At 48.0% G+C, this 57,671-nt stretch carries 47 protein-coding genes (2 of these 47 only partly in view); 20 read left to right on the forward strand and 27 right to left on the reverse strand.

Annotated features, from left to right (window positions below; translation table 11 throughout):
* Together U5R06_18220 and U5R06_18225 are read right to left on the reverse strand one after the other, a co-directional pair.
* A protein-coding gene (locus tag U5R06_18220; protein MDZ7724684.1) for a RidA family protein crosses the window boundary here: on the reverse strand, positions 1-243 show its 5' portion. 144 nt of this gene lie to the left of the window's left edge; only the first 243 of its 387 coding nucleotides appear in the window; it begins with the start codon at positions 241-243; the stop codon falls past the left edge of the window.
* 40 nt (positions 244-283) lie between these two features.
* Complete coding sequence (locus U5R06_18225; protein ID MDZ7724685.1) at positions 284-469, reverse strand: hypothetical protein; 186 nt, start codon at positions 467-469, stop codon at positions 284-286.
* Positions 470-738: 269 nt separating this feature from the next.
* On the opposite strand from U5R06_18225, the gene U5R06_18230 reads away from it, so the two are divergent.
* On the forward strand, positions 739-2,010 hold the full coding sequence (locus U5R06_18230; GenBank protein ID MDZ7724686.1) for a hypothetical protein: 1,272 nt from the start codon (positions 739-741) through the stop codon (positions 2,008-2,010).
* Between the two features lie 16 nt (positions 2,011-2,026).
* On the opposite strand, the gene U5R06_18235 is transcribed toward U5R06_18230, so the two are convergent.
* From U5R06_18235 to U5R06_18245, 3 genes are read right to left on the reverse strand one after another with little or no spacing between them, the layout of a single operon-like run.
* Positions 2,027-2,332: a DUF1080 domain-containing protein gene (locus U5R06_18235; protein MDZ7724687.1), complete on the reverse strand. Its 306-nt coding sequence runs from the start codon at positions 2,330-2,332 to the stop codon at positions 2,027-2,029.
* Positions 2,310-2,687 (reverse strand): DUF1080 domain-containing protein, encoded by a 378-nt coding sequence (locus tag U5R06_18240; protein MDZ7724688.1) that lies wholly within the window; start codon positions 2,685-2,687, stop codon positions 2,310-2,312. The genes U5R06_18235 and U5R06_18240 overlap by 23 nt, the downstream gene beginning before the upstream one ends.
* Positions 2,688-2,745: 58 nt before the next feature.
* Positions 2,746-4,062 carry a Gfo/Idh/MocA family oxidoreductase gene (locus U5R06_18245; protein ID MDZ7724689.1) on the reverse strand — a complete coding sequence of 439 codons (1,317 nt, stop codon included), beginning with the start codon at positions 4,060-4,062 and terminating at the stop codon, positions 2,746-2,748.
* A 354-nt stretch (positions 4,063-4,416) separates the two neighbouring features.
* Here U5R06_18245 and U5R06_18250 point away from each other — a divergent pair, with 354 nt between their 5' ends.
* On the forward strand, positions 4,417-6,471 hold the full coding sequence (locus tag U5R06_18250; GenBank protein MDZ7724690.1) for a T9SS type A sorting domain-containing protein: 2,055 nt from the start codon (positions 4,417-4,419) through the stop codon (positions 6,469-6,471).
* Between the two features lie 177 nt (positions 6,472-6,648).
* Here the strand turns inward: U5R06_18250 and gpmA are convergent, their stop codons facing one another.
* From gpmA to U5R06_18270, 4 genes are all read right to left on the reverse strand, one after another.
* Positions 6,649-7,395, reverse strand: a complete 747-nt coding sequence (gene gpmA, locus U5R06_18255) for a 2,3-diphosphoglycerate-dependent phosphoglycerate mutase (protein MDZ7724691.1) — start codon at positions 7,393-7,395, stop codon at positions 6,649-6,651.
* Positions 7,396-7,471: 76 nt separating this feature from the next.
* A complete protein-coding gene (locus U5R06_18260) occupies positions 7,472-8,806 on the reverse strand; it encodes an FAD-dependent oxidoreductase (GenBank protein ID MDZ7724692.1) in 1,335 nt (444 codons plus the stop codon).
* Between the two features lie 961 nt (positions 8,807-9,767).
* A complete protein-coding gene (locus tag U5R06_18265; protein MDZ7724693.1) occupies positions 9,768-10,415 on the reverse strand; it encodes a transposase in 648 nt (215 codons plus the stop codon).
* Positions 10,355-10,717 carry a hypothetical protein gene (locus tag U5R06_18270; protein MDZ7724694.1) on the reverse strand — a complete coding sequence of 121 codons (363 nt, stop codon included), beginning with the start codon at positions 10,715-10,717 and terminating at the stop codon, positions 10,355-10,357. The genes U5R06_18265 and U5R06_18270 overlap by 61 nt, the downstream gene beginning before the upstream one ends.
* Before the next feature lie 171 nt (positions 10,718-10,888).
* Here U5R06_18270 and U5R06_18275 point away from each other — a divergent pair, with 171 nt between their 5' ends.
* Positions 10,889-11,104 (forward strand): GyrI-like domain-containing protein, encoded by a 216-nt coding sequence (locus U5R06_18275; protein MDZ7724695.1) that lies wholly within the window; start codon positions 10,889-10,891, stop codon positions 11,102-11,104.
* A gap of 127 nt (positions 11,105-11,231) precedes the next feature.
* Here U5R06_18275 and U5R06_18280 read toward each other — a convergent pair whose 3' ends face one another.
* The 4 genes from U5R06_18280 to U5R06_18295 all read right to left on the reverse strand — a co-directional run bounded on the left by U5R06_18280 (position 11,232) and on the right by U5R06_18295 (position 17,708).
* Positions 11,232-11,504: a hypothetical protein gene (locus U5R06_18280; protein ID MDZ7724696.1), complete on the reverse strand. Its 273-nt coding sequence runs from the start codon at positions 11,502-11,504 to the stop codon at positions 11,232-11,234.
* Positions 11,474-13,222 carry a beta-galactosidase domain 4-containing protein gene (locus U5R06_18285; protein MDZ7724697.1) on the reverse strand — a complete coding sequence of 583 codons (1,749 nt, stop codon included), beginning with the start codon at positions 13,220-13,222 and terminating at the stop codon, positions 11,474-11,476. The genes U5R06_18280 and U5R06_18285 overlap by 31 nt, the downstream gene beginning before the upstream one ends.
* Positions 13,161-14,963 carry a glycoside hydrolase family 2 TIM barrel-domain containing protein gene (locus tag U5R06_18290; GenBank protein ID MDZ7724698.1) on the reverse strand — a complete coding sequence of 601 codons (1,803 nt, stop codon included), beginning with the start codon at positions 14,961-14,963 and terminating at the stop codon, positions 13,161-13,163. The genes U5R06_18285 and U5R06_18290 overlap by 62 nt, the downstream gene beginning before the upstream one ends.
* A 72-nt stretch (positions 14,964-15,035) precedes the next feature.
* Entirely contained in the window at positions 15,036-17,708 is a 2,673-nt protein-coding gene (locus tag U5R06_18295) for a glycoside hydrolase family 28 protein (GenBank protein MDZ7724699.1), read from the reverse strand.
* A gap of 466 nt (positions 17,709-18,174) precedes the next feature.
* On the opposite strand from U5R06_18295, the gene U5R06_18300 reads away from it, so the two are divergent.
* Positions 18,175-18,477, forward strand: a complete 303-nt coding sequence (locus tag U5R06_18300; protein MDZ7724700.1) for a GIY-YIG nuclease family protein — start codon at positions 18,175-18,177, stop codon at positions 18,475-18,477.
* Between the two features lie 167 nt (positions 18,478-18,644).
* On the opposite strand, the gene U5R06_18305 is transcribed toward U5R06_18300, so the two are convergent.
* Positions 18,645-19,340: a hypothetical protein gene (locus U5R06_18305; protein ID MDZ7724701.1), complete on the reverse strand. Its 696-nt coding sequence runs from the start codon at positions 19,338-19,340 to the stop codon at positions 18,645-18,647.
* A 215-nt stretch (positions 19,341-19,555) separates the two neighbouring features.
* Between U5R06_18305 and prfB the strand changes: the two genes are divergently transcribed.
* The 5 genes from prfB (at position 19,556) to U5R06_18330 (ending at position 26,712) form a co-directional block, all read left to right on the forward strand.
* Positions 19,556-20,663 (forward strand): peptide chain release factor 2 gene (prfB, locus tag U5R06_18310; GenBank protein MDZ7724702.1). Its coding sequence is split into 2 segments (ribosomal slippage): positions 19,556-19,624 and positions 19,626-20,663, totalling 1,107 coding nucleotides; the frame shifts between segments, so codons are not numbered across the junction.
* Positions 20,664-20,672: 9 nt separating this feature from the next.
* Complete coding sequence (gene lysS, locus U5R06_18315) at positions 20,673-22,172, forward strand: lysine--tRNA ligase (protein MDZ7724703.1); 1,500 nt, start codon at positions 20,673-20,675, stop codon at positions 22,170-22,172.
* A 4-nt stretch (positions 22,173-22,176) separates the two neighbouring features.
* Positions 22,177-23,412 (forward strand): FtsX-like permease family protein, encoded by a 1,236-nt coding sequence (locus U5R06_18320; protein ID MDZ7724704.1) that lies wholly within the window; start codon positions 22,177-22,179, stop codon positions 23,410-23,412.
* Entirely contained in the window at positions 23,405-24,115 is a 711-nt protein-coding gene (locus tag U5R06_18325) for an ABC transporter ATP-binding protein (GenBank protein MDZ7724705.1), read from the forward strand. Before U5R06_18320 ends, U5R06_18325 begins: the two co-directional genes overlap by 8 nt.
* Positions 24,116-24,234: 119 nt before the next feature.
* Positions 24,235-26,712: an ATP-dependent Clp protease ATP-binding subunit gene (locus U5R06_18330; GenBank protein ID MDZ7724706.1), complete on the forward strand. Its 2,478-nt coding sequence runs from the start codon at positions 24,235-24,237 to the stop codon at positions 26,710-26,712.
* A gap of 55 nt (positions 26,713-26,767) precedes the next feature.
* On the opposite strand, the gene U5R06_18335 is transcribed toward U5R06_18330, so the two are convergent.
* The 3 genes from U5R06_18335 to U5R06_18345 form a co-directional block, all read right to left on the reverse strand.
* Positions 26,768-28,768, reverse strand: a complete 2,001-nt coding sequence (locus U5R06_18335; protein ID MDZ7724707.1) for a GEVED domain-containing protein — start codon at positions 28,766-28,768, stop codon at positions 26,768-26,770.
* A gap of 309 nt (positions 28,769-29,077) precedes the next feature.
* Positions 29,078-31,621: a GEVED domain-containing protein gene (locus U5R06_18340; protein MDZ7724708.1), complete on the reverse strand. Its 2,544-nt coding sequence runs from the start codon at positions 31,619-31,621 to the stop codon at positions 29,078-29,080.
* 442 nt (positions 31,622-32,063) lie between these two features.
* A complete protein-coding gene (locus tag U5R06_18345) occupies positions 32,064-32,582 on the reverse strand; it encodes a nitroreductase family protein (protein MDZ7724709.1) in 519 nt (172 codons plus the stop codon).
* 91 nt (positions 32,583-32,673) lie between these two features.
* On the opposite strand from U5R06_18345, the gene U5R06_18350 reads away from it, so the two are divergent.
* Complete coding sequence (locus tag U5R06_18350; GenBank protein ID MDZ7724710.1) at positions 32,674-33,171, forward strand: DoxX family protein; 498 nt, start codon at positions 32,674-32,676, stop codon at positions 33,169-33,171.
* A gap of 134 nt (positions 33,172-33,305) precedes the next feature.
* On the opposite strand, the gene U5R06_18355 is transcribed toward U5R06_18350, so the two are convergent.
* Both U5R06_18355 and U5R06_18360 read right to left on the reverse strand, forming a co-directional pair.
* Positions 33,306-35,150, reverse strand: a complete 1,845-nt coding sequence (locus U5R06_18355; protein ID MDZ7724711.1) for a FlgD immunoglobulin-like domain containing protein — start codon at positions 35,148-35,150, stop codon at positions 33,306-33,308.
* A 398-nt stretch (positions 35,151-35,548) separates the two neighbouring features.
* Positions 35,549-36,052, reverse strand: coding sequence for a nitroreductase family protein (locus tag U5R06_18360; protein ID MDZ7724712.1), 504 nt, complete (start codon positions 36,050-36,052; stop codon positions 35,549-35,551).
* A gap of 91 nt (positions 36,053-36,143) precedes the next feature.
* Here U5R06_18360 and U5R06_18365 point away from each other — a divergent pair, with 91 nt between their 5' ends.
* Positions 36,144-36,563, forward strand: a complete 420-nt coding sequence (locus U5R06_18365) for a DoxX family protein (protein ID MDZ7724713.1) — start codon at positions 36,144-36,146, stop codon at positions 36,561-36,563.
* A gap of 94 nt (positions 36,564-36,657) precedes the next feature.
* On the opposite strand, the gene U5R06_18370 is transcribed toward U5R06_18365, so the two are convergent.
* The 4 genes from U5R06_18370 to U5R06_18385 all read right to left on the reverse strand — a co-directional run bounded on the left by U5R06_18370 (position 36,658) and on the right by U5R06_18385 (position 42,644).
* Positions 36,658-37,260, reverse strand: a complete 603-nt coding sequence (locus tag U5R06_18370; protein ID MDZ7724714.1) for a hypothetical protein — start codon at positions 37,258-37,260, stop codon at positions 36,658-36,660.
* Between the two features lie 306 nt (positions 37,261-37,566).
* On the reverse strand, positions 37,567-38,079 hold the full coding sequence (locus U5R06_18375) for a hypothetical protein (GenBank protein ID MDZ7724715.1): 513 nt from the start codon (positions 38,077-38,079) through the stop codon (positions 37,567-37,569).
* Between the two features lie 144 nt (positions 38,080-38,223).
* A complete protein-coding gene (locus U5R06_18380) occupies positions 38,224-39,492 on the reverse strand; it encodes a GWxTD domain-containing protein (protein ID MDZ7724716.1) in 1,269 nt (422 codons plus the stop codon).
* Between the two features lie 14 nt (positions 39,493-39,506).
* Entirely contained in the window at positions 39,507-42,644 is a 3,138-nt protein-coding gene (locus U5R06_18385; protein ID MDZ7724717.1) for a BamA/TamA family outer membrane protein, read from the reverse strand.
* Positions 42,645-43,025: 381 nt separating this feature from the next.
* Between U5R06_18385 and U5R06_18390 the strand changes: the two genes are divergently transcribed.
* The 9 genes from U5R06_18390 to U5R06_18430 all read left to right on the forward strand — a co-directional run bounded on the left by U5R06_18390 (position 43,026) and on the right by U5R06_18430 (position 53,281).
* Complete coding sequence (locus tag U5R06_18390) at positions 43,026-44,657, forward strand: hypothetical protein (protein MDZ7724718.1); 1,632 nt, start codon at positions 43,026-43,028, stop codon at positions 44,655-44,657.
* 310 nt (positions 44,658-44,967) lie between these two features.
* Positions 44,968-47,439, forward strand: coding sequence for a tetratricopeptide repeat protein (locus U5R06_18395; protein ID MDZ7724719.1), 2,472 nt, complete (start codon positions 44,968-44,970; stop codon positions 47,437-47,439).
* Entirely contained in the window at positions 47,408-47,986 is a 579-nt protein-coding gene (locus tag U5R06_18400) for a tetratricopeptide repeat protein (protein ID MDZ7724720.1), read from the forward strand. Before U5R06_18395 ends, U5R06_18400 begins: the two co-directional genes overlap by 32 nt.
* 11 nt (positions 47,987-47,997) lie before the next feature.
* The gene (locus tag U5R06_18405) at positions 47,998-49,677 is read left to right on the forward strand and encodes a hypothetical protein (protein MDZ7724721.1); all 1,680 of its coding nucleotides are present in this window, start codon (positions 47,998-48,000) and stop codon (positions 49,675-49,677) included.
* 33 nt (positions 49,678-49,710) lie between these two features.
* A complete protein-coding gene (locus U5R06_18410; protein ID MDZ7724722.1) occupies positions 49,711-50,328 on the forward strand; it encodes a MotA/TolQ/ExbB proton channel family protein in 618 nt (205 codons plus the stop codon).
* Position 50,329: 1 nt separating this feature from the next.
* Positions 50,330-50,740, forward strand: coding sequence for a biopolymer transporter ExbD (locus tag U5R06_18415; GenBank protein ID MDZ7724723.1), 411 nt, complete (start codon positions 50,330-50,332; stop codon positions 50,738-50,740).
* On the forward strand, positions 50,740-51,519 hold the full coding sequence (locus U5R06_18420; protein MDZ7724724.1) for an energy transducer TonB: 780 nt from the start codon (positions 50,740-50,742) through the stop codon (positions 51,517-51,519). Before U5R06_18415 ends, U5R06_18420 begins: the two co-directional genes overlap by 1 nt.
* Positions 51,520-51,641: 122 nt before the next feature.
* Entirely contained in the window at positions 51,642-52,238 is a 597-nt protein-coding gene (locus tag U5R06_18425; protein MDZ7724725.1) for a hypothetical protein, read from the forward strand.
* An 11-nt stretch (positions 52,239-52,249) separates the two neighbouring features.
* Positions 52,250-53,281, forward strand: coding sequence for an alcohol dehydrogenase catalytic domain-containing protein (locus U5R06_18430; GenBank protein MDZ7724726.1), 1,032 nt, complete (start codon positions 52,250-52,252; stop codon positions 53,279-53,281).
* Between the two features lie 40 nt (positions 53,282-53,321).
* Here the strand turns inward: U5R06_18430 and U5R06_18435 are convergent, their stop codons facing one another.
* The 4 genes from U5R06_18435 to prmC all read right to left on the reverse strand — a co-directional run.
* Complete coding sequence (locus U5R06_18435) at positions 53,322-53,630, reverse strand: carboxymuconolactone decarboxylase family protein (protein ID MDZ7724727.1); 309 nt, start codon at positions 53,628-53,630, stop codon at positions 53,322-53,324.
* A gap of 152 nt (positions 53,631-53,782) precedes the next feature.
* Positions 53,783-55,891 (reverse strand): ribonuclease R, encoded by a 2,109-nt coding sequence (gene rnr / locus U5R06_18440; GenBank protein ID MDZ7724728.1) that lies wholly within the window; start codon positions 55,889-55,891, stop codon positions 53,783-53,785.
* A gap of 74 nt (positions 55,892-55,965) precedes the next feature.
* Positions 55,966-57,336 (reverse strand): phosphomannomutase/phosphoglucomutase, encoded by a 1,371-nt coding sequence (locus U5R06_18445; protein ID MDZ7724729.1) that lies wholly within the window; start codon positions 57,334-57,336, stop codon positions 55,966-55,968.
* Positions 57,326-57,671 carry the 3' end of a peptide chain release factor N(5)-glutamine methyltransferase gene (prmC, locus tag U5R06_18450; GenBank protein MDZ7724730.1) on the reverse strand. It continues 560 nt past the right edge of the window, so only the last 346 of its 906 coding nucleotides appear in the window; its start codon lies off the right edge, out of view — the gene reads right to left on this strand; the stop codon is at positions 57,326-57,328. Before prmC ends, U5R06_18445 begins: the two co-directional genes overlap by 11 nt.

The following is a 57,671-nucleotide window of genomic DNA, read 5'->3' on the forward strand; positions in this document are numbered from 1 at the left end:
CACAAGAAAAACAGTAATTTTTACCACATCGAACAATGTCAATCCAGCGTCATCCAGCACAGCCTGAATATTTTTCAGGGCCTGACGGCATTGATCAGCAGAAGAGCTGGAGACCAATTCGCCTGTATCCGGATTCAGGCCCAGTTGACCAGAGGTGTAAATGAAATCTTTTGCGGATATCCGCAACGCCTGACTGTAGGGTCCGATGGCTTGCGGCGCTTTGTCAGTTTGAATGATCTGCATTTTTTACTCTATTGTTTTGAATGGGGGTGTGATAGCCGGTTCAGGAGCGGTCTTTGGTTTCGTCATCCACAAAACGAACGTCTTCGATATCCTCATCGCGCACATTCAGCGGATCCTCTTTGCCTTTTCCATGCACCTCAACGGGCGGTTCTGGCGGTTTGAACAAACCAGAAACAATTTTACCGACAAAATATAATCCCACACCCAGTAAAAGTAATCTTAACATTTTAGTCTCTCAAGTAAATATTCTAAACTATTAATATGCGATTTTTTTCAAATGAAATCAAGTAATACTTGCGGGTACACTAAATTCAGAATTTCACCAATCTTGTTTGCTCCGGACAGAAATATTCTACAGGACAAACACGGCAGTTCTTTTACGGAAATACAGGACAGCTGTTCCAGAATCTGTAAAAACAGACAAAAACAACATGATTTAGAGAAACAATCTATACAATATTCGTATATTCTGATAGAATTACACTGGAGAACAACATGGCACAGCCTTTCATTTTGCCGGTTTCTTTGTTTCAAAAAACCTCGCTTTGCAAGCATGTTGAGCAACAGGTTAATGAGTTTCAAAACACCTGGCACCGCTCAGCGCGTCACTGTCTGCCCCTCATCCGACTCTATAAGAAAAGTGACCAGCAGCGAAGAGAAGCTCTGCTGCGACAGTTTATCACACAGATCCAGACTGAGGACGTAGCGAATCGAATCGAAGAAAAAAGCGTACAGAAGGACCTGTTTGCCAAAGTCCATTCTTTATTCCGCTCGGGCCTGGACATTGATGCCCCCAGCCTGGACCTGATCCTGTCACCGGACTGCAAAGCTTCAACGGAACTGTTTATCCGTAAAGCCAGAACCTTTGACGCTTTACTGTCATCCGCAGACCTTTTCCAGGCTTGCCGCAATGTCTGGATCATGAACGGACTGCAGCTCATGCTGAATTTGCCGGTTCGTCTCACAGACTCTATGCTTGCCTACAGTCTGCTGTATCCCTACACGGATAATTATGTCATGATTACCAACCCGCTGCCGGTGAAACAGCAGTTTAATAACCGGTTTGCGCAGCGCCTGGCCGGTTTCCGGTTCTTTGCGCTCAACCAACATGAGGAAAAAATTTATACCTTGGTGGAAATGATCGAAAGTGAATACGACCGCCGGCAATTTCCCCGGGTATTTGAAAGCCTGCTGGCCATTCATCAGGCACAGACAAAAAGCGTCCTGCTCCTGCAATCCGATTTGCTGCCGGAGGATCAAATCCTGCGCATCAGTCTGGAAAAAGGAGGCACTTCTGTTGTGGCCGACGGATATCTGGTGGCCGGTAATCTGAGTTATGACCAGGAACGGTTTATGTTCGGCTATGGCGCCTATCTGCAGCTTCTCGATGACCTGCAGGATGTCAATCAGGATGCCCAGTCCGGTCAACAATCTCTTTTTACGCTCGAGTCCGAACACACAGGTCTGGATGCCATTACCACACAGACATTTAATTTCGGCGAGACCGTTTTGAGCAAAGATTACGGCTTTCCCGGGAAAGATACCCCGATGTACGTGCAACTCATGCAAATCAGCATTCAGCTCATGCTGCTGGAAGCAGCGGGCTTTGCCTGTGACCGGTTCACAGCTCCCTACGTGCGCACCCTTAAACCATTCGCCGTTTCGTTTTTCAGTGTTGCAGGCCATGAAATCCAAGCACGCCCCGTATTACGCATCACTGTTCGGCAAATTGATTTGATAGTCTTGAAAAAAACGCTCCGCATATAAAGCGGAGCGTTGCAGACTAGTTCAGCGGTTCAATATAGAGATTACGGAACTCGATTGCTGAACCTTCGCTTTGAAAACCAATGGGACCACTGATAAAGGACACGTCCGTCACACTGTTCTGCAGCACACCATTCACACGCACGGTCATTTCCGCGCTGTCGCATACGATAGAATAGGTATTCCACTCACCCTCAGGATTTTCACTGCTCTCCTCGAAGCGCGGCGCCTTGTCAAAGCCCTGTTCGTTCCTGATCACCGAATCAGCCTGCGTAACACTGGATGGTCCAATCAGAATAATATCACCCGCGTTTCCGGCCTGCACTGGCATTCGATACAATTCGGCCAGACCTTGTCTTCGCCTGTATATGCAGCAGCACACCGCTGTTGCTGGGTTCATCCAGCCAGCGCCATTCCACATTCAGTTTATAGTTTGAATAGGCTGAATCCGTACGCATATATCCATTCGGCTGCCCCTTGCAGAGGATAGAACTGTCCGTAACAGACCACACATTTTCCGCAGTAACGCTATCATCCGCCAGATAAAATGTCCAGCCGCTGAAATCTTTGCCGTTCCACAGCATGTGCTTTTCAGTCTGCTGTTCCGGCGCACAGCCGGACAAAATCAGAAACACCCCCAACATCAAGACTGAACCTGTACTGATATTTTTAATATTCATACAACATCCTCCTTTATCTTAAATTCACTTGCGCCGGACGTACTCGGCCTTTATTAAATTAGCTTTGCAGCGACCAGCCGTTATGATAGGGTTCTTTCAGCAGGTTGTTGGCCTCCGGATCATTAATAAACTGACCGGAATCGGCATCCCAGTCCAGCCGTTTTTGTCGGCGAACGGCAATATTGCCCAGCAAGACTACCTCTGTCAAGGGGCCGCCATAACCAAACTGCGCACCGGCCGGTTCTCCGCCTTTACAGGCATCAATCCATTCCCGATAATGGCCGACGGAGCGGGAAAGGGTTTTGGGGGGGCGTGTATAGGCCTGCATTTTACTTTCAGGAATAATACGGGGATGGCGTCCGACCGCACTGCTGAGTATGGTGCCCTTGTTTCCAATAAACAAAATGCCGCCATTCCAGTCGCCAAACTTGCGTTCAGCCTCTAAAACTTCCGGCCGCTCCGGTTTCAAGCCGCCGTCATACCAGGTCAACTCGACCGGTGGCATTCCGTCACGGGCGGGAAAATTATAGTAAATAATCGACGCTTTGGGAAACGTTTCTTCAAATAAAGCTGTGGAACTCGCATAAATACTCTCCGGAAATCCCAATTTCAAAGCTTTGATCACCGGATCGAACTGATGACAGCCCATATCTCCAAGCGCTCCCGCGCCAAAATCATACCAACCGCGAAAATTAAATGGATGATAATCGGGATGGTAATGCCGATACGGGGCCGGCCCGATCCACAAGTTCCAGTCCAGATAGGGCGGACAGGAGGGTATGGCCTCGGGCCGCTCAATACCCTGCGGCCATATGGGCCGGTTCGACCATAGATGTGCCTCACGCACATCACCGATGGCGCCGTCCTGAATCCATTCAGCGAGTATACGATGGTCCTCCGAAGCGTTTGTCTGAATACTCATCTGTGTGGCGACCCCGGATTCCGAGGCAGCACGAGTCAGGAGCCTGGATTCATGAACAGTTCGGGTGAGCGGTTTGGCGCAATAGACATGTTTATTTAAGCGAATAGATTCCATTGCCACAACCGCGTGCGTATGATCAGGAGTCCCGATGACCACGCCGTCAATTTCCGGCATGCTGTCCAGCATTTCCCGAAAATCCGCAAACCGGCGCGCATCCGGATAGGCCTCGAATACCGGTTTGGCAAATTCGCTATCGACATCGCAAAGTGCAACAATAGTTTCGCTGCTGACATTCTTGATATAATTTTTACCCACTCCGCCGATCCCTACACCGGCCAGATATAATTTTTCACTGGGAGCCGTGTGCTTTGCACCGCCGAGCACAGAGGCGGGGACAATCATAGCAGCGGCTGCGGAACCTTTTATAAAACTGCGCCTGCTCAATACTCCCATAACCACTCCTTTTTTGAACAGTATTTCATAACAAAAAGTAATAAATAAACAACATCAATATACACAAATAATAGACTTTAAAAAAAGGTTTTTTGCTATCCGAACCCCGTCGCAGCGAAACTCTCTATATCCGTCGGCTGCCAATTTCTTGATTCCGTACAAAACATGTAAAAAAGGGGGAAACACACTGATAAAATTCTATTTATCAAAGAATTGGCTTGTATTTTGCAGCATTTTACGAATATTTTCCAGGCAGAGAACCTGATAATCTTTTTTTCAGATCGGGAAGCTAAACTTGATTTCAAGTGTTATATAAAAAAAGGCATATACTCAATAGCAAAAGGAAGGTACATCATGAAAAAGGCTAATTATATTTTGATTGTATACCTTGGTATCGTATGCATGCTTTTTTCAGCGCCGGCATTCAGTTACAATCTGCTTCACGATGACACGCCGTCCTTTCAACAGCATAAGGCGAGCGAGTTCATTTACACGCGTCCCATCGTGCGGATCGGAGATGTCATTCCCTCAGACCGTTCTCCCCAGCAAAAAAGTGTTGAAACACTGCAACGGGTAATCCGACAGGCTCAGGCCTGGTACCAGGAACAGATGGCGTTGTATGGGTTCGCGTCTAAAACCTTTGAATTTGAAAAGGGCAGCGCCCTCGCCCCCACGGTCAACATCATAGAGGTTGATAAAACAGCGGCTTATTTGCGCCAAAACGTGTGGGACCGCACCATTCAGGCAGCCCGCGCCGCAGGATATAACGTGAGCACGGAACGTCAGGTGTGGTTGTTGATACCGGAAATACACGTCCAGAATTCAGACGGCAGTGTGGACGGGAGTTTTGCCTACGGCAGCGGCGGGCTTGACGGCCGGGATGCCGGCATTGCCATGATCGGCAGCGATGCGTTGGCCGTAATGGGTCTGAATGGCATGAATGATGACAGCTTTATCAACGGAAAAATTATTCCCGGACTCGGTCCCTATCCGGCAAAATTTCCCGTTCATTGGGGCAGTACCGTGAGTAAAGTGACGTCCCTGAACATGGGCGCTATTCTGCATGCTTTGGGTCACGCCTTTGGACTGCCGCATGACGATCGGATTGATCTTTACGCATTCGGGCATCTGATGTCCAGTTCATACCGCAGTGTGCGTTCCGCGTTTTATCCGAACCGCTACCCGAACGAAGCCAGTTTGTTATCCTGGGGCGCGGCATTGCGCCTGGATGTCAGTCACTATTTTAACTTGTCGCTGGGCGACAATGAAGGCCCGAATGTCATCGGCAAAGTGCGGAACACCTCGCCCATCAACGGCAAACTGGTGTTTGAATACTTTATTGACGATCCGAACGGATTGTCGTGTATGTTCCTTTACAATGATTTTTTCCGCAAAGGTGAAAAGAAACTCAATGGCACATCAGCAAAGGGTACCATCGAAATATACGATTATGAAACCGGTGATTCCACAACCTTTGAAATGTGGGCCTATGATAAAGAGGGAAATCTGACGATAGAGGAAATCCAATTTGCACCGACAAACGGTCAGAATCGCGCCCCTTATCCGAGTTTTTTGTGGACCCCGTTCCGCCCGACGCTGGAGAACGGCAACCGTGTGGAATTTTACGCCAACTTGAGCTCGGACCCGGATCACAATAACAATCAACTCCTGTATGAATGGGATTTTGACAGTGATCTGATCTTTGATACCCAGCCCTCAGATAAAAACTCGCATATCAATCAATATGTCAATGCGGGCCCGCATCTGATTCGACTACGCGTCACAGATCCGGCCGGCGCCACGTCCACATCACCGCCGCTTCCCATTTATATTCGGGAAACCATACCGGTGGAACTGGCATCATTTGATGCAGCGGTCCGGAATGGACAGGTATACCTGGCATGGAGCACGGAATCGGAATCCAAAAATTATGGCTTTGCTATTCAGAAAGCCGTCAAAGCTGACAATCCCGACTGGAACACTCTGGATATTGTCAGAGGCCACGGCACCAGCAACAGTCCGCATGAATACAGCTATGTGGATGAACAACCGGGCAGCGGAACCTTGCTGTATCGTCTCAAACAGCTGGATACTGATGGCGCTTTTACGTTTACAGAGGCCAAAGAAGTACAGCTTCAGTCCTATACGGCCTTTCAATTGTTACAGAATCATCCGAACCCCTTTAACTCATCCACGCTAATCCGGTTCAATCTGGAGCGTGAAGAACAGGTTGATTTCAGGTTATACAACCTGCAGGGACAACTCGTACAGTCCCGCGACCTCGGACGACTGGAATCGGGCGCACACAAGATACAACTCTCAGCGGATGATCTGGCGTCCGGTATCTATTTTTATCAAATCAAAAGCGCCAGTCAGGCTGCCATGAAAAAACTGACAATTTTGCGCTGAAATCATAACGGGCGGCTTATGGCCGCCCGTTTTTTTATCCACCCACCTGTTTTTTTCTTTACTGCCCGATTGAAAAAGAAATTAGCGGAAATTATTTTAGCCGTTTTACACATACCTGATTTTTAACCAGAATCAATAACTGTTCAAGTCAGGATCCCCATAATGCAGTTCGGATCATTATTTTGCTTTGCCCTGTTTGGCCACCGAGTTTATGGCCTGCTGCAGCTCTGATTCTTCAGCCAGATAATAATGACGCATGGGCTTTAAGGCATCATCCAGTTCATAGACCAATGGAATGCCTGTCGGGATATTAAGTTTGACAATTTCATCATCGTTTAGCTGATTCAGATATTTCACCAGCGCCCGCAGACTGTTCCCATGTGCAGCAATAATCAGACGTTTTCCGGCCCGGATGTCCGGTACAATCCGTTCGTCCCAGTACTCGATCACCCGCTGTACCGTATCCTTGAGGCATTCTGTTTTCGGCAGCCGGGAACGGTCAATCTCCGCGTAGCGCGGATCATGTCCGGGAAACCGCTCATCCGATTCATTTAGGGCTGGCGGCCGCACATCATAGCTGCGCCGCCACTGCAGCACCTGGTCCTCACCGTGTTCAGCTGCGGTTTCCGCTTTGTTCAAACCCTGCAACGCGCCGTAATGGCGTTCGTTCAGACGCCAGTCGCGGATCACCGGAATCCACATCTGATTCAGCTCATCCATAACGATCCATAACGTACGAATTGCGCGTTTGAGCAGCGATGTATAAGCAATATCAAATTGAAATCCCCTGTCCTTCAGCGATTCAGCGGCTTTGCGCGCTTCGGATTTACCCTTTTCAGCCAAATCCACATCATGCCAACCGGTAAACCGGTTTTCCAGATTCCAATCAGACAAACCATGCCGCAAAAGTACGAGTTTATACATTTTTTCTCCTCATTCACAAGTTACATTGTTTAATACAAGAACGTGAACTCGTGGACGGGAATTCCACTTTAACAGACTAAAGCTCCCGGGCGATCTCTCTTCCCCTTGCCATGACATCATGAAAGTGAATATATTGGAACAAGCTGCTGCGTCCGTTCCGTCTCAAATTGGTAAAGCGTCCAAGATACTGCTCGATTTCTTTGAGTTTTTTTTCATAACCGAGTTCCAGCAGTGGATAAGCGTAATTCAGACGCTGAACGTGTACATCAATAATATGTTTTGGCTTTACCCATCTCAATTTTTTCAGTTGCAATTGTATCTCTGAAATCAATTCAACTTTTACTGTTTTGGATAAAACAGTATCCTGATTCCAGGGGACTTTTATCAGCAGGGACGTTTGATTGCGGGGCGCCATGTATACACTACAATTTTTAGGTTCAGAAATCCTTGTAAAGGGAACGGTTGAATCCGGGAAATATACCGTACCGCAAGTTGTAACAGAGGGCTGATTGATTAAAAACACAAAAAGGATCAGACTGCGATATCTCAGTCGTCTGGAAAAGTCGAGTATATCGGGAGGGGGAGACGGATTGAGCTTGTTCAGGATATCCGGCAATGGCAATTTGCTGACAACCGTTCCGGTCTGTATTTTTTGTTCACCATTAATCTCAAGGGTATGAATCCGATGATCATCGTGAAGCGCGTCTCGTGTACCCCGGGTGTTCAGTCTAATTGATGCCGTGTCGATATATTCTGCCAGCTTTTCCGTGATTTGTCCGAATCCCTGTTCCGGGTAATAGAACGTACCGTCTAAATGCCTGGCCTTGATTTTCGAGGTGGTCAAGCTTTCAATGATAAACGAAGATAACGACAATCCCTCCAGCCGCTTTCCGCTGATATCCGTTGACAATTGACAAGCAGGCAAACCCCATAGCTTTTCAGAATAATTTAACAGAAACTGTTTGGCAATATATTTCCCGTACCGATAAACAGCAAACGATTCAAAGCTATCATCTAAATATTGCTTTTGAAACCGGACTCGTAAAAACTCTGCCGCGGCATTCAAAGTATCTACGATCCCCAAACGTTTCATCAAATTGATGGGAGACAGTGGGAAATTATAATACTGACCGTCCAGATAGATTTGGCTCGGCAAATCAATCGCGGATAGATTTGATCCCAATATGCTTTTCATTTCATGAATTACAGATGAATCTTTGCCATGTTGACGGTGAGCGCCCAAATCATAATAAAATGGACCGAAAGAATTTGTTTTACATAGCCCTCCCACCCTGGACTCGGCCTCAAAAATCGTGAACGATTTACCCGCTTTTGCAGCATAATAACCGACAGCGAGTCCTGCAGCGCCGCCGCCTAAAATCGAAATATCGGCTTTTTCATGTATGGTCATATTTTTGGTCCTGTACAAGTAGTATAGAAAGAGAACAACCAACAGCAGCGGATAATAATGGGGAGACAATGAAAACCCAAGCCATAGCCAATACCGGACAACAGTCCGCGAGCCATTTGCCAGACTGCATATACATGTTCTGCTTGATCATAATCGGGAGCAGGTGCAAAAATCATCAAAATAATTGCAAACAGTGCAATCGAATGAATCGACACTGTTTTATGTCCTGATAACATTTAACAGGCTTGACCGGTGAATTTTACGATAAATCATCGTGTTATCACCACACTCACATTATAAATTTAACCTAAATTGATCGATTTATAAGGGCACCAAATAAAACCGGCGCAAAATGTTGCCGGTGCCGTCTTTTTCTATTTGTTTTCATCTGAAATAACTTCTTATTACGCAATCAACCTTGCTTTTTGAACTGATTTTTCATTAAAGTCAGAGAATTATCAGTGTAACGGCATACTTCTCCCATTGTTTAGCTCTTTAATACGATTAATTTTTATTATGTTTTACGTCACAAATGCGGGTTCATACTCCTCAATGAATGACCATAATTTTAAAATCTTCAGGGAATCATAGACTGTCTGTGTTACCCTTAGTATAATTTTTCCGCCTGTTGTCACAATTTTGGCTGCAAAATCAATCATGATCCGACGAAAGGTATTGGGGTAAGCGGTAACTGGTACTGCTTCACAGGGGATGTCCCTTTTATATGCTTCAAAAAGAAAATGGCTGATGATCATCAAATAGTAAAAAACTCTATTCATACCGAAACGCTTAAATGGTAACTGTTCTCTTCCAGCAAATTCTTTCTGTGATCGGTGTACTAATTCAGCTCTACCTCGACTGTGGTTTAACTCGATAATCTTTTCGGCCTTGAGATAATTGCCACTACCAGCATTGATTAGTTTTTCATCCAGCTCACTGTTTCGGCCTATATTGGTATAGATTACTGAATCCGGTTGTGCAAAATCAAATAAGAGTTGACCATTTTCCTCAGCTTTCTGAGAGGTAAAAATACAACGGCGAAATGTCTTCCATGATTTGAGGCGATTAGCAAATTCGACAAAAGTCCATGTCTGTCTATAAGAACGAAAAGCATCATAACTAAGATTGTTAACATATTGTTTAATATCGTTATATATTTCCCGGCACAAACATAATGAATACCAAGGCGTTGTTCAAAGAACCGAAAGTTCTGGTCATCCATAAAACCACTGTCTGTTAGCAGAATGATTGGAACATCTTTATAGCGACGTCGAATAGCTTTGACCAGACGCCCCACTGACTTTATAAAGTCGCTGCCATGATTACAATGAACATCTCCGGCTCGGAACAGCGCATCAACAACATAAGGCCCCCAACTAATTTGCATAGGCTGGAATCCTTTTTTATTTTTATAGGTCACATTTGAGCCTTCACGCTTTTTAGCGCCGTCATTGTCGAAAACTACGCTGTCACCAAAAAGAATAACTTCTTTGGGTTGTTCAATAATAAGTCGCCAAATAAACATCTCCAACAAAAGAGACCGAAATATCATTTGCCCAACAAAACTGAACTTGCGAAACATCCTTTTGATTTGATGGGATGTTGCCATTTGTTCCGGGCGATTTTCGAGCACGGCAGCATAGGCTTCATCGTTTTTTGACGATCAAAAGAACAGATTGACATATCCGTACCATCAATAAACCAAGCAAAAAGCTGTTTGACAAACTGACGGTATCCCAGTCCTTTAGAAGAGCCTTTTAAAAAGCTAAAAACGTTTTCAAATAGAGAATAGAATCGAATTTGGTCAATATATCTAAGAAAAAACAACAGACCACCACGACCGCTAATTTTATCTTTTGTGATCTCAATTTTTGATATTTTAGGTTGCGTTGTATCGGTTTTTTTCTGCATATTATGGCTACCTTTTGGGTTTTGTTGTTATTCTTTTTATTGGTTACACAACTAAAATAATAACAAACTATTATAAACCCAAAAGGTTTTTTATTTTTTTAAAAACCGCTCAATTTAGGTTTAAAAAATAATTTCTTGATGTGCAAGAAGATAGTCGACAGAGCACCTCTGATGACGATGCCGGGCGGGAAATACGCTATCGGGCATTTTGAAATCCACACGGACGGATTCGGCGCTGCCTGGAACACCCTGTTCGGCGAATGGATGCCGGAGAGCGGTTATCAGCCGGCTGAAGGTCCTTGTTTTAAAGTCTGCAAAACCAACTGCCATGAACACCCGGAAGGCAAGCATGTGATTGATATTTTTGGTCCCGTGGCGCCGCTGTAACCGTCAAAAGACTGAGCGTCGATATTGATTCTAAAGTGACAGGTAATTTTGGCGATTCCCGGTTGTTTTTCACCCGTGGCTCACTTTTAATGATTTCCATTCACAACTGCAAGCGTTCGCATCGCTATCAGAACGGCAGAATCTCCAGGTTATAGGTTTGTTCCACCGGCTGCACCCGGTACTTGGGCAGCGTGCGGATGGCTGTACCCCCGACCCCGGTGACGTCAAAGTCAATGTTCAATGTGTTGAACGGCGCCCGCTGCAGCTGAAAACGATAGACCGCGCGCGACAAATGATCGGTGCTGTAGGGATGCAGACTGAAATTCAGCAATTGATCCGAACGCAAAAGCAAACCGTGTTCCGCATCATTCATAATCCGCAGCCAGCGTACATCGCGCATAGATTGCCGTAATCCTGGGGAATCAGATAAGGCACAATCTCTTGTTCTGCAGTGGATTCATAGACACCGATTTTCGCGCCGGTCTTGCGATCCGGAAAAGTCTCGAACGGTCCTCTGCCGTACCAGCAGATGCGGTTCATCGACTGCGGCAGCCGCAGCTCCAGTCCGCTTTTCGGCAGATGCTCCGGCATAGCGCCACGGGGCACAATAGTTAAACGCAGCAGAATGCGCCCGTCGCCGCGGACGGTCCAGGTCTCCCGACGCTCAAAGCCTGACGTTCCGCTCCCGAGCGAATACGCCTGCACTTCAATGCGAATCGCAGAATCCAGTACAGCAATTTTGACTGTATCCACGCGGTTGCGCATCCGGTCCAGACCCAGCGTGCGCAATTGATTCTCGATGCTGCGTCCCCGTCCGGGCGTTATATGATCGTCACCGTACACCTGGCTGCCCCAGGGATCCATGCTGTTGGCCAGCGGCGCCCGCCAGACCCGGTACCGCGGCGCGGACTGCAGCAGATCGAACTTTTTGTAGATCATACGGACAAACTGACCAAGTTTTCGATTCATTTCATATTCAAATCTCTCGCCCGATAGGATGATCTTGTCATCCTGTTCCGTTATGTTCAAGGGAGGCGCACTTGAATTGACATCCATGGTGGATACAGATCTGATGATTAGCTGCTCCCAGGCTACCTCATGTCCGGCTTGCGCCCAGTCTGTGGATTTTCGCAGACAGAACGACAGGGTCAGGATATACTCGGCGCCTTCCAGTGGAGTAGGCAGAGAAAAGGGCGCCCGGATATCCGTCGACTGTCGCGGGGGCAGATCAAATTGTATCTGTCCGGAATCTATGCTCTCGCCCGCCCTGAGCAGTTCCCATCGGCAGTCCAATTCGTTGAGATTTTTGAAATGATGCCGGTTGCTCACCCTGACCAGCTGTTTTTCCGGATCCAGCATTTCAACCCGAACCGGCTGCGCCGAATGTTTGATCTGCATGAGCTCCGGCTGTGGCTGACGGTCCGGCCAGACAATACCATAGGTTCTCCCGCCCAGTCCGGTGGAATAAAACGACCCGGTTTTATGATCAGATTCAAAATCCAGGCTCAGCAGCGCAGCTTCCGCCAGTTTATCCGCGTTTTTATCCCGCAGATCGCTGATATCAACAGCTGTATCGTAGAGGCGCACATCATCCAGACGCATCGCGGACAAACGTCCGGAGAACTCGCCCTGATCGTGGCGTTCGGCATCGCGGCCCAGGCACAGAGGATACGCCGCGTGACGGATGGCGCCGCTGCATGGCACACGCGCCGTTCTCTGATAATCAATATACAGACTCAACTGCCGGCCGTCATACACGCCGGCCACGTGATGCCAGTTTTCGTACCAATCCTCCGGTACCCCGGTGGCAGCACTGACTCTTTGACCGGTGTGCACATAAAACTCAAGCGAGTCCGGATGCGGCTGCACAAGGCCGTACTGGTAACGGCTTTTGGTCAGAAATGTGTTGGGCATATCCAGACGTTCCGGCCGCACCCAGAACTCGATACTCAGACTGCTCGCCGGGTGATATTTCAGATGCGGATGCCGATACAACTCGATCCAATCGTCATGCCCGCTGAATTCCAGCGCTCGACCTCTACCGCGTTCAACAAAATCAGGTTGTCCCATGACATAGGCATCTACATGATGCGGAGAGGCATCCGGAGTGATCCACACCGGCGCGCGTTACGCCGGGGCTCACCCAGTCCCAGATGGCGCCGCCGGTCAGACGTGAGTAATTATAAATCAAGTCCCAGTATTCATCCAGTCCGCCAATACCGTTACCGGTGGCGGCGAGATATTCGTCCATAAAGGACGGGCGATTGTCATTGCGCGGCGTCTCCAGTCCCTCTGCCAGACGCTGCAGGCGTTCGGGCACCCAGTAACGCGGACCGGTGATATCTTCAAAGGGTATATAAAATGTATTGCCGCCGTACATCCAGGGGCGCGTCGAATCAAGGTCTTTGCCGGTTTCAATAACCGCTTTAATATTTTCACCACTGCCGGATTCATTCCCGGCGCTCCATACCACCACCGAGGGATGGTTGCGGTCGCGGTACACCAGCTTGCGGGCGCGGTCGCAGTACATGGCGCGCCAGGCCGGATCTTTAGATAACTGAATATTGCTGTGGGCTTCGTCATTGACTTCGTCCATCACATAAACCCCCAGTTTGTCGGCCATGTTCAGGTATTCGGGGGTGGGTGGATAATGACTGGTGCGCACACAGTTGATATTGTGCTGTTTCATGAGCACGAGATCCCGGCGCAGGGTTTCCAGCGGCACCGCCTGGCCGTGATCAGGATGGTGCATATGACTGTTGACACCATTAAATTTCACAGGCACGCCATTGATCAACACAGCGTCCCCTTTGATCTCGACCTCGCGGAATCCCAGGTTTTGCGAAAACGCTTCGATTGTGCGTCCTTGCGCGTCCGACAATTGAAAAAGCAGCGTATACAGATTCGGCGTTTCAGCCGACCATTTGCGTGGATCAGCGACCCCGGTACTCAACCGCAGCGTTTTTAAGGATTTCCCGGGCAAAGTCAAATCTTTTCTGAGCGGTTCTTCCAGGATCGAATCCGTGTCATCCAGCACATCAACAGTCAATTGAAAGCCGGAGACCGGTTCCGCACCTGTGTTTTTCAAATCAATTGCCAGATTCAACCGGGCATCGCGATAGTCTTTGTCCAGATCAGTCACTGCAAACACATCTTGAATGCGGGTTCGGGGAACAGCAGACAGTTTTACATCCCGAAAAATACCGGATAGCCGCCACATATCCTGATTTTCCAGAAACGTCGCGTCACAAAACCGCAGCACTTTAACCGCAAGCTGATTTTCGCCGGGTTTGATAAACGGGGTAATATCAAATTCCGCCGGTTCAAAGCTTCCCTCATTGTATCCGGCATACTCGCCATTTACATACACCCAGGCCGCGGATTTGACTCCCTCAAAACGCAGCAGAACATCCCGGTCAGTCCAGGAATACGGCACTGTAAATGTCCGGCGATACAATCCGACCGGATTAAATTCTGTCGGAACATGCGGCGGTTCGGCGCGGAACGACAGAGCGATATTACGGAATTTGGGATAACCATATCCCTGCATCTGCCAATTGGACGGCACCGGGATGCGGTCCCAGTCCGACGCGTCAAAATCAGTCTGATCAAAAGCCTCCGGTACCGCATCAGGATTTTCAACCCATTTAAAATGCCAATCCCCGTTCAACAGCTGATAATAACGGCATTCTGCATCGCGCCCGGTCAGGGCCTGATCAATTTCAGCATATGGAACGTGAAACGCATGCGGTTCAGTCTGATTTTCCTGAAAAACACCGGGATTTAGCCAGCGCGGCAGAGGTTCGTTTGCGGACACAACGGCAGAAAGGATGATACAGCTCATAATCAAGTATTTCATGATCAACTCGTTTAGTTAAAATGTTCGGTTTTTTGAGGATGCTGCCTGTACATGCGTATGCTGCAGGTGAATCTAATATCCGGCGCGCGCATTCGCCAGCCACAAATCAAAATCCGCCTGATTCAGAACACCGTCCATATTGAAATCACAGTCGCTATACTTTTCCTGACGCTGAGCGGCGTTGAGCCATTCTGTGTAATCACGCGTGGTGACAGAACCGTTTTGATCGGAATCGCCGGAAATCAGTCCATAAAAAAGTGAATCCGGTTGTAACAGTTTAATGCGGTCTGCGTCCAGACAGGCTGCCGCCAGTCTAAAATCGATGTTCGCGGGCTCGGCGTCCTGCAGGGTAACCGGATTCAATGACTGTACTGCAATGTGCGAACGATGCACCAGTGAAATATCGTACTGGCCTTTCGGCACTTGAAGCAGCAGCTGCGGCTCATTGACAACCGGATCAATCAACATCCCGTCACCGCGCAGCAACGCGCATGCGGTCTGCACAACTGAACCCGTTGCAGGATCATGCAGGCGCACAAACAACCAGTCGATGATATCATCGATATTGCTGAAAACGATACGGCTGTCCGCATCATAAGGGGATTGTTCAGGCGTCTCGAAACCAGCGACCATATGTCCCGCGCCGGCATCAAATGCGCCCTCCAGATAACATTGAACGCGGAGCGCGGCCTTGTCCGCGCCTGAAGACGACTGCAGCAGGACAAAATACATTCGAGACCCGTCCGCCCCCTGATTGCCGTCCAGCTGAACCTGTCCGGCCGGAAACTCTTTCTGCAGGCACTGCATGGTACCGTCCGCTGTCTGCACGGTTTCACCCGTGGACTGCCAGTCCTGCAGCCAGTCCGGCAGACTCGCGCCGTTTTCATACGCCACCGTAACTGTAACGGCCTGCTTGACAATAAAGGACATGGCGTTGGCACTGTCCGACATGCGGTCCGCGTAGGCGGTACGAATCAGTGTGCTGTTTTGGTAACTGTCCGGGATGTCCGTGACCGCCGTTTCCCGGTCTGTATAACATACCGAGCCATCAGTCAAAGGCGCAATGGCATAGTTAACCGGAGTGAGGTCAAACACCCGCACCGATGTGGTGAAACTGTAATTCAAAGATGTACCCGGAGCGATGAGATTCGCATCTCCGGCACAATCGGCAATCTCATTGACAGATAAAGTGTACACACTGTCTGACGCATGTTCCCCCGTATACAGCAGGGTCGTTTTATGGTCATCCTGCAACACAGCCTGATAAACCGGTATAGCGGGTGAAATACTGTAATTCGCAATCGTTTCAGCAGCGTGCGTGCGCACACATTCGTCAAACTCTATCCTTAATTGATTATGCGCGCTGTTTGTTAAAACCGCTATTTCAGGCAATTCGGTGTCCAGGGGGAATTCCTGCAGATGGGTCACGTTTTCAATATAATCGCCTCTCTGAACTCTATTAAATTCACAACCGATGAGCCGAACATCATCAACAGGGGAACGTTCATAGCCTTTAAGCCACAGCCCCCAGTAGCTGCTTTCAGAGGTCACGTTCTCCAGGATAATGTCACGGACAATGGGAGTATAAGCCCCGACATCCCCCTCTCCGTAATAAAAATTCACTTTAAAAACCGCCTCGCCGACATCAGAAATGTGAACATTGCGGAAATGAATATTTTCAATAATCCCGCCGCGCACCGAATTGGTTTTGATGCGCAGGGCGCGCTTTAGATTTGGGTGTCCCATGGTACAGTTTTCAACATAAAGATTGCGGATATCCCCGGTGCACTCGCTTCCCATGACAATGCCGCCGTGTCCGGCTTGCATGTGGCAATTGCGCACCACCACGTTTTCACAGGCCACATCAACCCGGCGGCCGTCCGCGTTGCGGCCGGACTTTAATGCGATACAATCGTCACCGTTGTTGAAATAACAGTCCTCGATGAGCACATAGCTGCAGGATTCCGGATTGCAGCCGTCATTATTGGGTCCCAGACTGTTAATTGTCAGACCGCGTATGGTCACATTATTGGACAGTACCGGATGCACCACCCAAAAGGGAGAATTGAGCAGCGTCACACCTTCGATCAATACATTGTCGCAGGAATACGGCTGAATCAGAGGCGGCCGCAGATAATAGCCGTCGCCGAACACGCGCTCTTCCACCGGCACACCGGCTTCCGCCATATCTTCAAGGATCGCTTTGCTTTCCACATGGCCGTTTTCCTTCCACGGCCACCACACCGTGTCGCCGGCCTGACCATTGATCACTCCGCTGCCGGTAATGGCTATATTTTCCTGCTCATAGGCATAAATAAACGGGGAATAATTCATGCACTCCATGCCTTCAAACCTTGTATACACCACCGGCAGATAATCAGCCGGGTCCTGACTGAAATGCAAAAATGCATTCTCCTCAAGGTGGAGATTCACATTGCTCTGTAAATGAATCGCGCCGGTCAAAAACGTATCAGCGGGAATGACCACCCGCCCGCCGCCGGCATTATGGCAGTCGGTAACGGCATCGTTGATGGCTTGTGTATTATCAGTGATGCCGTCCCCCACGGCTCCGTAATCTGTGATCAGGAAATCAACCGGCGGGAATTCCGGCGGCTGGATCTGTTCGAGTATAAAGGGTACATTTTCCCAATAACAGTCACATGTGACACCTCGCAAGGGCAAAACGCACAGAAACAGGCTGATGATACTGATCAAAAGCTGAAATAAATGTCGGTAATCCTTCAAATGCATATCCAATACTTACAAAATGATGCTGTAAAAAACAAGATTTTTTTCTTGTCTCTATAAACCAGCAAAAAAAGTGCCTTTTATTATAAATTGCTTATTGAAACATTGCAAGCAGAGACGCGAGAGCTTGCAGAGGGAAAAATCAACAAACACGTTTTAGTGCATGTGATGAAACAAGCGCTCGAAAACAAAATGGTAAAATATAGGCCAATAGATATTTTCCACGGTTTAAAAGCATAATTTGGATTAACTTTTTTCTTTGTGACCTCTGCTTCTTTGCGTGGATTGGTTTTTAAAATGGATGCAATGATGCCAGACAAAGCCAAAAACACAGTATATTTGATTTACAATTATCTTTACGACCTGCCGTTTAATATTTTCTCACTCGTTTCGTTATAGCACCCAAAAACTCTTTTAAATACAAAAAAGAAACGTTATTTTAAACGAATCATAGAGGAATTCCATGGCTTTTGTTTATATTGTCCGATGTGCGGACGGCACTTTTTATACAGGAATGGCCACCGACGTAGAACGGCGTGTCCAGCAGCATAACAGCGGCCGCGGCGCCAAATACACACGCGGACGCCGGCCGGTGGAACTGGTGTACTGCGAAGAACGGGAAACAGTCGGCAAAGCTCTCAGGCGTGAGAAAGAAATCCAGAAAATGAATCGGCATAAAAAAAGCGAATTGATAAAGTCGAAAAAACAAGCAAATTCCCATCCTGCCGACAAAGGCAGGATGGGAATTTCAGACTCGGAAATTTAAAAATCGGATTCCATTCTATCCTACTCTAATACAAGCATTTTTCGTAGCTATTGATTCTCACCAGCATGTAATCGATAAAAAAACAACAAAAAAAATACCAACCACCGCCGGTTTACATGACCCATTACTGCCTCCTGTAATATTGCATTAAACGGTTATATTCGTCCTCATTGATTTGTGACCAGATGATAAAACAACTCCAGTGTTTTCCCGGCCCCTCCTTCCGGCGGGGTCTCGTTCCAGTGTTTGGACTCTTCGCCATCGTGATTCACCAGAATATGATCGTAATCCTGACCCCACAGGACTTCTTCCCAGGCCTTTTGAGCGCGAATATTGATATCCTGCATCACCTGATCCGTCAATTCAATCCCCTGATTCCGCGCCCGCTTGACCAGTTTGGTGATCTGGATCGCGGTCAAGGCCTCGGCCATGCTGACGTCTCCCATGGCTGTGCGCACGCTGTCAATATCATCAAAGGAGGCAGGCTGAATAAAAATACGCTGCCAGACTATGTTGTGTGCGGTTTTAACAAGCTGGTGATTCATCAGTTCGCGCGCCAGAGTCGGATAAATATCATAAATCACATAGTCGAATGTTTCCCGCAGGTTCAGCAACGCTTCAACATCCACAGCCTGGCGGATATGACGGGTTTTGGCCACGGCATAACGGGCCGGATCCAGATCCCGGATTTGCGCTTCATCGCGGAAATAGTAATCCCGTCCTTCCTGTTCCACCGGCCGCGGACTGCGACTGGTATACAGCAGCGGCCTCGCATGATGAAAATCAGGATATACGCGCCGCAGCGCGTTCAACAGCGGCGTTTTCCCGACACATGACGTGCCTGACAAAATAACAATTTTCATAAATATAGCCCCTTTTTGTTCCTTTAATATACATAAAAATCTCATTTTTGCAAACCAAATCAAAACGAGCAGGTCCGCCGGGACAGAAACGTTAATGTCCAAAGCCGGAACAATCCGGGTTGGCCGGGGTTGGATATAATAGGGTGTTTCCCACACTTAACAATCTTGACTATTTGTAAAAAAAATTGTACTTTATGGGAAAAATTGAGGATACTATGCTCGAAGATATTCAGCAAAAACTAAAAGATATACACAGCCGTTCCAAAACGCTGTGGAGGTATCTTTGACATCGGCGACAAGGAAAATGAAATCGCCGATCTGGAAAATAAAAGTCAGGAACCGGATTTCTGGGACGACCCGGAACAGGCGCAGTCTGTTATGCGCAAAATCAGTTCCTTGAAAGAGTGGGTCGATTCCTGGCGCAACATCCATGACACCAGCGAACAAATGCAGGAACTGGTCGAGATGGCTCAGGAAGAAAATGATGCCAGCATGGTCAACGAAGTGGAGCGTGAAGTCCGCAGTCTGGAAAAACGTCTGGAACGCCTGGAATTCCAGAAAATGCTCGGGCGCCCGGAAGACTCGAAAAGCGCGATTCTGACCATTCATCCCGGCGCCGGCGGCACGGAATCCCAGGACTGGGCTGAGATGCTGCTGCGCATGTACACGCGCTGGATTGAAAACCAGGGATTCAAAGCGGAATTCCTGGATTATCAGGCCGGGGACGAAGCCGGGATCAAAAGTGTGTCCATCGAAGTTAAAGGCTCATATGCTTACGGCTATTTAAAAGCCGAGGCCGGTGTGCACCGCCTGGTGCGTATTTCTCCATTCGACTCGAACAAACGCCGGCATACATCATTTGCCTCTGTGTTTATTTATCCGGAAATCGAAAAATCCGTCGAAGTGGATGTGGATGAAAAAGACCTGCGTATCGACACCTACCGCGCCAGCGGCGCCGGAGGTCAGCATGTGAACAAAACCAGTTCAGCTGTTCGCATTACTCACGAGCCCACCGGACTGGTGACGCAGTGTCAAAATGAACGCTCCCAGCACCGCAACAAGGAAGCGGCGATGAAGATGCTGCTCTCCCAGTTGTACAAACGCAAACTGGAAGAAGAGGAAGCCAAGCGCGCCAAGCTGGAAGATTCCAAAAAAGAGATCGGCTGGGGCAGCCAGATCCGGTCTTATGTGTTTCATCCGTACAATATGGTCAAAGATCACCGCACCAGCGTGGAAACCAGCAATGTTCAGGCTGTAATGGACGGCGAGCTGGATGAATTTATACAAACGTACCTCATGCAATCTACTGGATCCAAACAATAGAGAGACCCGATGAGTGAAGAAAAGCAAGACCTGAATGAAGTGATGAAAATGCGCCGGCAAAAGCTAAAACAGATCAGAGAAATGCAGGTTAACCCGTTTGCCTATTCCTTTGATGTCAGTCACAGAGCGCGGGATATCACATCCAATTTCGATAAATTTAATGAGAAAACCGTTTCCGTGGCTGGACGGCTTCGATCGATCCGGCGTATGGGCAAAGCCTCGTTCGCGCATATCATGGATGAATCCGATCAGATCCAGATCTATGTGCGCCGGGACGATGTGGGTGAACCCTCTTATGACCTGTTCAAGCTCACAGATATCGGCGATTTTATCGGTGTGACCGGCAGCGTGGTCAAAACCCGGGCCGGAGAAATCACGATCAAAGTCGATGCATTGACCCTGCTGAGCAAAAATCTGCACCCTCTGCCCATTGTCAAGGAACGCGAGCAAGATGGTAAAACCGTCACTTTTGACGCGTTTTCAGATACCGAAGCGCGCTATCGCCAACGCTACGTTGACCTCGTGGTGAACCGGGATGTCAAGGATGTCTTTGTCAAACGTTCACGAATCATTACCGCCATGCGCGGTTATCTGGATGAAAAAGGCTATCTGGAAGTTGAAACCCCGGTGCTTCAGCCCATTTACGGCGGCGCGGCGGCGCGGCCGTTCAAAACGCATCACAATGCCCTGGATATTCCTCTGTACATGCGCATTGCGGACGAGCTTTATCTGAAACGCCTGATTGTCGGCGGATTCGAGGGTGTTTATGAAATCAGCAAAGATTTCCGCAATGAAGGCATTGACCGCACCCACAATCCCGAATTCACCATGATGGAACTGTATGTGGCGTACCAGGATTATTCCTTCATGATGGACCTGGTGGAGGACATGCTCAACCATATCGCGCAGCAGGTGATCGGCTCTTCAACCATAACCTATCAGGGCGAGGAAATCAACCTGACCCCTCCCTGGCCGCGTCTGCCTCTGTATGAAGCCATAGAAAAGTACACCGGCAAGAATCTGTACGGCCAATCAAAAGAGGAATTACGCGCTGCCGCCAAAGATCTGAACGTCGAGATTGAGGATTTTTGGGGCGAAGGCAAGCTTTTGGACGAAATCTTCAGCGAACGCGTGGAACCGAATCTGATCCAGCCCGTGTTCATCTGCGATTACCCGGTGGAACTATCGCCGCTGGCCAAACGTCACCGCAATGATCCGAAACTGGTTGAGCGGTTTGAACCGTATGTGGCGGGACGCGAAATCGGAAACGCATTCTCCGAGCTCAATGATCCTATCGACCAGCGCAAACGTTTTGAATCCCAAACAGCCCTGCGCGAAGCCGGAGACGAAGAAGCACAGATGATGGATGAAGATTTCCTGCACGCGCTTGAAATCGGCATGCCCCCGACCGCCGGGCTGGGCATGGGCATTGACCGGCTGGTCATGCTTCTGACCGATCAGGCCTCAATTCGCGATGTGATCTTTTTCCCAACCATGCGACCGGAATAATGCCATGTCATTTGAATCGTTTATTGCAGTCCGTTATCTGAAATCCAAACGCCAGACCGGTTTTATTTCGCTGATATCCTATATTTCCGTAACCGGCGTGGCCATCGGGGTTGCCGCCTTGATCATCGTGCTGTCCGTCATGAACGGATTTGAATCCCAAGTGCGCAGTCGTTTTATCGGAGTGGACACGCATGTCAAAGTCCGCACCTTTCATGACCGCGGCGTAACACATTACGAACAATTGATGCAGGACATCGCAGACACCCCGCATATCCGGGCCATGTCTCCGTATATTCATGAAAAAGGACTGATCTTTTGCAGGGACAAATCAACCGGTCTTTTGATCCGCGGTATCGATCCGCAAACCATCGGCCAGGTTTCCCGGCTTCCCGAAAGCATCACCTTCGGCGAACTCAATCTGGATACACAGTACAAAAGCCGGGGACGCGAACTGGACGGGGTTGTCCTGGGGTTTAATCTGGCTGACCGGCTGGTGGTAACCGTCGGGGATACCGTGACCGTTGCGAGTTTCAAAAACATAAAATCGTTCGGACAAATGCCGCAGATGCGTCAATTCATTGTCACCGGTTTTTTCGAAACCGGCTTGTTTGAATTCGACAACAGCATGGCGTACATTTCCATTGCTTCGGCGCAAAAATTGTTCAATATGAACGGTGTGGTGTCCGGTATCGGCATCAAACTGGACAATTATGAAAACGCCGACAAGGTGGCCATGCAGCTCGATGACCAGCTGGGCTACCCGTATCGCATCCTCACTTACTTTGATCTGAACCGCAACCTGTTTGCCTGGATGCAGATTGAGAAATGGGCGGCCTTTGTGGTGTTGTGTCTCATCATTATGGTGGCAGCCTTTAACATTGTCAGCACCATGATTATGGTGACCATGGAGAAAACCCGCGATATCGGGATACTGCGATCTATGGGCGCCACCCCGAACAGTATCCGCAAAATCTTTACCTTGCAGGGCCTGATTGTCGGGATCATCGGCACGGGGCTGGGCGCTTTGATCGGCTACCTGCTGTGCTGGGCGCAATACAAGTATCACTTTTTCTCACTGCCCATGGATGTCTACATCATTGACTGGCTGCCGATTCTGATGAAATGGACGGATTTTATCTTTATTTCAGTGGCCGCCATTCTCATAACCTATGCAGCTTCGGTATATCCGGCTGCCCGAGCAGCGAAACTTGATCCGGTAGAGTCTATACGCTATGAATAATACACCTGAACACCCTATTTTAGTGCGAACCAATAACGTCCACAAGACGTATAAAAAGAAAGCATCTTCACTGCATGTACTCAAAGGCATTGACCTGAACGTGAAACAGGGTGAAATCATTGCCATCGTCGGACCGTCCGGGGTGGGCAAAAGCACTCTGCTTCACATCCTCGGTATCCTGGACCGGCCGGACCAGGGCTCGGTTGAAATCGATGGACTTGATGTGTTTGCATTTGATGATTTGAAATGCGCGAAAATCAGGAACAAAACCGTGGGTTTTGTGTTTCAGGCACACCACCTGCTCCCGGAATTTTCGGCCATGGAAAACATCATGATGCCCGGGATGATCTCCGGCTACAACAGACAGGAATTGCGGGAGGATGCATTGAACATGCTGGCCAAAGTCGGATTGCAGGAACGGGCTGACCATCGTCCCAACGAATTGTCTGGCGGGGAACAACAACGGGTGGCCCTGGCCAGGGCGCTGATCAACAACCCCAAACTGTTGTTGGCTGACGAACCCACCGGCAATGTGGATATCCATGCAGCAGACAGACTGCATGATATCCTGTGGACGCTGAACCGGGAGGAAGGCCAGACGCTGGTGCTGGTCACTCATAACCATGACCTGGCCGCGCAAGCCGACCGGATCGTGGAATTGTTTGACGGCAAGATCAAGAATATCACCGTGAACCGCAAATAAAGGGATATATGGCATAATTATTGTAAATTTTTAGAACAGGAATAAAACACCCGCTTACGGGTTTATAGGATATAGAACAGCATATTGATAAATACATTTTTTTTAATAGAGGTCACACTATGAAAAATAATTTTTCCAGCAGAGTCCAGATGATCATACAATTTGCTCGGGAAGAGGCGCTCAGACTGGGACACGATTATATCGGCACCGAACATCTGCTTCTGGGATTGATCCGTGAAGGTGAAGGCAGAGCGATCGAGATTCTGCGTAATCTGGGATGCGATCTGGAAGAAATACTGCAGGCCATTGAGGATGCCGGTCGTGTTTCAAACGACACTATGACGTTGGGCAATATACCGTTCACCAAACGGGCGGAAAAAATATTAAAAAATGCTTATGTGGAAGCGGAACGACATAAATCGGATATTATCGGCACAGAACATCTGCTCCTGGCCCTGGTCAAAGAGCAGGAAGGTCTGGCCGCACAAATATTGAACAGTTTTGACGTAACTTATAATGCTATTTCAGCAGAATTGGGACGGATCATGGAACATTCCCAGCATGCACAGCAACCGACAGGCGAAACTCGAGGCAAATCAAAAACACCGGCTCTGGATCACTTTGGTCGTGATTTGACGAAACTCGCCAAACAGGATAAACTCGATCCAATCATCGGCCGACATAATGAAATCCAGCGTGTGGCGCAAATTCTGAGTCGCCGCAAAAAGAACAATCCGGTGCTCATTGGCGAGCCGGGTGTGGGCAAAACCGCGATTGCGGAAGGTCTGGCGTTGCGCATAGTCGACAAAAAAGTGCCGAGGATCCTGTACAACAAACGGGTGATTACCCTGGATCTCGGAGCCATTGTGGCCGGAACCAAATACCGTGGTCAGTTCGAAGAGCGCATGAAAGCGATTATGAACGAACTGAGCAAAATGACGGATATCATTCTGTTCATTGACGAGCTGCACACCATTGTCGGCGCCGGCGGCGCTTCCGGGTCCCTGGATGCCTCCAATATGTTCAAACCGGCTCTGGCGCGTGGTGAACTGCAGTGTATCGGAGCAACCACACTGGACGAGTATCGGCAGTACATTGAAAAAGACGGCGCCCTGGAACGGCGCTTTCAAAAAGTGATGGTTGATCCGCCCTCCCTGGATGAGACGCGCGAGATCATCAAAGGATTGCAGCATCGCTACGAAAAACATCATCATGTGCACTATTCCGATGAAGCGCTCAAGGAGATTCTCAGTTTATCCGAGCGTTATATCACCGACCGGTTCCAGCCCGACAAAGCCATTGACGTTCTGGATGAAACCGGCGCGCGTGTGCATTTGAACAATATTGTGGTGCCGCAGGAATTTGTGGAAATTGAAAACAAAATCAAAGAGATCCGCAAAGAAAAAGAAAATGTGGTTCGCTCGCAAAATTTTGAAAAAGCAGCCGAACTTCGTGATCGCGAAAAATCATTGTTCCAGGCTTTGGAAGAAGCCAAGGAACGCTGGAATGATGAACAGTCCGAGTTTTATGCAAGCGTCACCGGAGAGGACGTCGCGGAAGTGGTTTCCATGATGACCAAAATTCCGGTCACCCGGGTGGAAGAATCCGAATCCGAAAAGCTTTTAAAAATGGCGGATCAGCTCAAATATCGGGTGATCGGTCAGGATCCGGTGATCGAAATGCTGAGCCGCACCATCCGGCGTTCGCGTGCCGGACTCAAGGACCCCAATCGACCGATCGGATCGTTCGTGTTTCTGGGTCCCACCGGTGTGGGCAAGACGTATGTGGCCAAGGAACTGGCAAAATATATGTTTAATGATGAAAACGCGCTGGTGCGCATTGACATGTCCGAATATATGGAAAAATACTCTGTATCACGCCTCACCGGCGCGCCTCCCGGCTATGTCGGCTATGAAGAGGGCGGTCAGCTGACGGAAAAAGTGCGTTCGCATCCCTATTCCGTGGTGCTCTTTGACGAGATTGAAAAGGCGCATCCGGACATGTTCAACATCCTGCTGCAAATTCTGGATGAAGGACATATCACCGACGGTCTGGGACGCAAAATCGATTTCAAGAATACGATTTTGATCCTGACCAGCAACATCGGCGCCCGCCAGGTGCGCAGAGGCGGCTCAATCGGATTCACCAAACAGAGTGATCAAGACAATTACGAAAGCATGCGCGAGCGCATCACGGAAAAGGTCAAGGATACATTCAATCCCGAATTTTTGAATCGCCTGGACGACCTGGTTGTTTTCCGGCAGTTAAATCGGGATGATATGGTGCGCATCATCGATCTGCTGCTTGAAGATATGCTCAAAAAAGTGGCCGACCGGGATATGTACCTGGAGCTCACACGCGACGCCAAAGAACTATTGGCGGAAAAGGGATTCGATCCGGTGTACGGGGCGCGTCCCTTGAAACGCATCATCCAGACCCATATTGAAGATCAACTGGCGGAAGAAATGCTCAAAGGCCGCTTTGAGGACGGCGCGCAAATCAGCGTGCACCGCAAAAGTGATGAACTGGTGTTTAAGGAAATGGGAAAGAACAAGCCCAAACCGTCAAAAGAAAAACAAGAAACAGTCAATCATTAAAAATAAAGCCCGTTCAACTGAACGGGCTTTTTTAATTTCTCCTGCCAACAGTGATTTATTTCAGATACATCATTCGCCCCGTCTGCTTGACATCTCCGGCCCGGAATTGATAGATATAAAGTCCGGAAGACATTGGAACTCCCTGTCCATTCGTCGCGTCCCATTCGATATGCTGTCGACCGGCGTTTTGCATTCCGTCAACCAACGTGCGAATCAACCGACCGTGTATGTCATAGACCTGCAGAGATACAACTGTGGCATCCGGCAGGTCATATTCAATCGTGGTGCTGGGATTGAACGGATTCGGATAATTGCCGTACACCCGGAAGCTGCGGCTGGCATTCAGCTCTTCTATTCCTGTAGATAAAGCCTCGGCTGCAAGCGGTCCATGGTCGGTCCCAGCGCCGTTCAAGCCTACATCACGGATCATATAATAATAGGTTCGTCCCGGTTCTACACGGCGGTCTGTGAATTCATAATATTTGACCGTGCCCTGAACACGGGTGGCCTGCGTGATCAATGTATGGCTCACCATTTCAAACGGACCCTGCTGAGAAAGACTGCGCAGCACAGAATAGCCCGCATGGTCAATCTCCTGTTCTGCCGTCCAGCTGATATGAATTCCATCCTCATCAGCCTTTGCATTGAGTTGAGAAAGCGCGACAGCGACGGGTGTATAACTGTTTGTATCCCAATAGTAATCTTCTACCTCACCGGTAGTGGCAACACCCGTTGCAGAGGCGCCGCCGTCGCCGGAATTATTGGTAAAGCGAAAGCGGGAATAGGTATCATTGACCAGTGTCGGCCATTGAATGGTCAGATTATACGTGCCAGCTGCGGATAAATAGGTTTCAGAAATCGTGCCGGTTGTCACTGTAGCCGGACCGGTCGAAGAATTCAAGGTAACCGCATCCAGAGTACCATCCCCGTCAAAATCGATGAATGCGGACAGGTAACCGGGAGCGCCGGCCTTAACCGTCAGTACAGCTGTACTATTGTCAAAATCGATCGAGGACAGAACAATACCATCCTCGTCATTGATTGAAGACATATTATCCCCTCCGGCCACCACATCCGGTTGACCCTCGGTTTCCGAATCCGGACCGGTGCCCAGATAGGCGCCGTTGGCTATGATATAATGCTGAGCCCCGTTGCTGGCGACCCGTGTTCCGTAAGTATCCGGAAGATCTCCAAAATCAGATAAAATCGTCTCGTCTCCGGGCGGAAAGTCATCATTTTCATCTTCATCCCCTGTATCGGGATCAATATAGTCGGTTTTCATGGGAGAGTGATGTGACGAACCGGAAAACACATAGATGGGATTGGGCCCGAAACTGCTCAAATCCACGGACCACTCATAAACCATGGACCACTCCCATTCATAATTGGGATCATAGGTGATTTGCCCGCTCGCCGGATATCCGGTCATTTGATTCACATTTTCATTGCTGTCCCATGCGGATTTCCAGTTACCCACACCCGTTCCATAAACTTCCAGATCAAACAATTGTGTACCTGAATTGTAGCGTTGGGCGTAATTGTTCAGGTTGCAGGTAAAAGAGCTTGCTGAAGTATATCCCGGAGGGGCTGTGCCCAAACCATTTCCTGTTGTATTATCGGAAACCCAACCTGTATTAATACCGGGCGAGGGATTGTATGCATACCCTTGCTGCCAATCATAAGAAGTGGAACCTATCGTCAAAGTAAAACCTGCGAATTCAGAATTAGTCAGCGTATTGACGTCATGAGACTTTTTCCAATCGGCACTTTTCATATACGGATCCCGATCTCTTCCGCCGCCGCTTAAAGGACTAAACACACAATCATTCACACTCCGATGAACAACCAGGGCGACATAAAGGGTATTCTCGTGCACGGTATAATACAATCCGCTTCCATATTCAGAGGTTGAATACAGAGTGTAAATGGCATCATCTCCATCTCCGTAAAACAAACCATTGACAGTTGGCTGGGCATATAATTGCAAAGAAGAAAGTAACAGCACAAACAAAAGACTCCATTTTGTGCCGGTTTTTAACTTTACACTATTTTTCATTTAATTTACTCTTTTCATAGCACGAACGATTAACGTGAGAGTTGAACTGCAATTTACATCACTCAAATATCATGCCGCTTTTTTTAAATATAATATCTATTTTCATTTCCTGCTATTGTTTTTATTTAACTTAAACACATATATTGCATCAGGTGTCCATTCAACTTTCATTTGTTAATAATCTTAACATATAATCGGGTAATTTTGTACCATATGGGGAAATTTACCCGATTTGGGTTCAGGAAATTTCCATAAAAAAAGCCCGGACACGATCCGGGCTTTCATTGAAATGAGATTGAATCCAGGCTGTTATTTCATATAAATCATCGATCCGTTTTGGGTCACATCGCCGGCCCGAAAGCGATAAAAGTATGTACCGGAAGAAACAGACGCTCCGGCATTGTTTGTCGCATCCCACTCTACCCGGTAACGCCCGGAGCCCTGCGATTGCGAGACCAGCGTCGTTATCAGACGGGCGTTGATATCGTAAATCTCGAGATGTACAAAAGAAGCTTCCGGCAGACGGTATTCAATCACTGTGCTCGGATTAAAGGGATTGGGATAATTATCAGAAATCCAGTATTGATCCACTGCGATTTTTTGTTCAATACCGGTCGTGGTCACCTTCACCGGACCAAAGGGCTGAGAGCCGCCGCTCAAATCGACCGCATTCAGTCTGTAATAATAGGTTTTATCGGATCGGACTTGGCTATCAGTATAGGCATAGGATTTCAGCGCACCCTGTTTAGAGTCCGGCTCGGTGATTAATCCGGAAAATAAAGCCTTAAAAGGACCGGTTTTCGATTCACTGCGCGAGACGGTGTATCCGGCATGATCCACTTCGTTCTCGGACGTCCAGGTTAAAATGACGGCATTGTTGTCCAGTTGAGCATCAAAAGACGCCAGGCTCACCGCCACCGGATCGGTATCGCCCAGCTGCGCGTAATAGTCCTCCACCTCGCCGAACCCGTCGCCGTAGCCGGACGGGGAGAGCGGATCGCTGCTGTAGCCGGTATCCAGACGAAAGCGCACATAGGTCAAGTCCGCAGAGGCCACATCCGGTACGGTAAAAGTATACTCGCGGGATTCGGCCATCGTCTGATTGCTTTTGGCCAGACTCGAGATCGCAGATTTTGCCATGCTGCCTTTGTACACATCATTATCAATAATCAAATCCGGGCTGCCGTTATCAAATCCGTCGCCGTCAAAATCAAACCATGCAGCAAGTCTGGCGTTCACACCGGCCGCAACCGTCACGTCGACCTGTACTTTATACCGGGCGCCGCGGACAAAGTACAGCGGTTCACTCATTTCGCTCCAGGTCGCCCCGGCATCTTCAGTGGAATAAAACGTCACCCCGTCTTCATCATCAATGTCGCTGTTGTCATCATCATCTGCAGTCAGCGTTCCGGTATAAACCCCTTCTTTGTCCACAGACGAACCCAAATAGGCATAGGAGGCATCCACCGCTTCGCCGGCCGGGAGCCAACCCTCGGCCGCATCTCCATAATCTGCATATTCGAGCGACAGTACCTGCACCCGGTAATCCTCCACCTCACCGTCCGATGCGCCGCCTGTGGGGGAGAGACCCGTTTCACTGCTGAACCGGAAGCGCGCATAGGACACGCCCTGCGTCACATTGGCGGGAACCGAATAATTCAGATTGTTGGCGCCGCCGCTCAAGGCCTGATCCGTAAAAATTTGTTCGCCGGTATCATCAAAATCGCCGTCGCCATTGAAATCCATCCAGGCATTGAGATAACCGGACAGATTGGCGGTTGCGGTCAGGGTTGCGGTTTCACCGGCGGCAATTTTTGATGTAAATTCAATACCGTCTTCATCGTTTTCCGTATTGTCGTTATCATCACCCGATGCCTCGGCGCCGGGGAGTCCGTCCATATCCGCATCCACAAAAGCGCCCAGCGTGGGATTTGATGCAGATGTTAATTCATGGTACGGGCCGTTATCAGCTTTAACTGTTGGATAGGGGGACGGTAAATCACCAAAATCCTTGGGCGTAATGGTGGTCAGGCTGACTGTGCCTGATATGGGAATGGGCACATTCTCGTTGTCATCTTTTGAGGGCGAATTATGAGCGCTGTTGACGCGAAACTCCATGGTTCCGGTAATCCCGTCCAGCGGGATCATCATTTCATAAACCAGAGCCCACTCCCATTGATTGACGCTGTCCCAAAAGGGATAACCACCGGAAAGGCTATTGGGATCGTTGGGGTCATGTGGAGATTTCCAGGGGGCCCGTCTGCCGCCGCCGTCAAAATATTCGGGATGATTGGTTACCCACGAGTCGTTGTTCAGATTCCATTGCAGAGAACTTTTGGAAATAGTTCCTTCTGGTGGTAATAGACCATTTTTTGAAGACCCATCATCTCCCCAAGCATCCGACAGCCAGTCAGCTTCCATAGGATCACCATCTCCGTCCGCGTCATAAACATAGTCCTGATGCCAGGACAGTGTTTCGTTCACACCATTTTTGGTACGTGTAAACGAAAACTCGAGATGATCGGAGCCAACCAGTTCATAACCGGTCCGTCCCGCTCCCCGGCTCCAACCGGCTGAGCTGATATAATCCGTTTCCTTAAACTTGTCAAACACATTGTCATTAACAGAAGGATCGACCACCACCGCCATATAAAGAGAATTATTTTCCAGATAGTAGTATAAAGTGCCCCGGCCCTCTTCATTTTCCGCCAGCACTTCATATTCGCCAGAATCCCCGTCGCCGTAAAACAAACCGTTAACCGTGGGAGTGGCATTCAAAAATGCAAATGTACTAAAAAAAAGTCCGCTGCATAAAAACCGTTTGACCAGTGTGTTCATACTATCTATTAACATTTTTATACTCCACGGGCAAAAATAGCCCGATATTGATTGTAATAACCGATTAATAAAACATACTTTACATCTATATACAATAGATTCAAATATTATGCCATTTCTTTTAAAACCAGGCCTGTATCCGACGATAAAAAAACGCCTTATCTTATTGTTTATATACATCTTTTAATTTTACGGAAATTATATTTACATCTCGTTTGCAAAAGATATTAACTTAAAGCGGGGTGTTTTTACCCAGTGGTTATATTTTACCCAATTATCTCTGAAACTGTGAATTGCTTATAACTGAAACAGTGTCAATAATACATCCGGCGCTGCTGCCACCCAAAATCGAATCCGGCGGCCAAACAGGCCTTTTTATTGGCAGGCAAACGTGAATTGACGGTCTCTGCAGGTTTCATTCAATATAGATGAAAATCTCTCAGAAACAAAGTGACTATCAGCGTTTTGCCTGACTCGCAAAGATCACCCGTTCCTGCACAGATTTGCGTTGTTTCGGTTTCGGCGCATCCGCGGCATACCCCAACGGCGTCAATGCGATGGGCTCCCAGTTCTCTTGAAGCAGAAAAACCTCCCTGACTGCTTCCGGATCAAAAGCGGCGATCCAGCAGGTTCCCAGTCCCTGCTCGGTTGCGGCCAGAATAAGATGATCCATAGCAATCACCGTGTCCACATCCGCGTAATTGCGTCCGTCCATTCGCGACCACGCCTCATCCGGCGCTGCGCAGGCGCAGATAACCAGCGGCGCCTGCAGCAGCCAGTCGCGTTTGTACACCCTGCGTAATTCGTTTTCATTGCCGCGTGTGGAGAGAACAATGAATCGAAAGGGTTGCTGGTTCACAGCGGTCGGCGCCATTAAAGCCGCTCGTAAAACCGCCTGCAGCTTTTCCTCTTGCACATCTTTATCGGAATAAGCGCGCACACTGTAGCGGGTTTGAATCAGATTTTCAAAATGCATATTCGCTCCTTTGACAAGTTGGAATGATCATCTTTTATTCAGTATTAAAGTAATGAGTTATGTCAAGAGAATCAAAATTAAGAGGGGGATTATGAAAAAATTATTCAGCAGTCAATTTCTAAACGCAGACCTCGCCATACTCATTTTGAGATTATGGGTCGGCGCCATGTTCATCTGGCACGGATACAGCAAACTCTTTGGAGGCATGGAACAATTTTCAGGGTGGCTGGGACAACTCGGTGTGCCCCTGCCGGTACTGTTTGGATATCTTGCAGCATTGTCCGAGTTTGTCGGCGGCATTTTGCTCATCCTCGGACTGTTTTACCGTATCGCAGCGTTTTTCATTTTATTTGTTATGATTGTCGCGCTGACGACGGCGCATGCCGGAGATCCATTAAGCAAAACTGAAAAGCCTCTGACATTTGCTGTCACGATGATATCATTTATTGTTTTCGGTGCGGGGAAATACAGTCTGGATGCTGTGTGGTTTAAAAAGCCAGAGCAACACGTAGCATTAAATCGGCAAATAAAAGTAAACTCTGATTTTTATTCGCCGATTTGTCCTGTAAGACTGTTAACCAGTCTTTAATATTTCTATCATTTTACCCCATATCAGTTCACAGGATTCGGCGCCGATATCTGTTCGGCTTTACGAGCTTTTCCATTTTCATCCGTCAGATGTCTGATGCGCACCAGCCTTCCCTTTAACCGCAAATGTCTGTATTATTTCAAATAGACCATACGCCCTATTTGATGAAAATCCGCGGCCCGAAATCTGTACAAATAAAGTCCAGAAGGAACAGAGTCACCATTTTCCGACATTGCATCCCAGGTCACACTATAATGTCCCGGGGATTGAATAGCGTTCACCAGTGTTTTTATATGCTGACCCTTGCTGTTGTATATTTCCAATACAACCTTTTCCTGAACCGGGACATCATATTCAATGACCGTCAGTGGATTAAAGGGATTGGGATAATTACCATATAAGCGAAAATCACGAATCTCCATATTTCCCTCAATAGCCGTTTCCACTGATACATTGACCGCAATCGGTCCATGTTCTGTCGTCGAGCCGTCCACACTCACATCCTGAAGTATGTAATAATGGAGACCGGGTTTTATACCGGCATCTGTAAACTTGTAGTATTTTGTGTTGGATTGTACGAATTTCGGTCGGCTAATCAGTCCGCTGATGGATGAAAACGGTTCATCCGGGGCAGAACCGCGGAGCAGCTCATATCCGACATGATTGATTTCTGATTCCGCGCTCCATTCCAGGAGCACATTGTCTTGAAATGCTTCAGCCGTAAAAGCACTCAGCGTTACGGCAACAGGCGGAGTATCTGACAATTCCGCGGTGTAGTCCTGAACCTCACCGGCGTACTCGCCGTATCCCGTTGGTGTGAGATTCTCCGGGGATTGCCCGGGAACACCCAAATCAAGTCGATAACGAATGTACGTCGTACCGCCGCCGGTATTCGCGCCTGTCGGCACCGTAAATTGGTGTGTTGTGGTCACTGTAGCAGCGCTACCTGCATTATTTTCCAGCAGGACATTATCAATGATGCGTTCGGTACTGTTGTCCTCAAAAGAATCATTGTTACCAAAGTCGAACCATGCGGCCAGGCGGGCGTTCTCATTGGCCGGCAAATAAGATTCAACCGTCACTCTGTAGGTTTCATCCACAACAAACGTACTGCTGGTATGTGAAACCCATTCATTGCTGTCTATTACGTTATCCTCATCCGCATCCACCCAGCGTTCGTAACTGATACCGTCATCATAATTATCACCATCGGCAGCTAAAGAGTATTCCTGAGCATCCTCGACCTCGACATCGTCTCCCAGTTTGACAATACTGCCGCTGGGCCGATAATGTCCGGCCAGTCCATAATCGGAAGTCGCATCGCCAAAATCAATGTCGCGGGTGTAAAAGATTCCGGGGATCGCGCCGCTGCCGTCTATATTGATTTCCATGCGTTTGACATTGGCGACATCCACGTCCTGTTCGTAATAGACATTTTCTCCGGTGACCGTGATCGATATCGAACTGCCGATTTGATTATTGTCTTCATCATAAAAATAAACGTCGGCCTCCACATCATCCAAGGTATATATTTTATCCGCCAACTTTACAGGAGAGCTGAATGTAAAAATAAACCGGGCATTGTCGCCGGAAGGTGCGTTCCAGTCGTTGGGGACCGACTGGTTGTTATCAGTTGACAGGATAATCACCATACCCCTTGCTACATCGTTTTTTCCCGGATCAGTAGCACCTGCTGCACCAACTCCAGGTCCCCCAAACGCTTCATTTGGAGTCCCCAGGTCGGTATCACCACCGGTCGGATTTTGACTGTCAAACGCCATGACCCGGTGACTGGAATGGCTTTCGCTGATCGTAACCCCCCAAGCTTCATATTCATCATCGATAAATTGACCTGCAACAATGTCAGTTCCCTGTGCATCGGTATCAAAGTTAATTTCAAATGCGGTTTCAGACGATACTTTTATACATGCAATAATGAGCAATAAAAACAAGACGCTCAACTTTTTTACAAACTTCATTGTGCACCTCCTGCACGGGCAAGTTCGTGACCTACCATTCCAACCACGACCTACTGTTGAATGGTCAATTTATTGAAAAGTTGGTGCCAAACAGAATCAAATGTTTTGCTTGATTTTTACAACCGGTGTTCTGGTTTAAAAATCGATTTTCTTGAAACACCTCTATTCTACACTGGCAGTGTGTTTCTGCTCAAAATGTACTTTTTTAATCTATTAACACCCAAAGTTATTTGGCAAATTTAATGCCATATTCTTTCAATATTATTATTTTTTAGTCTTTGCAACACACTATTATATATACACTTATTTTCATAGCACTACTCACCCCTTATGATAACAAAAATAAAAGTGGGTAATTTCTCCTCAACAGGGGAAATATCCCCAAAACCGGAGTCCCATTATTTAAAGATCACCCGTTCCCGCACAGATTTGCGTTGTTTCGGTTTCGGCGCATCCGCGGCATACCCCAACGGCGTCAATGCGATGGGCTCCCAGCCCTCTTGAAGCAGAAAAACCTCCCTGACTGCTTCCGGATCAAAAGCGGCGATCCAGCAGGTTCCCAGACCCTGCCCGGTTGCGGCCAGAATAAGATGATCCATAGCAATCACCGTGTCCACATCCGCGTAATTGCGTCCGTCCATTCGCGACCACGCCTCATCCGGCGCCGCGCAGGCGCAGATAACCAGCGGCGCCTGCAGCAGCCAGTCGCGTTTGTACACCCTGCGTAATTCGTTTTCATTGCCGCGTGTGGAGAGGACAATGAATCGAAAGGGTTGCTGGTTCACAGCGGTCGGCGCCATTAAAGCCGCTCGTAAAATCGCCTGCAGCTTTTCCGCTTGCACGTCTTTATCGGAATAAGCACGCACACTGTAGCGGGTTTGAATCAGATTTTCAAAATGCATATTCGCTCCTTTGACAAGTTGGAATGATCATCTTGTATTCGGTGTTAAAGTAATGAATGTTGTCAAGAATATCAAAATTAAGAGGGAGATTATGAAAAAATTATTCAGCAGTCAATTTCTAAACGCGGACCTCGCCATACTCATTTTGAGATTATGGGTCGGCGCCATGTTCATCTGGCACGGATACAGCAAACTCTTTGGAGGCATGGAACAATTTTCAGGGTGGCTGGGACAACTCGGTGCGCCCCTGCCGGTACTGTTTGGATATCTTGCAGCATTGTCCGAGTTTGTCGGCGGCATTTTGCTCATCCTCGGACTGTTTTACCGTATCGCAGCGTTTTTCATTTTATTTGTTATGATTGTCGCGCTGACGACGGCGCATGCCGGAGATCCATTAAGCAAGACTGAAAAGCCTCTGACATTTGCTGTCACGATGATATCATTTATTCTTTTCGGTGCGGGAAAATACAGTCTGGATGCTGTGTGGTTCACGAACAAACGCAAAGAATAAAAAAACACCCCGTAAATCGGCGAAGACAAGCATCATTGCCGCTTTTTCTTCGCCGATTTCCAGCCGGTTCACGCTTGCCCACTGCTTTACATTCTTATCTTTGATCAGGCTGCAAAAGTTTCAACGTTTCCACCCATATAATCTCACAGGAGCCGGCCCCGGTATCTGTACGGCTCAAAGAACTTTTCCAGCTCCATCCGTCAGAAGCGCCAATCCGCACCAGCTTGCCTTTTAGCTGCACCACATGTCCAATTTTTATTTGTTTCAATTTCTTTTTAACGCGTTCATTGGACGGGATCAAATGCATGTTGGCGCTATGTAACTGTATACTGGACTTTGGGATGGGCAAATCAGAGGAGCGCCAATGATACCAGCGGTTGCCTTGAGAAATCGATATATGCTCCAGCACGCGTTCATCCGACATGGGTCCCCAGCCAAACACAACATCCAGAGGTGACAGCCGTGATTCCTGGCCAAAATAATATTTCCGTGTCGACAATGCACGCGCTTCCATATTGAACTGAGCCAAAGGCTGAACCTGATAGCCATTGACTCTTTTTGCCTCTGCGTTCAAAAGGCGTTTCTGTTCAGGTGCGTCCGGAGCAATCCGTCCCGGCCCGTAGGTAAGCTTACCCTGCGGAAAAAATAAAAATAAAGCCAGTCCGGCGACGAGGAGGATGACAATTATTTTTTTCATTGTTCAATTCCTTATACTTGTTCACTAAAGATGAACCGATTACCATGAATATCGATACCGATTATACCCTGCACCATTTCAAAATGCGGATATAAAAAAGGAATCCCGGTTCATCTAAAGCGATTGAAACAAACAGTATGTCTTTAGGATAATGCTGGATTTGATACTGCTCCGGCCCCTGACAGGATTCAAACAAACACAGGCGGATAAAACAAGTCTTGTCATGATTTAATCAGATCACGCCCGGTTTTGATCAAGAGTTGACGTGCTTGTTTGTTAAACGCATCAACCGTCTCATTTTCTTTTTTATGGCGTTTCAAAAAACCGGTCGTTATCATAGCCAAAATAATTCAAGACGCGGTCGATCTGAATGTCTATCATTGAATCGGTTTCTTTTTCAATCAACTGTATTTTGCCGGTCTTGTCCTTGATATCTTTAATATTTTTCCAGGGAATATAAAAATATTCAGTTCGAAAGGGATACGTATTGGAACCGATCAGGGAATTGATTTTATTAAATCCACAAAAGGGGTGCACCTGAACGAGTGCATTTTGGGTCATCCGATATTCAATCCCATTCACGATATCCCGGAATAAATTACTCGCAATCCCGAGAAAAAAGAAAATAAAAAATAAAACACGAGCCATGGGCTGTGAGAGATGAGGAGCGTTGAGAAGCAGGAAAAAAATAGACGTCAGCAGGCCAATCACAAAAGCTCCCAGCAACCAGGAAAATATTTTTGACAAAAAACGACCCGTCGATCGCACCCGCCATCCGAAAACATATTCATCATATTCATTTTTTTGGTTTTTTGCCAAACCGTCATAACTCCCTCTATTGTTAAATGTTAAAACACATGTTCGATATGGGTAATTGTCTATTCCAAATATACAAAAATCCTGTAACTTTTGCAACGCGGTGACAAAAATTTTTCGCGGAAACACGGGGTTTGCTGTTCATTTTTATTCAATTCGATACAACCGGAACACGCCATTATTTTCCCGATCCACAAAAATATAGCGGCGGGACAACTCTTCATATGTCCATATTTCCGTCACAGGACCGGTCATGCTGTTCCGATTTCTCTCAACATCATCCGGCTTGCCGTATTTCATATAAATTCTTCCCCGGTCGGTTTGCCAGCCAACGCGTCCTGTCTTGACCTCGGAAAAATTGCGAATTGCAAACTCGGCCCTCTGATAATATTCCTGTTTGAGTTCATTGACCTCGGTGTCCGGGGTGGGGTCCCGCTGTTCCCAAAAGCGTTCGAACAGTTGACGTTTGCGTTCGCCCTGGGCCGTCCGCATCGAGTCCAGGCTTTTATTGTCAACCACCACCGCAAGCTGTTCAATCGCTGTATTCAAATCCGTCCCTTGTCCCGGAGCCCCGCCCCAGAATACGCTGAACCGGTTGCGTTTGACAACTTTTTCATTTTCAGTCTGGGCCCGGAACACCACACGGTATTCACCGGGCTTCCGGATATATTCTTTCATAGAAACGCACAAATCGACCAGCCGATCCGCTGCCTTTAACGGATAAACGGCAGTCAGATTCATCACTTGCTGACCGTCATTATGAATCACCTCGGTTTCAATTCGCAAACTGTCACCCTGTTGCGGCGTTGCAAGATGAACAAAAAGCGAAAAACTCGAATTCATATCCTGAAAACTGTCCCGCAGATTAGGCTGAATATCCGGCGGGTCCTGATTGCAATCAGCTTTATCCGCAAAAATCAGGCTGCTTACCTGCAATTTACGTCCGGAAAAATCTTTCAGCTCGACATTTTTTTCCTCCTCCAGCAACTGATTGCCCTTTCCATCCGATAAATTGATCAGAACTTTATATTTTCCAGGATCAAGTGAGAAACGCATAGAATATCGATGCAGAGGGGTACGGGAATTTGTTTTATCAAACAGTTCGACTTTAATAGAATCACGCAGACTTTTCTGCGCCAAAATATCTTTGCCCTGATAAACCACTGCGCTCAATTCAAAATCGGCGCGATAGGCATCATTCACTTTATAAAATGTCAGAATATCATTCACCAGTGCAACGTGGCAATCCAGTCGGCTCTTTGTGGAATCCTGGCGGTCCGCAAGATTGAACAATTTATACAGAAACAAATCCCGGCCAAACATGTTCCTGGCCTGTTGATTTTGCGAATACGGAAACTGTGCAGTTCCTGATTTAAAGATCATTACGATAAACAAACAAATAAACAGTTTTTTCATCAATCACACCTTTTTTAAAAGTCCGCGCCTAACGACCAGAGAATATTTCCGTTGGATTCTGTGCTGTAAAAATCCGTTGGCCAGGCATAATCCACTTTAAGCAGAAACATACCCAGATTCACCCGTAAACCGAGACCGATACTGGCGAACAAATCATCCGCCCGCACCAATCCATTGGGAGCCTTTTTGAACAAGCTGAAAGAGTCCGCATCATTGCGAAATCCAACGGATTCATCTTTGTCCCAGGCAAGTCCCATATCCAGAAAGGCCGCGCCGCGAAGATTCCCCAGACGTATGGGCGGGAAACCCAATTGCATATAGCGCACAAACGGAAACCTGAATTCGATGTTGGACAAGAGAAATCGAGTGCCTTCCAGTGCGTAAAAGGGGGCGCCGCGAAGAGGCATTTCAAAGGAGGAAAAATAAATTTCCTCAACATTTTCCACGCGAATTCCTCCGCGGTAATTATAATTAATCCAGTTGCTGGTGCCGCCAAGAAAAAATTTCTGCGCGTGCTTGCCAAAGCTGACACCACCGGCTGTGCGAAGCGTCAGGGTATAATCACGCACAATCGGCATATAATGACGCCAATCCGCACGCAGGGTGGTAAAATCAAGACCATAATCCATGATCTCCGGGCTAAAAGTGACGCCCACTCCCCAGCGGGTTCCGTTCATCGGTCCCGTGTATTTCCACACTGTATTATCTTTGGTATATGACAGGCTGCTCAGCCAAAAGTAACGGTTTTTCCCGGAGATATAACCCTTGTCAACCCATTCGTCCACTACTTCATCCGGCAGGTCCATATAACTGCGGCTGATTCCCCGCAGCGAGGTGCCAAAACTCATGCGCTTGTAGCGGCTAAAGGGTAAATTGGCGGATATTGACAATCCATAATTCCGATCCCGCACCCAGCCCGTCTGATATGAATAAAAGAAATACGCATTATGGTAAATACCGCCGCCGATATCCATTTTGTTCTTGAGATGGTAATAGGAAATTGCATAATCTGCATTTTTCAAATCACCGTACAAATTCAGTCCGACATTGATACGATGATCTCCCAATACATCGGACAGCATAATCTGAGTGTACCCGGTGGTTCCAAAATACTGGTCATACCCGACATTTCCGTAGACCAGGTCCGTAGAGTATTTGACCTCATAGTCATTGACCTTGTAATCGCCGGAATCAGATATATATTCACTTGAATCCAGGAACACACTTTCTTCATCAAACTCGAGGTTCCCTTGGGCAAAATCTCTGTCAAATACATAATTCCGGTATTTTTTTTCCGTATCTTTGCGGCTCTTTAGTTCCTGTGCCGGAGCGTCCTGCACATCAATGGGCGACAGCGTCAACTGTCCGGTTTTCTCACGAGTCACATAGCCGGTTTTTTTAATATCAATTTCATCGCGTCCGACACTGAACGGATGTTTCATAATAAAAATATCATATCCGCCCCGATAAAATGCAGCGAACGCCATCCGGTTTGCCGTGCCGCCCCAGGACGGAAAATGCACAGACGTCAAGACATTGGTAACCGGCCATTCGTCACCGGAAGAAAATTCATACAAATAGATATTGTTCACACCGCTGCGATTGCTGGTGTAAGCGAGTGTGGCGCCGTCCGGTGAATAAAAGGGAGCGCGCTCCTGGTGTTCACTGCCTGATATTTTTTTCAGCCCCGTTCCATCCGCATTGATTTCATAGATATCAAAATCTTTAAAATCCATATCCATCGGCGGCAGGCTGCCCTGTATTTCGGTATCCACAGCAGGCCTGTCGCTGGCAAAGGCCAGCTTGCCGCCATCGGGCGCCCAGGCCGGTTCCACATTGCTGAACACATCATCTGTAAGTTTTCGCAACACGTCTGTTTCGAGATGATAAACATAGATATCTCCGTGGCCGTTCAGCAAGCCAAGAAACGCAATTTCATCGCCTGCCGGACTCCAGGCGGGATTATAAATTCCATCCATCCCGCAATCAATGCTGCGGACAATATGACCGTTTTCGACATTGACCAAATGCAGTTGATCTTCGGCGCCGGTCTTTGCACTGAATACAATTTTTCGGTCATCCGGGCTCCATGAAATTTGACGCCCGCGAAGCCAATTCAAAGATTCGAGATTACCGGACCTCTGCCCGCGCACCAGTTTTTTGAGAATCTTGCCGTCAATTGTACTGGCCAGGTAAATATCAAAATAATCATCCTTGTCGGAGATAAAAGCCAGCTTGTCCCCCTGATTGCTCATCACCGGACTGGTATTGACAAAATTTCTCCATTCTTCATGTTTGGTAATTTTATCCGCAAATTCATCCGGTTCCTTGCGGTCCGCAATGTCCGGCCAATACTCGCGTTTCAAATATAAATGCCAGCGTTCCGTCAATTCTTCCATGTCAATACCAATAGCCTGTTTTAACGCCCGGTTGAAATCTTTGTTGGCTTTGGCTTTGTAAAGAATTTCACTGATTTTTTCATTTCCATAGGTTTCAGAAATGTATTTCAAAACGGATTGTCCGCCTTTATAAGCCATGTAATAGTTCAGGTTCTGTACCTCCGGCACATAACCGCTCACCGTGGCATCGCGCATAAACATATCACTTTCAATATCCCATCGCCGGCTCTGCCATTCGGCCAGTCCTTCTATCATCCATAACGGCGGCGCAAACTGCATCAGTCCGGATATGATGGACTGTGTTCCGGATCCGTAAAGCATCTGCAGCATCACGGCGTGAGTCAATTCGTGATGAATCACATGCCGGAATTTCTCCCACTCGCCTTCATACGGAAGCACAACACGATTTTTGAAAAATTCAGTAAAGCCTCCAACCGACTCTTCGGGCATTTGAGATGTTACATTGGTTTGAGCAAAATCATTATGACTGTTATAAATAATCAATTTGATCCGGTCGGTCAGCTTGTAGTTCAAGTCCTGCTGCAGCTGAATATAGCTGTTTTCCGCCACGTTTGCGGTAAATTCAGCAATATTATCCCCACCGTCGGTAAAATAAATATCAAAATGCTCAGTTTGCAGATAATGCCAATTGAATGAATCATATTGTACTTTATTTTTACCAAAAAACTGGGCCTGACCCAATCCTGCCATGCTTATCAAAAGTAACAATATGATACAAAGCCTGAGTTTCATTTCGTCTCACTTTCTAATGGATTGATTTCATTTTTCTTATAAATATAAATATGGCAATTCCAACACCTAAAATCAAGATATTAGTGTAAACGTAACAGAATAAAGCCGGTTCCGGGAATTATCACCAACATACATGTTTGACACATTTTTGAATACAGATATTCCGAAAATCTTTGTTTTGCTCAAGTTGTATCCGCTGCTGGACATTGTGAGGGTTTCTGTGCGATTTTGACCCATGGTACATGATAAGCAGTTTTTTAACATAACCGAAATTCTTATTTTTATTAACTTTACTTTACCCTGTAAACCCTAAATTGAAAATATATTTTGGCAGGAAATTTGTAACTTTGATATTGTGCACACTATCAGGAGACGGCAATATTGAAGATACTGAGATCAGGATTCCAGATCATTTGTTTTCTGCTCGTGATACAGGTTTTTGCTCAGCCCCAATGGGCCAGAGAGCAAATCACATTGCGGAACGTCACAAAACAACTGGTAACAGAGACTCAAAAATGGGAACAGGATGCAGGCGGTCTGTATTATTATCTGAACACCTGGAAATGGGATGATGAGGTTGAAATATTCTATTATTGGCTGCCCTATTATTATCTCACCGGTGACCAATCTGCATACGAAACCGTGAAACGCGCCGGTTTGCGCTATATCTCACGGGCTACAAATGCCGGAATGTTTCATCACGGATACTATAAAGAAGCATTTTACGATACTGAACATACACTTGAAGGCTTGATCATACTCGCCAATCTGGCCTATGCCAACCCGACTGACACCGACGTGATAAAAGCCCTGGAGGATATGGTGGAACATATCGGCAACTGGGTCAATACCTGCGAAGACTGGACGCATGAGCAAACCGGATTGATGCGATCCCTGCGTATGGGGACCCAGGAAATTGAAACCGGTAACAACACAGCAGTAGACTGGGCATTTAACCTGCAGTTTGCCAAACTCGCTCTGGCGGCATACCACAGCACCGGCAAAACACGTTATCTTGACTGGACGCAGCGCTACCTAAATGCCTGGATTGGCATAATGGAAACAAACGAGCAGGAAAACGGCTATTACGTTCCGCCGTGTTCGGTTGATCCCTATACCGGGGAGATTGGGCCCTACAGCGGCGTTTGGTGGCAGGCACAATATCAAACAGGCTGGAGCTGGGAAAATAACGGATTCAGTTCGTTCCGGGATTTCCGCGTATTTATTGATTGTTTCAGAACCAGCAAAAACCGCATATACCTGAATTCATTATCCCGTTTCTTAATGACATTGTTTGACAACGGCGACGGGGCTGAACCGGCGCATTATTTTGACGGTACAACCTGGAGCGTACGCAGCAGCAAATGGATTGCCTATATGGGGACTGAATCAAGTATATTTAACAACTATAACAATGTGCCGCTGGAAAACGCCATGTCACGCTGGTTCAAAGCAATGGTTTACCCGTATAATTCAATGAGAATGTGGAAATTTCTCCAAACCGGAGATGAAAAGTACATCCATTTAATCAATGATTATGCCATTGACAAGACAACAGATGTTGTGAATCAACTCAAAGCTATGACCAAGCGTCCATCCGAACCCGATGACTTTCCCAAATATACAACCTCCTGCGGCTGTGCGTTGGTGCCGTTTGGAGCCAGCACGGCACCACGAGGCGAGATGCCGCCTCTTCAGGTCGTTTATTACCGGCAGGATCAGTCTCTGGGGCTATATGAAGATGTCGCCGCCCTGTTTCGTACACGAACGGATACCACACGGGAGTTTTCCCTCTGCAACACCGGTACAAGCACAAGAACCGTCCTGGTTCAGTCGGGTTTTATTCCTCAGGACATTGTAAACGTGTATATCAACGAACAGGAACACACTGTTCTGAACGAAAATCTTGCAGAAATCACGGTTCCGCCCAATAGCACCGTTGATGTACTGCTGAATATTGACATCAGCGATGTGGTTCCGCCGGCTGCGCCTCAAAATGTGGTTCTGCAGTAACTCGATCAACAGGCCGGTATGCCGGCTTTTTGACCTCCAGGACGTTTTTACCAAATATCACAGTCCGACAATACACTGCAACGTGTACTGTCGGATTCCATTTCTTTTATCCGCCAGATCTAAAATTACAAACCTCTCAGATCATCCACTATTCATCAAGACCTTGCAACTTTTTCAATACGAAAGATTTGACTTTTTTACAAAATGCCGCTTGCAATTTATATCGGAATGTTGTATTGTAATTAGGTAAATATATCCTTTTGTCAGACGTCTATATAATAATACAATCAAGATTATTGGCCCAAAGACTATGAAAAAATACGTTCGGTTTTTCCCGTGGTGGATTGCTGTAATCTGCCTTGTCGCCCTTAATGGATACACTCAAACTCCTGATATGGAGGCAGATCATCTCTTTTTCACGGCAAAAGGCATGTTTTCGGATCAGCTTTATGAACTCGCTGCTGATCAATTTGATATGTTTTTATCCCGATATCCCGCTAATGAGCACGCGGCCGAAGCACAGTTTCTGATCGCCGAATGCCGTTTTCAGCTCAAGGAATACACCCGCGCGGTTTCGGAATACCGACAACTGCTGACCCATTATCCCTCTGTCGGTATGCGGGACAAAGCCCAGTTCCGGGTCGGCGAAGCGTTGGTCAATGCGGGTCAGTACGAAGAAGCGATGAACGCTCTAAAACTGTTTTTCGAACAATATCCAAAAAGTCCGCTTTATATGAACGCCATGTACTGGTACGGAGAAGCCGCCTATTACAAGGGAGACATCAAAACAGCGCTGCGATATTACACAGATGTTTATAAAAAAAATCCCAAAGGGGAATTGGCGGACTATGCGTTTTATTCCGCTGCTTATCTGTTTGAAGAGATGGAGCGTTGGGGTCAGGCGGCCGCAGCCTATAATAAACTCATTGAACTGCATCCGTCAAGTCCTCTCAAAGCTCAGGCCACTTTTCGTCTCGGACTCACAGCGTATGGGAAAAAAGACTATGACACCGCCGTCTCTACCTTGTCACGCGCACTCGAGTCATATCCAAATAATCCTTTGAAAAATGAGGCCCGGTTTTTCATCGCCGAATCGTTTTATCAGCAGGGTGACTATCAGAAAGCGGTACACGCCTATCAGTCCCTAACGGCTCTGCAGGATAACCCTTATGCGGATGACGCCCAGTACAGTCTGGGCTGGGCGTTGCACAAATTGGAGCGTTATAAAAGCGCAGCGCGCGCATTTGAATCGGTAGACACCCTGAGTTCAGATCGCGATTTGGCCGGATCGGCCCTGTTCCAGGCCGGACGCAATTATATCCTCAGTCAACAGCCGGACCGGGCGGTTCAGGCATTCGGCGCCGTGATCGACCGATACCCGGACAGCCAGGACGTGCCCAATGCGTTGTTCGAATACGCATCTCTGCAATTTCGCAACAAACAGTACAAAGCCGCACAAAGCAGTTACCAGCGTATACTCGAACAGCATCCGGAATCTCCGCTGCGCTCCCAGGCCGCATTAATGATCGGAGAGTGTTATATCGGGATGAACAACCTGGACAAAGCGCGCAAAGCCTATTCCGATGCAGCACAGTCTTTTTCGGATATTAGCCTAAAAGCCAATGCCACGTTCAAACAGGGCTGGATTGACTACCATCAGGGACAATATGATGACGCAGTTTCACAATTTAACCGGGTGCTGACTGCATTTCCCGACTCACCCGCCCATCGGGATGCTTTATTCTGGAAAGCCGAGGCCTTGTACGCCCGGAAAGAGGTTCAGGAGGCCATCTCGGTATACAGAGATTATCTGCGTCGATACCCCGGCTCTGAACATGAAAGTGATGCGTATTACGGCCTGGGATACGCCCGGCAAGCCGCGGAACAGTTTTTAAAAGCGGCCGAAGCCTTTCAACAAGCCTATGAGACCGCAGAGCAGAGTTCACTGCGGGTTGACGCCATGCTGCGCAAAGGCGACGCCTTGTTTAATGCCCGCGATTATGTGCAGGCGATCAAAAGCTATCAGACCGCGTCTATAGATGCCACAGACTCTGACATCAAGGCAGAGGCATTGCTCCTGATCGGGCAGTGTCGGCGCAGACTGGAGGAGGCCGGAGCGGCATTGCAGACATTCACAGAAGTATATGCACAATATCCAGGCACCTCCTGGGCGCCCCAGGCCCTGTACTGGAAAGCCCGGCTCACGTTCAAGCAGGAAGACTACGAACAAGCGGCTTCCCTGTTTACGCAAATCCCGGAACAGTACCCGGAGCATGAACTTGTCGATGATGCGGTCTATGCAATGGGTGATTGTTATTACAATTCCGGTCAATATGACAAGGCAGCCTTCCAGTACAAAAAAGTTATCACCTTGTATCCGGAAAGTGATATTGTGGATGACGCGGTGACCGGTCTCCAGCAGGCGCTGATGCAGAGCGGTAAGCCCCAGGCCGCCATCGATGCGGTGGATACACTTGTGATCAACGTGACAGACAAGGAAAAAGCCGCAAGTATTGTACAGAGAAAAGCAGAGTTCGCCTTTGACCAGGAAGATTACGGGCGCGCGATTGCGCAATACACCCATCTGCTCGAACAGTATCCGGACAGCAAGGTCGCGGCATCAGCCTGGTTTCAGATCGGTATGGCGCATCAATATCAGAACAATCTTCAATCGGCTTTGGACTCTTATACGAACCAATCGCAGCGCTATCCCGCCTCCGGTTCGACTCCGGAGGCTCTGTTCAAATCAGGTGAAAATACTTTACGAACAGGAAAATTATAAAGCAGCCCGGGATAAATTCATAAAAATTGAAAAACAGTACAGCGGCGCTCCTCCAAGCGCACAAGCCCTGTTTATGACCGGCCAGACCTTTTTACAAACGGGTGATTACAAGTCAGCAGGCAAGTACTTTAGCCGGGCGCGTGAAATATCTGATGAGCCGCGGCTTGAACAAAAGGCGGTGCTTGGATTGTGCCGTATCCTCATACACGAACAGCAGTATCAAACCGCCATGCAGCGTCTGAATCAGGTTGTCAATCAGGGAGAAATTGACATCAATGCCGAAGCTCAATTTTTATTGGGTGAGGTTTATCGCGGACAAAACGACCTCCGGGCAGCGGCGGTCGCCTATTTAAAAGTAAATATCTTTACGGCAGTGAAGCCGGCTGGGCCGTGCGGGCGGTCGACCAGGCCGCGCGGTGCTACCAGGAGCCTGGGACGGCTGGATGACGCAAAACGCCTGTATCATTCGATCCTCCAGGACTATCCTGACTTTAACAGCTATACAGACAAGGCCAGAATGAAAATAAAGGAATTGGCGAATCTTTAAGGATCATCACTATGAAATTTCAAATACCAGTCAGCCTGTTGCTGTTATTTTTCATTCCCGCAATGGCGCAAAAAAACGCGGCGCCGGAAACGCGCTTTGACCTCGCATCCGACTCGAGCCGAACGGTGCGCCAGACAACCAAAAAAAGCGCACAAACCAAACTCGAACTTCCTGATGTGGTCATTCTGGGACATGACCGCTATCAACGTCGGGTTTCCAACAAAGTCACCCGCGCCCAGTCCCCGACGCTTCTGCAGCCCGGTTCGCCCTATGATCCCATCACACAATGGTTCACACGGGAAAGCGAAAAACCGCAGGTCTATGCGGATACCAGCCGGATTACCCGTCGCATATGGGGCCGTTTATGGGGCGGCACCTCTACCCGTATCCTCCTGAACGGCGGATACTGGCAGCAGTACGATCCCAGCACCACCTTTCAAGTCAATACGGAAATGGACAACAGTTCAGGCCAGTACACCAACAGTCAGTACCGGACTATGATGATATCCGGACAGGGAGATTACCGGATTAACCGCTCGCTGCACACAAAAACCAAACTGACCTTGTCTGATGACCGTTTTGGTCTGCATCGGCATATTTCTCACAAAGCCGAGCGGAATGCATCAAAAATCAATATATCGACTGAATTAACATTCAAACCCACACAGTCGTCCGAAGGAACCGCAGGAATCGGCTATAATGGACTGTCCCTGCAGAGTGACACCGGACAAACGCAGCTGAAAACATCGGATGCCCTGTATAATTTATTTTTCGATTATACCTTTCATTTTAATTCACTGCAAATCACAGCATCGGGACATCATTTGAATGAACGTCTCCAAACCCCGGATACATTGCACACCCAAAAATTCAATGAACTGAATCTGGCGCTGTTTTATCCGGTTTCCCGACTGATTTCAGCTTCAGCCGGAATTGCCTACCAATCCGCAAAAGCAGACAGCCAATTTAATCAGTTCCGGTTCTCCCCTTATGGCCGGTTCAACCTGATGATATCGAACCGTCTCGGATTAACCGCCATGATTTCCAGCGGCTATGAAATGCATCATTATATCACCCGATGGCAGAATAATCCGTATTTGAACCACGACATTCCGATCATACCGGACAAGAAACAGCTCGGCATCAAGCTCAAGAGCGAGTTTATGATCACAAACGGACTGGAATTCTATTTGATGTTCAAACGCGACTGGTACAGGACCTATTCGGTCTTTCATTCCGACCCTGCATTTCACTTTCCGGATATGATAATGATTCGGGATGTCCGGCTGTCAGAAACCAGCGCCGGAGCCACATGGCAATACAACGACTGGCTGCGGTTCCAGGCATCATTTACCACATATTCAGCATCGTTGAACAATAATCCACTGACTTTGGATGAACTGCCGTATCGTCCCAAGTTTTATCTGCCGTTACGCTGCACACTGCAGCTGGAGCCCGGACTTTGGATCAACCTCATCTCCGAGATCACCGGAGAACGTCACACCGGGTTCTCAGGCTCGGGATCACTGCCGGCTTTTGCGCTGTTGCACCTGGAGGCCAGAAAAAACATTATTCCGCAATTATCAGCTGAATTGACAATATATAACATTTTAAACACATCCTATAAAACCTGGGCTCCGTTTCGAGAACCGGGGATACAGATCATGACCGGTTTACGGGCCAAATTCTAACGCTTTCGAACCACGAATTCTGGAGATTACAGCATGTCACTGTTTCAAATCATTGTCAAGGGCGGGATTGTGATGATCCCGTTGGCATTGTGTTCCATCGCGGCATTTGCTATTTTAATTGAACGTCTGATCACGTTGCGAAAGATGAAAATCAACACCAATTCCTTTGTACTGCAGATCAAGAACATGTTGCTGCGCCGGCGTATTGATGACGCTCTGCATCTGGCTCAGCAGACCCGCGGCCCCATTGCCCGCATCACCATCGCAGGATTGTCCAAACATAATCGTCCGCGCGAAGAAATAAAAGATTCTATTGAAGGCGCCGCCAAATCCCAGGTGTATCACATTGAACGCTACCTGGGCATTCTCGGCACCATTGCGGCGGTCGCCCCGCTCATCGGATTTCTGGGTACGGTAACCGGCATGATCAAGGCATTTATGCAGGTACAGACCCTGGGGGGAAGCGTGGACGCCAGCGTTTTGGCAGGCGGTATCTGGGAAGCGCTTATTTCAACAGCCGCCGGATTGACGGTCGGTATTCCGGCTCTGGTATTCTACAATTGGCTGCAGGCCAAAGTAGAACATTTCGTGTTTGAAATGCAGGAAACATCTACGGATTTAATGGACACCCTTTTGGAACAGGAGAGTTGACATGCACATTGAATCCACTCGTAAACGAATGGTGCTGTTTTCAACCATATCGCTCACGGACATTGTCCTGCTGCTGCTGATCTTTTTTCTCCTGACGTCTTCATTTGTCATTCAGCCGGGCATCAAAGTCCGTCTTCCCAAAGCGGCCGCCGGAGAACAGACAGACAGCAACAAGCTGTTTATCACAATCACCCGGGAACAGCGCATTTTCCTGAATCAGCAGCATATTGATGAAAACGGCCTGGGTAACCGCATCAAACAGCATATTGCCGATCACCCGGAAAGCGTTATCGTGATCCGCGCGGACCAGGACCTGCCGCTGAATGCCATGATCCGCGTTGTGGACATTGCAAAACTGGCAGGCGCGGAACGGTTTATGATTGCAACCCAGTCCATAACCCGGGGGATGTAATGCGGTTGCGTGATTTAAACCCGATGCAGAAAGCTCTTTTGATTTCAGTGGGGGTGCATATCCTGCTTGTTGCGGTTGGTCTTTTGATTCATTCCGGCATCCAACTGCCGGACCACTCGTTTGCGGAAATGGGATTCACGGTCACACAACCGGCCCGGGACCCCGTATCCTCTACGGCGTCATCAGCGGCTGAACCGGCTCCGGAGACAGCTCCGCCCGTTGAACCCGCTGCAGATGAACCGGATGAATCCCCGGTTGATTTGCCGAAACGGCGCATGCTGGAACAGCAGGAACCGGAACTGTCCTCTCCAGGTCACCGCAAACTGACGCCCGGGAACGAGACCACAACGCCTGTCAGCCGTCCGGGCGGCAGCGACGAAAAATCAACAACAGTCTCTCCCGCCAGTGGAGAAAAATCCATGCGGCCCTCGGAATCCCCTCCGTCATCGGTTCTGGGTGATCCGGGCAGCAGCAATACCGGCAGCGGCGAGACCCTGCGGCCTTTTTTCCTGCAGGGCGACGCAGCAGACAGACGCATCGTACAGCAGGTGCTGCCGGAATATCCGGATGATCTGCAGCGCGAGGCCCGAGTGCAGTTGAAATTCACCGTTTACCCGGACGGACGGGTGGGCAGGATCATTCCGATCAAAAAAGCCGGCCCCCAACTGGAGAACCGCGCCATTAACGCATTGAAACAATGGCGGTTTGACGAACTCACTCCGGCTCAGCCGCAAAACAACGTGACCGGGATTATAACATTTATTTTTAAACTTCAATGACATGACCAGGTTTTACTCTGTTTTTTTGTATTTGATGTCAATTCAGTTGAAACATGAACACGGTGCATTCGTATGGAGACATCAGAGACTATTAAAAAAGAAACAAAAACAGAGGTGAAATCATGAAAAAAGTATTACTGCTATTATTCCTTGTCGTGACCCTTCCGGCAGCAGCGGAGGAAACTTTATTTGACGGTCACATCCATCACAGTGGCGGATACGGCGGACCGGTTGTACGTTTCACGGAAATCGGTCCCAATTCTGATATGGGCGTTATAGTCGGCGGCCGCGGCGGCTGGATCATTAACCACAAGTTTATTTTAGGCGGCGGCGGATACGGCCTGACCACAGAACACAACCCTGCGGACTGGGAACCCACTGATTTTCAAACCGATTATCGACTGAATGTCGGTTATGGCGGCATTTTCCTGGGTTATACTCAAAATTCCGATCAGGTTCTGCACTATACCGTAGAAACCATGATCGGATGGGGCGGTGTGAATTACAGCCGGTTCGATGTGGAGCAAGATCCGGACAACGGCGACTCGTTTTTTGTACTGGAGCCGGGCGTCAATCTCGAAGTTAATGTGACAAGTTTTTTCCGGGTGGGAATCGGCGCCACTTATCGGTATATTCAGGGTGTGGATTATTATAGCATAACAAACGAGGACCTTTCCGGTGTGAGCGGCCAAATTATTTTTCGTTTTGGATCATTTTAAAAAAGGGTTTTATGCAGAGCGTTCGTCTTGATGACAATCGTCGATTGAAACTATATCAGGAATCGACCTTGCCGGTTCAAACCGGTGAGGTGCGTTTAAGGATCAATGCCGTTGGAATTTGCGGTTCCGATCTGCACCGCTTTCGCGATGTTACATTCGCAGGTGAAAACAATAAAGGGCTTGTACTCGGGCATGAATTTTCCGCTACGATTCTCGAAATCGGCAAAAATGTTGATGATCTGCAGCCCGGCGACCGCGTAGCGGTCGAACCGGGGATCCACTGCGGCGCCTGTGAATGGTGCGGGAAAGGCCAATACAATTTGTGTGTCAATATAAAGTTTTGCGGCGTCCCTCCGCATGACGGTGCTCTCCGCGACGAGCTGGTCTGGCCCGCACACCTGGTCTACAAGCTGCTGCCTCACATGTCTCATGATGACGGCGTGATGCTGGAACCCCTGGCGATCTGTCTGCACGCCATTGATTTGGCGCATATTAAACCGGGATATACTGCCACGGTACTGGGCGCCGGCCCCATCGGGCTGGGTACGATTCATCTGCTCAAGCAGACCTCCGGATGTCATACGGTCATAGCCTCGGAAATCATAAAAGAACGGCTCAGTATGGCCGAACGTATGGGAGCGGATACCCTTTTAGATGCGAAATACACAGACGTGGTCGCTGCAGTGATGGATCAAACCCAAGGCCGCGGAGTTGATGTGGTATTCGAAGCAGCAGGCCAACCCGACACGTTTGAACAAGCGGTTGAAATCTGCGCACCCGGCGGCAGGGTATTGCTCATCGGCATCCCGGAAGACAACCGGATTCCATTTTCAGCCGCGTCCGCCCGACGCAAAGGCCTGAGCCTGCTCCTGGTGAGACGCTCATTGCTCACCGTGCCGCGCTGCATGCAGTTGATGAACTCGGGGCTGATCAACGTCCGGCCGCTTGTGACGCATCATTTTCCGCTGCAAAAGGCACAGCAGGCATTTGAATGGGTGGACCGATACAAGGATGGGGTAATCAAGGCGGTGATTAACCCATAAATAAAGTCCGGATGCACATCATCATCCGGACGGATTCGATTTACTGCTTTTTTTCCAAAAATTCTTCCAGAGCCTGCGAACCATACACCACAGACGGGCCGCCGCCCATCAGAATAGAAACCCCGATAGTCTCGACAATCTCATCGCGCGTGGTTCCTTTTTCAATGGCATCATGCACGTGAAACGCAATACAGCCGTCACAGCGCACACAAATGGCAATCCCCAATGCGATTAACTCTTTGGTTTTTCCGGTCAAGGCTCCATCCTGTCCACTGGCTTTATGGATCTGCATAAAGCCTTCCATGGTATCCGGACTTTGCTTGGCGTATTTCTGCATCAATGAGTGCACTTGTTCCGTTCAGGATAACTATGTACCATTTCTTCTGCATAGATTCGAGTCAGATGGTTTCATTTTCAAATCGTTTACTCTGCGATTAAAACCATCGTTCGGCACATAAAACAATACCCTGAAATATTGCTATTTCCGAAAATCTGAACTCGCTAATCTTCAACCGTCACAAAATCGATCAGGTTTTCATCCCGGTCTACCCGCGCCAGCTTGACTCGGACTTTTTGACCCAGACGATACTGCTTGCGTGTGTTTTGACCCAGCAGAGCATAGCCGGTTTCATCATAAATATAATAGTCATCCTGCAGATCGGTAACATGCACCAGACCGTCTATAAGATAATCGGGCAGATTTACGAAAAACCCAAAATTCACGATCCGTGAAATCACACCGTCAAACTCGTCACCCAGGTGCTGTTCCATATATTCGACCTGCTTGGCCTTGATGCTGTCGCGTTCCGCTTGTTGCGCTCGAATCTCACATTGTGTTGCGGTTCTGCAGGCGGATTCCAGTTCTTTTTCAGTAATTTTAGCATCCCTGGGATGCGTATGATGATAGAGTTTCAACAACCGGTGAACCAAAAGATCAGGATAACGGCGAATGGGAGATGTAAAATGCGTATAAAATTTGTACGCCAGACCGAAATGTCCGACATTATTGATCGAGTACTTGGCTTTGGTCATGGTACGCAGCAGCGCAGCACTCAACACCGACCGGGCCGGATGATCCTGTATCTGATCGGAAACGGCTTGCAGAGATTTCGGAGTAATTCGTTTGGGTGCTTTGATATGAATGCCAAAAGCGCGCGCCAGACGGATCATATTCAGCACCTCATCCTTATCCGGTTTTTCATGCACCCGATAGACAAAGGGAATATCATTCTCCACTTTCTGTCTCAGAATAACGCCGACATGACGGGCCACGGTTTCATTGGCCAACAGCATAAATTCTTCAACAAGACGATGACTGGCAAAACGTTCATACTTTTTGATTTCGACCGGACTGCCCTTGTCATCGAGCACCACCTTGACCTCATCCGTATCAAAATCGATGCTGCCGCGGGAACGGCGTTTCTTAATCATCATTTTTGACAATTTGAGCATGTCATTTAGCACGGTTTTGTATTCATCATCCGTTTTACCGTCCATGATATCCTGTACTTTGGTATAGGTAAATCGTCGGTTGCTGTGAATCACCGAAGGTTTGATGTCATAAGATATTAATTTGGCCTCCGGAGACAACTGCATGAGTACGCTGAATGCAAGTTTGTCTTTGTTCGGTTCCAGACTGCACAGTTCATTGGACAAACGCTCCGGCAGCATGGGAATGACCCGGTCCACCAGATAGACCGAATTTCCCCGGTTTCCAGCTTCCCGATCCAGCGCGGAACGCTCCGGCACATAGTGACTGACATCTGCAATATGTACTCCCAGACGCCAGTTGCCGTTTTCCATAGGTTCAAGGGATACCGCATCGTCAAAATCTTTTGCATCATCCGGATCGATGGTGAACATCTGCTTATCGCGCAGATCCAGCCGTTTTTTAATCTCCTTTGAGAAATCTTCATGAATGGCCGCAGCTTGTTTCTCAACGGTCTTGGGAAAGTTAAGGGGCAGTCGATGCTTATGAATGATGGATAATATATCCACACCCGGATCATCCGGCCAGCCCAGCACCTCGACCACATGGCCGCCGGGATTCAGGCCGTAATGTTCCCAATGCTCTATCCGGCAAACTACTTTTTGTCCATCCTGAGCGCCGTTTTCATCTCCGTGGGCAATAACAAGATCACGCTGTATTTTGACGTCATCCGGAATCATATATCCGTATTTCTTGCTTTTATGGTACGTGCCCACAAAGGTATCAGTGGCGCGTTCAATCACTTCAATGATGCGGCCTTCCGGGCTTTTTCCCGTAGATGTGGCATACAGTTTAACCTTTACCCGGTCGCCGTTCAGAGCCTGGCCCATATTCTTTTGACTCACAAACACACTTTCGCCTTTTTCAGGTCGGACAAACCCGTATCCCTGGGTGTTCACATGCAGTTCGCCAATCACTTCGGGTATTCCCTCCCCCATTCCAAAGCGGTTTTTCGGAAAACGATGAATTTTATTTTCGGATACCAGTTCGCGCAGGGTTGATTTCAGCTGTTGGTATCGTTGTTGAGGTAGACTCAGTTGGTTTTGAATTTCCTTTGTCTTAAAGGCATGAAAGGGTTCATGCGACAACAGATTTAAAACCTTTTTTTTAAATTTGTTCATAAAAACCATCCAATCAAAATTTGTTGTTCTGCCGAAAGTAACGGCAGACATGCAATCCGCTCAAACGGATTGCCTTAAAAATCAGTATCATCGAATTCGACTTGCGGATATTTCTTCAAAGTCTTTTTGAACAGATCAATGATGGCATTTAGACGATCCTGAGTTTCTGCTTCGAACCGCAGAACCAAAGTCGGTTGCGTATTGGAAGCGCGCACCAGTCCCCATCCGTCTTTAAATTCAACCCGGACTCCGTCAATATCAATGACTTTATTATCTTTAAAATCTTTGGCCAGGCTCTGCACCACATGAAATTTTGCGTGATCCGCGCAGCTTACACGTATTTCCGGTGTCGAAGGGAAATCAGGGATTTCATCAACCAGGTCCGCAAATGTCTTGTCGGTATTTGATAAAATCTGCATCAGACGGCCGGATGCATAGATGCCGTCATCAAATCCGTAAAAGGAATCCGCAAAGAACATGTGGCCGGACATTTCGCCCGCATAGGGCGCACCGGTCTCTTGCATTTTGGCCTTTAAAAGCGAATGCCCGGTCTTCCACATAACCGGTACGCCTCCGTATTTTTCAATTTCAACCGGCAGCGCCCGTGAACACTTGACATCAAAAATAATTTGGGATCCCGGTTTTGTCTTGAGCACATCGCGGCTGAACAGAGCAAGCAGGGTATCGGCAAAAATCAGGCGGCCCTTGTTGTCCACCGCCCCCACGCGATCGGAATCGCCGTCGTATCCGATACCGAGATCCGCATTTTCTTCAAGGACCTTTTTCTGCAGGTCAACCATATACTTGGGAACTGTCGGATCCGGCAGGTGATTGGGAAAGCGTCCGTCAGGTTCACAATACAACTCAACCACATCCATTCCCAGATCACGCCACAACTGCGGCGCGACAGGACCGGCGGTTGCGTTACCCGCGTCAATAACAACCTTGAGCGACTTTGGAAAGGAAAACTTGGATTTCAGCATATCAATATAATCAGGCATTAATTCGCGGATTTCATCACTGCCGCTATCGGATTCGATAAAATCATTTTGCTGAATGATGCGCAGAATTTCGCGAATATCATCACCATAGACCGACCCCATGCCTTCACACATTTTAAAACCATTATACTCGATTGGATTATGGCTGCCGGTAATCATCACACCGCCGTCTGCATTGTAATGTAAAATGGCAAAATAGAGTGCGGGCGTGGTCACCTGGCCGATCCGGATCACATGCAGACCCGTGGATTTCAGACCCCGCAGATAAATCCGGTCCAGTTCCGGGGATGATAAACGCAGGTCATGTCCCAGCACGACAGTTTTGTGCCCCCGGCGTACCATCAAACTGCCGTATCCTTTGGACAAAGCAGTCACAGTATCCGGTGTCAGATCGGTTTCCGCAATTCCGCGGATATCATATTCCCTGAAAATATCAGTATTCATGGTTTCTCCTGTTCCATAACATTTTAACAATTCGGTTTTTGCCGGCCAGATCATCCATGACCTGTATATTTTGAAATCCGGCATCAGAAAATATATGCGATACGCTGGACGCCTGTTTTTCTCCAATTTCAAAAAAGGCGACACTGTTATCAAAAAGCAAGGTAGGTAAAATATTAGAAAACTGCCTGTAAAATTCCAGCCCGTCATTGCCACCCAGCAAGCTGCGTTTGGGTTCAAAATCCTTGATTTCAGGCGGCAGTTGTTCAAATTCCTGGTATGATACATACGGAGGATTGCTGACCACAATATGAAACGAGTTGAGATAATCCACCGGC

The sequence above is a fragment of the candidate division KSB1 bacterium genome, from assembly GCA_034521575.1.
In the GTDB taxonomy this organism is placed as follows: Bacteria; Zhuqueibacterota; Zhuqueibacteria; order Residuimicrobiales; family Krinioviventaceae; genus JAXHMJ01.

Coding starts and splice junctions, on each gene's coding strand:
- U5R06_18230 (MDZ7724686.1), top strand. CDS start 739: ATGGCACAGCCTTTCATTTTGCCGGTTTCTTTGTTTCAAAAAACCTCG.
- U5R06_18325 (MDZ7724705.1), top strand. CDS start 23,405: ATGAATAATACACCTGAACACCCTATTTTAGTGCGAACCAATAACGTC.
- U5R06_18340 (MDZ7724708.1), bottom strand. CDS start 31,621: ATGTTAATAGATAGTATGAACACACTGGTCAAACGGTTTTTATGCAGC.
- U5R06_18335 (MDZ7724707.1), bottom strand. CDS start 28,768: ATGAAAAATAGTGTAAAGTTAAAAACCGGCACAAAATGGAGTCTTTTG.
- U5R06_18250 (MDZ7724690.1), top strand. CDS start 4,417: ATGAAAAAGGCTAATTATATTTTGATTGTATACCTTGGTATCGTATGC.
- U5R06_18245 (MDZ7724689.1), bottom strand. CDS start 4,062: ATGGGAGTATTGAGCAGGCGCAGTTTTATAAAAGGTTCCGCAGCCGCT.
- U5R06_18225 (MDZ7724685.1), bottom strand. CDS start 469: ATGTTAAGATTACTTTTACTGGGTGTGGGATTATATTTTGTCGGTAAA.
- U5R06_18380 (MDZ7724716.1), bottom strand. CDS start 39,492: ATGAAAAAACTGTTTATTTGTTTGTTTATCGTAATGATCTTTAAATCA.
- U5R06_18270 (MDZ7724694.1), bottom strand. CDS start 10,717: ATGCAGAAAAAAACCGATACAACGCAACCTAAAATATCAAAAATTGAG.
- lysS (MDZ7724703.1), top strand. CDS start 20,673: ATGAGTGAAGAAAAGCAAGACCTGAATGAAGTGATGAAAATGCGCCGG.
- U5R06_18415 (MDZ7724723.1), top strand. CDS start 50,330: ATGCACATTGAATCCACTCGTAAACGAATGGTGCTGTTTTCAACCATA.
- rnr (MDZ7724728.1), bottom strand. CDS start 55,891: ATGAACAAATTTAAAAAAAAGGTTTTAAATCTGTTGTCGCATGAACCC.
- U5R06_18280 (MDZ7724696.1), bottom strand. CDS start 11,504: ATGCGCGATGTACGCTGGCTGCGGATTATGAATGATGCGGAACACGGT.
- U5R06_18300 (MDZ7724700.1), top strand. CDS start 18,175: ATGGCTTTTGTTTATATTGTCCGATGTGCGGACGGCACTTTTTATACA.
- U5R06_18360 (MDZ7724712.1), bottom strand. CDS start 36,052: ATGCATTTTGAAAATCTGATTCAAACCCGCTACAGTGTGCGTGCTTAT.
- U5R06_18425 (MDZ7724725.1), top strand. CDS start 51,642: ATGAAAAAAGTATTACTGCTATTATTCCTTGTCGTGACCCTTCCGGCA.
- U5R06_18305 (MDZ7724701.1), bottom strand. CDS start 19,340: ATGAAAATTGTTATTTTGTCAGGCACGTCATGTGTCGGGAAAACGCCG.
- U5R06_18350 (MDZ7724710.1), top strand. CDS start 32,674: ATGAAAAAATTATTCAGCAGTCAATTTCTAAACGCAGACCTCGCCATA.
- U5R06_18355 (MDZ7724711.1), bottom strand. CDS start 35,150: ATGAAGTTTGTAAAAAAGTTGAGCGTCTTGTTTTTATTGCTCATTATT.
- U5R06_18385 (MDZ7724717.1), bottom strand. CDS start 42,644: ATGAAACTCAGGCTTTGTATCATATTGTTACTTTTGATAAGCATGGCA.
- U5R06_18395 (MDZ7724719.1), top strand. CDS start 44,968: ATGAAAAAATACGTTCGGTTTTTCCCGTGGTGGATTGCTGTAATCTGC.
- U5R06_18405 (MDZ7724721.1), top strand. CDS start 47,998: ATGAAATTTCAAATACCAGTCAGCCTGTTGCTGTTATTTTTCATTCCC.
- U5R06_18365 (MDZ7724713.1), top strand. CDS start 36,144: ATGAAAAAATTATTCAGCAGTCAATTTCTAAACGCGGACCTCGCCATA.
- U5R06_18430 (MDZ7724726.1), top strand. CDS start 52,250: ATGCAGAGCGTTCGTCTTGATGACAATCGTCGATTGAAACTATATCAG.
- U5R06_18320 (MDZ7724704.1), top strand. CDS start 22,177: ATGTCATTTGAATCGTTTATTGCAGTCCGTTATCTGAAATCCAAACGC.
- U5R06_18330 (MDZ7724706.1), top strand. CDS start 24,235: ATGAAAAATAATTTTTCCAGCAGAGTCCAGATGATCATACAATTTGCT.
- U5R06_18445 (MDZ7724729.1), bottom strand. CDS start 57,336: ATGAATACTGATATTTTCAGGGAATATGATATCCGCGGAATTGCGGAA.
- U5R06_18260 (MDZ7724692.1), bottom strand. CDS start 8,806: ATGACCATACATGAAAAAGCCGATATTTCGATTTTAGGCGGCGGCGCT.
- gpmA (MDZ7724691.1), bottom strand. CDS start 7,395: ATGTATAAACTCGTACTTTTGCGGCATGGTTTGTCTGATTGGAATCTG.
- U5R06_18420 (MDZ7724724.1), top strand. CDS start 50,740: ATGCGGTTGCGTGATTTAAACCCGATGCAGAAAGCTCTTTTGATTTCA.
- U5R06_18290 (MDZ7724698.1), bottom strand. CDS start 14,963: ATGAAATACTTGATTATGAGCTGTATCATCCTTTCTGCCGTTGTGTCC.
- U5R06_18410 (MDZ7724722.1), top strand. CDS start 49,711: ATGTCACTGTTTCAAATCATTGTCAAGGGCGGGATTGTGATGATCCCG.
- U5R06_18345 (MDZ7724709.1), bottom strand. CDS start 32,582: ATGCATTTTGAAAATCTGATTCAAACCCGCTACAGTGTGCGCGCTTAT.
- U5R06_18275 (MDZ7724695.1), top strand. CDS start 10,889: ATGACGATGCCGGGCGGGAAATACGCTATCGGGCATTTTGAAATCCAC.
- U5R06_18370 (MDZ7724714.1), bottom strand. CDS start 37,260: ATGAAAAAAATAATTGTCATCCTCCTCGTCGCCGGACTGGCTTTATTT.
- U5R06_18265 (MDZ7724693.1), bottom strand. CDS start 10,415: ATGGCAACATCCCATCAAATCAAAAGGATGTTTCGCAAGTTCAGTTTT.
- U5R06_18240 (MDZ7724688.1), bottom strand. CDS start 2,687: ATGAATATTAAAAATATCAGTACAGGTTCAGTCTTGATGTTGGGGGTG.